This window comes from Bradyrhizobium cenepequi (genome assembly GCF_020329485.1).
Taxonomy (GTDB): Bacteria; Pseudomonadota; Alphaproteobacteria; order Rhizobiales; family Xanthobacteraceae; genus Bradyrhizobium; species Bradyrhizobium cenepequi.
This window is the reverse complement of sequence record NZ_JAGKJI010000002.1, coordinates 57,672-112,136: the sequence shown is the minus strand read 5'-3', so window position 1 is coordinate 112,136 and position 54,465 is coordinate 57,672. Positions and strand designations below refer to the sequence as shown.

Annotated in this window: 61 protein-coding genes (2 of these 61 running past the window's edge); 33 read left to right on the top strand and 28 right to left on the bottom strand. The window is 63.4% G+C overall.

Features of this window, described 5'->3' with window-relative positions; translation table 11 throughout:
• The 4 genes from J6497_RS03885 to ggt all read right to left on the bottom strand — a co-directional run.
• Positions 1 to 1,291, bottom strand: the 5' portion of a protein-coding gene (locus J6497_RS03885; RefSeq protein WP_225702909.1) for a xanthine dehydrogenase family protein molybdopterin-binding subunit. The gene continues 1,001 nt to the left of window position 1, outside the view; only the first 1,291 of its 2,292 coding nucleotides appear in the window; it begins with the start codon at positions 1,289 to 1,291; its stop codon lies beyond the left edge, outside the window.
• Positions 1,292 to 1,293: 2 nt separating this feature from the next.
• A complete protein-coding gene (locus J6497_RS03880; protein ID WP_225702908.1) occupies positions 1,294 to 2,310 on the bottom strand; it encodes an FAD binding domain-containing protein in 1,017 nt (338 codons plus the stop codon).
• Between the two features lie 13 nt (positions 2,311 to 2,323).
• Complete coding sequence (locus J6497_RS03875; protein ID WP_225702907.1) at positions 2,324 to 2,944, bottom strand: (2Fe-2S)-binding protein; 621 nt, start codon at positions 2,942 to 2,944, stop codon at positions 2,324 to 2,326.
• Between the two features lie 136 nt (positions 2,945 to 3,080).
• Positions 3,081 to 4,667 carry a gamma-glutamyltransferase gene (ggt, locus tag J6497_RS03870; protein ID WP_225702906.1) on the bottom strand — a complete coding sequence of 529 codons (1,587 nt, stop codon included), beginning with the start codon at positions 4,665 to 4,667 and terminating at the stop codon, positions 3,081 to 3,083.
• 186 nt (positions 4,668 to 4,853) lie between these two features.
• Between ggt and trhO the strand changes: the two genes are divergently transcribed.
• Together trhO and J6497_RS03860 are read left to right on the top strand one after the other, a co-directional pair.
• Positions 4,854 to 5,603 carry an oxygen-dependent tRNA uridine(34) hydroxylase TrhO gene (gene trhO / locus J6497_RS03865; protein WP_225702905.1) on the top strand — a complete coding sequence of 250 codons (750 nt, stop codon included), beginning with the start codon at positions 4,854 to 4,856 and terminating at the stop codon, positions 5,601 to 5,603.
• Positions 5,596 to 5,811 carry a SlyX family protein gene (locus J6497_RS03860; protein WP_225702904.1) on the top strand — a complete coding sequence of 72 codons (216 nt, stop codon included), beginning with the start codon at positions 5,596 to 5,598 and terminating at the stop codon, positions 5,809 to 5,811. Before trhO ends, J6497_RS03860 begins: the two co-directional genes overlap by 8 nt.
• Positions 5,812 to 5,942: 131 nt before the next feature.
• On the opposite strand, the gene J6497_RS03855 is transcribed toward J6497_RS03860, so the two are convergent.
• Positions 5,943 to 6,164, bottom strand: a complete 222-nt coding sequence (locus J6497_RS03855; RefSeq protein WP_225702903.1) for a hypothetical protein — start codon at positions 6,162 to 6,164, stop codon at positions 5,943 to 5,945.
• A 198-nt stretch (positions 6,165 to 6,362) separates the two neighbouring features.
• Here J6497_RS03855 and hemE point away from each other — a divergent pair, with 198 nt between their 5' ends.
• The gene (gene hemE / locus J6497_RS03850) at positions 6,363 to 7,334 is read left to right on the top strand and encodes a uroporphyrinogen decarboxylase (protein WP_376708165.1); all 972 of its coding nucleotides are present in this window, start codon (positions 6,363 to 6,365) and stop codon (positions 7,332 to 7,334) included.
• A 128-nt stretch (positions 7,335 to 7,462) separates the two neighbouring features.
• On the opposite strand, the gene J6497_RS03845 is transcribed toward hemE, so the two are convergent.
• Positions 7,463 to 9,076 (bottom strand): GMC family oxidoreductase, encoded by a 1,614-nt coding sequence (locus J6497_RS03845; RefSeq protein WP_225702901.1) that lies wholly within the window; start codon positions 9,074 to 9,076, stop codon positions 7,463 to 7,465.
• A gap of 313 nt (positions 9,077 to 9,389) precedes the next feature.
• Here J6497_RS03845 and J6497_RS03840 point away from each other — a divergent pair, with 313 nt between their 5' ends.
• The 9 genes from J6497_RS03840 (at position 9,390) to J6497_RS03800 (ending at position 18,299) form a co-directional block, all read left to right on the top strand.
• Positions 9,390 to 11,348 carry a putative bifunctional diguanylate cyclase/phosphodiesterase gene (locus J6497_RS03840; protein ID WP_225702900.1) on the top strand — a complete coding sequence of 653 codons (1,959 nt, stop codon included), beginning with the start codon at positions 9,390 to 9,392 and terminating at the stop codon, positions 11,346 to 11,348.
• 164 nt (positions 11,349 to 11,512) lie between these two features.
• Positions 11,513 to 12,241 carry a GntR family transcriptional regulator gene (locus tag J6497_RS03835; protein WP_225702899.1) on the top strand — a complete coding sequence of 243 codons (729 nt, stop codon included), beginning with the start codon at positions 11,513 to 11,515 and terminating at the stop codon, positions 12,239 to 12,241.
• Between the two features lie 52 nt (positions 12,242 to 12,293).
• On the top strand, positions 12,294 to 13,265 hold the full coding sequence (locus J6497_RS03830) for an ABC transporter substrate-binding protein (protein ID WP_225702898.1): 972 nt from the start codon (positions 12,294 to 12,296) through the stop codon (positions 13,263 to 13,265).
• Between the two features lies 1 nt (position 13,266).
• Complete coding sequence (locus J6497_RS03825) at positions 13,267 to 14,022, top strand: ABC transporter permease (RefSeq protein WP_225702897.1); 756 nt, start codon at positions 13,267 to 13,269, stop codon at positions 14,020 to 14,022.
• The gene (locus tag J6497_RS03820; RefSeq protein WP_225702896.1) at positions 14,001 to 14,807 is read left to right on the top strand and encodes an ABC transporter ATP-binding protein; all 807 of its coding nucleotides are present in this window, start codon (positions 14,001 to 14,003) and stop codon (positions 14,805 to 14,807) included. The genes J6497_RS03825 and J6497_RS03820 overlap by 22 nt, the downstream gene beginning before the upstream one ends.
• A 7-nt stretch (positions 14,808 to 14,814) precedes the next feature.
• Positions 14,815 to 15,615, top strand: a complete 801-nt coding sequence (locus J6497_RS03815) for an ABC transporter permease (RefSeq protein ID WP_225702895.1) — start codon at positions 14,815 to 14,817, stop codon at positions 15,613 to 15,615.
• Positions 15,616 to 15,626: 11 nt separating this feature from the next.
• Positions 15,627 to 16,292: a polysaccharide deacetylase family protein gene (locus tag J6497_RS03810; RefSeq protein ID WP_225702894.1), complete on the top strand. Its 666-nt coding sequence runs from the start codon at positions 15,627 to 15,629 to the stop codon at positions 16,290 to 16,292.
• Positions 16,289 to 17,158, top strand: coding sequence for a fumarylacetoacetate hydrolase family protein (locus J6497_RS03805; RefSeq protein WP_225702893.1), 870 nt, complete (start codon positions 16,289 to 16,291; stop codon positions 17,156 to 17,158). Before J6497_RS03810 ends, J6497_RS03805 begins: the two co-directional genes overlap by 4 nt.
• Before the next feature lie 94 nt (positions 17,159 to 17,252).
• Positions 17,253 to 18,299: a uroporphyrinogen decarboxylase family protein gene (locus J6497_RS03800; protein ID WP_225702892.1), complete on the top strand. Its 1,047-nt coding sequence runs from the start codon at positions 17,253 to 17,255 to the stop codon at positions 18,297 to 18,299.
• Between the two features lie 283 nt (positions 18,300 to 18,582).
• On the opposite strand, the gene J6497_RS03795 is transcribed toward J6497_RS03800, so the two are convergent.
• From J6497_RS03795 to J6497_RS03760, 8 genes are all read right to left on the bottom strand, one after another.
• Entirely contained in the window at positions 18,583 to 19,482 is a 900-nt protein-coding gene (locus J6497_RS03795; RefSeq protein ID WP_225702891.1) for a DUF2778 domain-containing protein, read from the bottom strand.
• 288 nt (positions 19,483 to 19,770) lie between these two features.
• Entirely contained in the window at positions 19,771 to 20,472 is a 702-nt protein-coding gene (locus J6497_RS03790; protein ID WP_225702890.1) for an ABC transporter ATP-binding protein, read from the bottom strand.
• Entirely contained in the window at positions 20,465 to 21,199 is a 735-nt protein-coding gene (locus J6497_RS03785; protein WP_225702889.1) for an ABC transporter ATP-binding protein, read from the bottom strand. Before J6497_RS03785 ends, J6497_RS03790 begins: the two co-directional genes overlap by 8 nt.
• The gene (locus J6497_RS03780; protein ID WP_225702888.1) at positions 21,186 to 22,280 is read right to left on the bottom strand and encodes a branched-chain amino acid ABC transporter permease; all 1,095 of its coding nucleotides are present in this window, start codon (positions 22,278 to 22,280) and stop codon (positions 21,186 to 21,188) included. The genes J6497_RS03785 and J6497_RS03780 overlap by 14 nt, the downstream gene beginning before the upstream one ends.
• Before the next feature lie 7 nt (positions 22,281 to 22,287).
• Positions 22,288 to 23,508, bottom strand: a complete 1,221-nt coding sequence (locus J6497_RS03775; RefSeq protein WP_225702887.1) for a substrate-binding protein — start codon at positions 23,506 to 23,508, stop codon at positions 22,288 to 22,290.
• Positions 23,509 to 23,512: 4 nt separating this feature from the next.
• The gene (locus tag J6497_RS03770; RefSeq protein ID WP_225702886.1) at positions 23,513 to 24,370 is read right to left on the bottom strand and encodes a branched-chain amino acid ABC transporter permease; all 858 of its coding nucleotides are present in this window, start codon (positions 24,368 to 24,370) and stop codon (positions 23,513 to 23,515) included.
• Between the two features lie 36 nt (positions 24,371 to 24,406).
• Complete coding sequence (locus J6497_RS03765; RefSeq protein WP_225702885.1) at positions 24,407 to 25,921, bottom strand: amidase; 1,515 nt, start codon at positions 25,919 to 25,921, stop codon at positions 24,407 to 24,409.
• A gap of 154 nt (positions 25,922 to 26,075) precedes the next feature.
• Positions 26,076 to 27,215 carry a substrate-binding domain-containing protein gene (locus J6497_RS03760; RefSeq protein ID WP_249793367.1) on the bottom strand — a complete coding sequence of 380 codons (1,140 nt, stop codon included), beginning with the start codon at positions 27,213 to 27,215 and terminating at the stop codon, positions 26,076 to 26,078.
• Between the two features lie 223 nt (positions 27,216 to 27,438).
• Between J6497_RS03760 and J6497_RS03755 the strand changes: the two genes are divergently transcribed.
• Complete coding sequence (locus J6497_RS03755) at positions 27,439 to 27,882, top strand: MarR family winged helix-turn-helix transcriptional regulator (RefSeq protein WP_225703212.1); 444 nt, start codon at positions 27,439 to 27,441, stop codon at positions 27,880 to 27,882.
• 168 nt (positions 27,883 to 28,050) lie between these two features.
• On the opposite strand, the gene J6497_RS03750 is transcribed toward J6497_RS03755, so the two are convergent.
• Together J6497_RS03750 and J6497_RS03745 are read right to left on the bottom strand one after the other, a co-directional pair.
• Positions 28,051 to 28,473 (bottom strand): DOPA 4,5-dioxygenase family protein, encoded by a 423-nt coding sequence (locus J6497_RS03750; protein WP_225702883.1) that lies wholly within the window; start codon positions 28,471 to 28,473, stop codon positions 28,051 to 28,053.
• A 23-nt stretch (positions 28,474 to 28,496) separates the two neighbouring features.
• Complete coding sequence (locus tag J6497_RS03745) at positions 28,497 to 29,045, bottom strand: amidohydrolase family protein (RefSeq protein WP_225702882.1); 549 nt, start codon at positions 29,043 to 29,045, stop codon at positions 28,497 to 28,499.
• Positions 29,046 to 29,108: 63 nt separating this feature from the next.
• Between J6497_RS03745 and J6497_RS03740 the strand changes: the two genes are divergently transcribed.
• From J6497_RS03740 to J6497_RS03730, 3 genes are all read left to right on the top strand, one after another.
• Positions 29,109 to 29,978, top strand: coding sequence for a S1C family serine protease (locus tag J6497_RS03740; protein ID WP_225702881.1), 870 nt, complete (start codon positions 29,109 to 29,111; stop codon positions 29,976 to 29,978).
• Positions 29,975 to 30,349 (top strand): response regulator transcription factor, encoded by a 375-nt coding sequence (locus J6497_RS03735; protein WP_225702880.1) that lies wholly within the window; start codon positions 29,975 to 29,977, stop codon positions 30,347 to 30,349. The genes J6497_RS03740 and J6497_RS03735 overlap by 4 nt, the downstream gene beginning before the upstream one ends.
• A gap of 83 nt (positions 30,350 to 30,432) precedes the next feature.
• The gene (locus tag J6497_RS03730; protein ID WP_225702879.1) at positions 30,433 to 30,807 is read left to right on the top strand and encodes a YkvA family protein; all 375 of its coding nucleotides are present in this window, start codon (positions 30,433 to 30,435) and stop codon (positions 30,805 to 30,807) included.
• Here J6497_RS03730 and J6497_RS03725 read toward each other — a convergent pair.
• Complete coding sequence (locus tag J6497_RS03725) at positions 30,804 to 33,236, bottom strand: TonB-dependent receptor (protein WP_225702878.1); 2,433 nt, start codon at positions 33,234 to 33,236, stop codon at positions 30,804 to 30,806. The genes J6497_RS03730 and J6497_RS03725 overlap by 4 nt on opposite strands.
• 194 nt (positions 33,237 to 33,430) lie before the next feature.
• Between J6497_RS03725 and J6497_RS03720 the strand changes: the two genes are divergently transcribed.
• Positions 33,431 to 35,041, top strand: coding sequence for a rhodanese-like domain-containing protein (locus J6497_RS03720; protein WP_225702877.1), 1,611 nt, complete (start codon positions 33,431 to 33,433; stop codon positions 35,039 to 35,041).
• Positions 35,042 to 35,064: 23 nt separating this feature from the next.
• Here J6497_RS03720 and J6497_RS03715 read toward each other — a convergent pair whose 3' ends face one another.
• Complete coding sequence (locus J6497_RS03715; RefSeq protein WP_225702876.1) at positions 35,065 to 36,432, bottom strand: histidine kinase; 1,368 nt, start codon at positions 36,430 to 36,432, stop codon at positions 35,065 to 35,067.
• Positions 36,433 to 36,623: 191 nt separating this feature from the next.
• Between J6497_RS03715 and J6497_RS03710 the strand changes: the two genes are divergently transcribed.
• The 8 genes from J6497_RS03710 to J6497_RS03675 all read left to right on the top strand — a co-directional run bounded on the left by J6497_RS03710 (position 36,624) and on the right by J6497_RS03675 (position 43,273).
• Positions 36,624 to 37,244, top strand: a complete 621-nt coding sequence (locus tag J6497_RS03710; protein ID WP_225702875.1) for a response regulator transcription factor — start codon at positions 36,624 to 36,626, stop codon at positions 37,242 to 37,244.
• An 87-nt stretch (positions 37,245 to 37,331) separates the two neighbouring features.
• Positions 37,332 to 38,177, top strand: coding sequence for an S-formylglutathione hydrolase (gene fghA / locus J6497_RS03705; RefSeq protein ID WP_225702874.1), 846 nt, complete (start codon positions 37,332 to 37,334; stop codon positions 38,175 to 38,177).
• 234 nt (positions 38,178 to 38,411) lie between these two features.
• Positions 38,412 to 39,593: a lanthanide ABC transporter ABC transporter substrate-binding protein PedA1 gene (gene pedA1 / locus J6497_RS03700; RefSeq protein ID WP_225702873.1), complete on the top strand. Its 1,182-nt coding sequence runs from the start codon at positions 38,412 to 38,414 to the stop codon at positions 39,591 to 39,593.
• Positions 39,594 to 39,607: 14 nt separating this feature from the next.
• Entirely contained in the window at positions 39,608 to 40,579 is a 972-nt protein-coding gene (locus tag J6497_RS03695) for a YVTN family beta-propeller repeat protein (RefSeq protein ID WP_225702872.1), read from the top strand.
• Positions 40,576 to 41,397, top strand: a complete 822-nt coding sequence (pedB, locus tag J6497_RS03690; protein WP_225702871.1) for a lanthanide ABC transporter ATP-binding protein PedB/LutE — start codon at positions 40,576 to 40,578, stop codon at positions 41,395 to 41,397. Before J6497_RS03695 ends, pedB begins: the two co-directional genes overlap by 4 nt.
• Positions 41,394 to 42,242, top strand: a complete 849-nt coding sequence (pedC, locus tag J6497_RS03685; protein ID WP_225702870.1) for a lanthanide ABC transporter permease protein PedC — start codon at positions 41,394 to 41,396, stop codon at positions 42,240 to 42,242. The genes pedB and pedC overlap by 4 nt, the downstream gene beginning before the upstream one ends.
• Entirely contained in the window at positions 42,239 to 42,853 is a 615-nt protein-coding gene (locus J6497_RS03680; RefSeq protein ID WP_225702869.1) for a hypothetical protein, read from the top strand. The genes pedC and J6497_RS03680 overlap by 4 nt, the downstream gene beginning before the upstream one ends.
• A gap of 126 nt (positions 42,854 to 42,979) precedes the next feature.
• Positions 42,980 to 43,273 (top strand): copper-binding protein, encoded by a 294-nt coding sequence (locus tag J6497_RS03675; RefSeq protein WP_225702868.1) that lies wholly within the window; start codon positions 42,980 to 42,982, stop codon positions 43,271 to 43,273.
• A gap of 73 nt (positions 43,274 to 43,346) precedes the next feature.
• Here J6497_RS03675 and J6497_RS03670 read toward each other — a convergent pair whose 3' ends face one another.
• From J6497_RS03670 to J6497_RS03660, 3 genes are read right to left on the bottom strand one after another with little or no spacing between them, the layout of a single operon-like run.
• Positions 43,347 to 43,910 carry a PQQ-dependent catabolism-associated CXXCW motif protein gene (locus J6497_RS03670; protein WP_225702867.1) on the bottom strand — a complete coding sequence of 188 codons (564 nt, stop codon included), beginning with the start codon at positions 43,908 to 43,910 and terminating at the stop codon, positions 43,347 to 43,349.
• On the bottom strand, positions 43,907 to 44,791 hold the full coding sequence (locus tag J6497_RS03665) for a substrate-binding domain-containing protein (protein ID WP_225702866.1): 885 nt from the start codon (positions 44,789 to 44,791) through the stop codon (positions 43,907 to 43,909). Before J6497_RS03665 ends, J6497_RS03670 begins: the two co-directional genes overlap by 4 nt.
• 28 nt (positions 44,792 to 44,819) lie before the next feature.
• Positions 44,820 to 44,957, bottom strand: coding sequence for a hypothetical protein (locus J6497_RS03660; protein WP_225702865.1), 138 nt, complete (start codon positions 44,955 to 44,957; stop codon positions 44,820 to 44,822).
• Between J6497_RS03660 and J6497_RS03655 the strand changes: the two genes are divergently transcribed.
• The gene (locus tag J6497_RS03655; protein WP_225702864.1) at positions 44,956 to 45,882 is read left to right on the top strand and encodes a quinoprotein relay system zinc metallohydrolase 2; all 927 of its coding nucleotides are present in this window, start codon (positions 44,956 to 44,958) and stop codon (positions 45,880 to 45,882) included. The genes J6497_RS03660 and J6497_RS03655 overlap by 2 nt on opposite strands.
• A gap of 59 nt (positions 45,883 to 45,941) precedes the next feature.
• Positions 45,942 to 46,772 (top strand): quinoprotein dehydrogenase-associated SoxYZ-like carrier, encoded by an 831-nt coding sequence (locus tag J6497_RS03650; protein WP_225702863.1) that lies wholly within the window; start codon positions 45,942 to 45,944, stop codon positions 46,770 to 46,772.
• A 19-nt stretch (positions 46,773 to 46,791) separates the two neighbouring features.
• On the opposite strand, the gene J6497_RS03645 is transcribed toward J6497_RS03650, so the two are convergent.
• A complete protein-coding gene (locus tag J6497_RS03645) occupies positions 46,792 to 47,151 on the bottom strand; it encodes a hypothetical protein (protein WP_225702862.1) in 360 nt (119 codons plus the stop codon).
• A gap of 84 nt (positions 47,152 to 47,235) precedes the next feature.
• Between J6497_RS03645 and J6497_RS03640 the strand changes: the two genes are divergently transcribed.
• The 4 genes from J6497_RS03640 to J6497_RS03625 are packed head-to-tail and all read left to right on the top strand — an operon-like array spanning position 47,236 to position 50,047.
• On the top strand, positions 47,236 to 48,216 hold the full coding sequence (locus J6497_RS03640; RefSeq protein WP_225702861.1) for an ABC transporter substrate-binding protein: 981 nt from the start codon (positions 47,236 to 47,238) through the stop codon (positions 48,214 to 48,216).
• Between the two features lie 3 nt (positions 48,217 to 48,219).
• The gene (locus J6497_RS03635; RefSeq protein ID WP_225702860.1) at positions 48,220 to 48,957 is read left to right on the top strand and encodes an ABC transporter permease; all 738 of its coding nucleotides are present in this window, start codon (positions 48,220 to 48,222) and stop codon (positions 48,955 to 48,957) included.
• Positions 48,947 to 49,657 carry an ABC transporter ATP-binding protein gene (locus tag J6497_RS03630; RefSeq protein WP_225702859.1) on the top strand — a complete coding sequence of 237 codons (711 nt, stop codon included), beginning with the start codon at positions 48,947 to 48,949 and terminating at the stop codon, positions 49,655 to 49,657. The genes J6497_RS03635 and J6497_RS03630 overlap by 11 nt, the downstream gene beginning before the upstream one ends.
• A gap of 36 nt (positions 49,658 to 49,693) precedes the next feature.
• On the top strand, positions 49,694 to 50,047 hold the full coding sequence (locus J6497_RS03625; RefSeq protein WP_225702858.1) for a hypothetical protein: 354 nt from the start codon (positions 49,694 to 49,696) through the stop codon (positions 50,045 to 50,047).
• A gap of 3 nt (positions 50,048 to 50,050) precedes the next feature.
• Here J6497_RS03625 and J6497_RS03620 read toward each other — a convergent pair whose 3' ends face one another.
• Both J6497_RS03620 and J6497_RS03615 read right to left on the bottom strand, forming a co-directional pair.
• Positions 50,051 to 50,287, bottom strand: coding sequence for a hypothetical protein (locus tag J6497_RS03620; RefSeq protein WP_225702857.1), 237 nt, complete (start codon positions 50,285 to 50,287; stop codon positions 50,051 to 50,053).
• Between the two features lie 106 nt (positions 50,288 to 50,393).
• Entirely contained in the window at positions 50,394 to 51,260 is an 867-nt protein-coding gene (locus tag J6497_RS03615; RefSeq protein ID WP_225702856.1) for a DUF6662 family protein, read from the bottom strand.
• A gap of 174 nt (positions 51,261 to 51,434) precedes the next feature.
• Here J6497_RS03615 and J6497_RS03610 point away from each other — a divergent pair, with 174 nt between their 5' ends.
• Positions 51,435 to 51,743: an EthD family reductase gene (locus tag J6497_RS03610; protein ID WP_225702855.1), complete on the top strand. Its 309-nt coding sequence runs from the start codon at positions 51,435 to 51,437 to the stop codon at positions 51,741 to 51,743.
• Positions 51,744 to 51,824: 81 nt separating this feature from the next.
• Here the strand turns inward: J6497_RS03610 and pqqA are convergent, their stop codons facing one another.
• Both pqqA and J6497_RS03600 read right to left on the bottom strand, forming a co-directional pair.
• Positions 51,825 to 51,905, bottom strand: coding sequence for a pyrroloquinoline quinone precursor peptide PqqA (gene pqqA, locus J6497_RS03605; protein ID WP_035689484.1), 81 nt, complete (start codon positions 51,903 to 51,905; stop codon positions 51,825 to 51,827).
• 252 nt (positions 51,906 to 52,157) lie between these two features.
• Positions 52,158 to 52,484, bottom strand: coding sequence for a hypothetical protein (locus J6497_RS03600; protein ID WP_225702854.1), 327 nt, complete (start codon positions 52,482 to 52,484; stop codon positions 52,158 to 52,160).
• Between the two features lie 157 nt (positions 52,485 to 52,641).
• On the opposite strand from J6497_RS03600, the gene J6497_RS03595 reads away from it, so the two are divergent.
• Positions 52,642 to 52,881, top strand: a complete 240-nt coding sequence (locus J6497_RS03595; protein WP_225702853.1) for a hypothetical protein — start codon at positions 52,642 to 52,644, stop codon at positions 52,879 to 52,881.
• Positions 52,882 to 52,991: 110 nt separating this feature from the next.
• Here J6497_RS03595 and lanM read toward each other — a convergent pair whose 3' ends face one another.
• Both lanM and J6497_RS03585 read right to left on the bottom strand, forming a co-directional pair.
• Positions 52,992 to 53,390, bottom strand: a complete 399-nt coding sequence (gene lanM / locus J6497_RS03590) for a lanmodulin LanM (protein WP_225702852.1) — start codon at positions 53,388 to 53,390, stop codon at positions 52,992 to 52,994.
• Between the two features lie 101 nt (positions 53,391 to 53,491).
• Positions 53,492 to 54,465 carry the 3' portion of a helix-turn-helix domain-containing protein gene (locus tag J6497_RS03585; RefSeq protein WP_225702851.1) on the bottom strand. The gene runs 7 nt beyond the window's last position, so the window shows 974 of its 981 coding nt (coding positions 8-981); its start codon lies beyond the right edge, outside the window — the gene reads right to left on this strand; its stop codon occupies positions 53,492 to 53,494.

The window sequence follows — 54,465 nt, the reverse complement described above, 5'->3', positions numbered from 1 at the left end:
CGTCAGACATCGATCTCGGCTGACGGTTGCGCTGAGCCCAGCCGAACGCCTTGGCACCCTCATCGAAACAGGCCATCAACGAGCGCGACGTGTAGGGCTTGCCGCCGATCGGCTCCCGGGTGGTGTCATTGACTCGCCGCAGCTCGATCGGATCCATCTTCAACTGATGCGCCAATTCATCCATCGCGCTTTCCAGCGCGAACATATAGGGCACTTCCGGCGGCGAGCGCATAAAGCCGGGGGTGTTGCGGTCGGCGCGCACGATCCATACCGCGCTGTCGACATTGGGGCAGTCGTACATCCGCGTCGTGGTCCTGGTGCCGCCGACGCAGTAGGCGTCCGCGCGCGAGGAGATTTCCCATCCCTCGTGCCTCAGCGCGGTGAGCTTGCCGTCGCGGCGTGCGCCGAGGTCGACGCGATGGCGCGTCTCAGCGCGATAGGTCGATACGTTGAAACCCTGGTCGCGGGTGGCGACGAGCTTCACAGGCCGGCGCAATCGGCGGGAAATACTGGCGATGATCGCGGTGCGCGGTGTCATCGAGCCCTTGGAGCCGAAGGCGCCGCCGACATAAGGATTGATCACACGCACCTGGTCAGGATCGATCCCAAGCTGCGTGGCAACGCCGTTCTTCAAGCCGTAGACGAACTGGCTCGGTTCGTAGATGGTCAGGCTGTCGCCATTCCATGCGACGCTCGTGGTGAACAGCTCCATCGGGTTATGGTGCTGCGGCGGCGTTTCGTACTCGGCGGTGATCTTCACCTCCGCCTCCTCGAACGCCGTGTTGAAATCGCCGACCTTGGGGTCGTCCTTGAACCTCTTAACCTGGCCCTTGGCGCGAGCCGCTATCGTGCCGGCCGAATGAAAGCTCGTGGTCGGCGTTGCCGCCGTGTAGCTCACCTTGACCCGATGCGCGGCCTCGCGAGCCGCCTCATACGTGTCCGCGAGCACGACCGCGATGATCTGGCCCTCCTCGGCGATCTCGGCGGTTCGCAGCGGCTGATTGGTCGTAGATGCATAGCCGCCATCGCTGAAGAACTTTGCGGGCTCAAGCCGCTCCGCATTCTCATGCGTCACGATGTCGACGACACCGCGCACCTTCTGCGCTTCCGATAGATCGAAGCTGTCGATGCGGCCCTTCGCGATCGCACTGGTGACGAGATAGGCATAGGCCGGATCGCGGAGCGGCATGTCCGAGGCATATTGCGCCCTCCCCGTCACCTTAGCGACGGCGTCATAGCGCGGGATTGGCTGGCCCATATTGGCCTTGGGAGCGGGAGCGGCTGTCGTCATGGTCAGATCTCCATGGTCACGGCCTGATGCAGCGCGCGGGCGACGACGCGCTTGCCGAGCGCGATCTTGAATTCATTGTGGCTGCGCGCGGACGCGCCTTCGAAAGCGATCTCAGCCACGCGCTCGGCCAGGGCATCATCGAACTTCTGGCCCTTGAGCTCCGCTTCGGCGCCACGCGCCCGCCACGGCAGCGTTGCGACACCGCCAAGCGCGACACGCGCATCCCGTACCGTGCCGTCCTCCACATCGAGTGCAATCGCAGCCGATGCGAGTGCGAACTCGTAGGATTGGCGGTCACGTACCTTGAGATAAGCCGAGCGCGGCCAACGGCCCCGGATGGTGAAGCCGGAGATCAGTTCACCCGGCGCAAGCGTGGTCTCGAGCTGCGGCGTGTCGCCCGGCGCCTTGTGCAGCTCTGCGAAGGGAATGGTCCGCGTGCCCGCCCTGCCGGTGATGTCGACGCTCGCATCGAGCGCGATCAGGGCTTGCGCGAAATCGCCGGGATAGGTCGCGATACACTTGTCAGAGGTGCCGAGCACCGCGTGCGTACGGTTGAAGCCGTCCATCGCGGCGCAGCCGGAGCCGGGATTGCGCTTGTTGCAGGCCTCGTAGCTGATGTCGCGGAAATAGGTGCAGCGGGTCCGCTGCAGCACGTTGCCGCCGAGGGTCGCCATGTTGCGAAGTTGCGCGCTCGCGGCAAACTTCAGCGAGTCGGCGACGACGGGATAGTTCTGCTGGATCTCTGGATTGGCCGCGACGTCGGCCATCCGCGCCATCGCGCCGAGGCGTAGATTGCCATTTTCGAGACTGACGGTAGCCCAGGCCGGCGACAGCGGATTGATGTCGACGATCGCGCGCGGGCGCATCACGTCGAGCTTCATCAAGTCGAGCAGCGTGGTGCCGCCGGCGAGCGGCTGGATTTCAGCTTCGGTCAGCGGATTGTTGCCGGCGCTTGCCGCAGCGAGCGCCTGGATTGCCGCGGCGGGATCGGCGGCTCTTTGATAGGCAAAGGATCGCATGGTCCGCTCCTTGCTAGCCGGAGAGGATTTCGGGCGCGGCCTGCTTCACCGCAGCCACGATGTTCGGATAGGCGGCGCAGCGGCAGATGTTGCCGCTCATATATTCGCGGATGTCCTCGTCGCTGTTGGCATGGCCCTCCTTCACGCAGGCGATCGCAGACATGATCTGGCCTGGCGTGCAGTAGCCGCACTGGAAGGCATCCTGGTCGATGAAGGCCTGCTGCATCGGATGCAGCCGCACGCCGTTGGAAAGACCTTCGATCGTGGTGATCTCGTGATCCTGCGCCGACAGCGCGAGCGTCAGGCACGACAGCACGCGACGGCCCTCGATCAGCACGGTGCAGGCGCCGCACTGGCCGTGGTCGCAGCCCTTCTTGCTGCCGGTCAGCCCGATATGCTCGCGCAGCGCGTCGAGCACGGTGGTGCGCGCGTCGATGTTGAGGGAGTTGTCGTGGCCGTTGACGCGCAGCGTCACGGGGACGGGAAGCGTGGGATCCTGCGTCGAAGGGATCGTGGTTGTCGTCGGTCCGGCCGCGCGTGCCGCCAGCGGAAACATCGCGCCACCGGCAGCTCCCGCAAGGAACGAACGCCGATTGAAGGAGGAAGGTGATTGCGGATTTGTCTTGTCATCCATGACGGCCTCCGCTGCGAACGAAATGCGGCGCACGCCTGCGCCTCACCGCCCTAACAAAGGCAGTGAGGCGTTGTTCCGGAGATGACAAAGCACAGCGCTGTGAGGTCGCGCCGGTTCCAGGATTGCGAAGAGGCGATCAATAACCGAGCACGCAGCCATCCTTGCGCGGATCGGAACCGCCAGTCAGCGTGCCCTTGTCCCAATCGATCCAGATCGCCTGCCCGCCGCCGAGCGGCGCAACCACGCTGGTGGTCTTGTGCCCGATCTTCTTCAAACCTTCGACGATCGCGGCCGGCACGCTGTCCTCGAGCTGGTAGACGCCTTCGTAATGCAGGCCGCGCGGCATATCGATCGCTTCCTGCACGTCGCAGCCATAGTCGAGGATGTTGGTCAGCACATGGGTCTGGCCGACCGGCTGATACTGCCCGCCCATCACGCCGAACGGCATGATGGCACGGCCATTCTTCGTCGCAAGGCTTGGGATGATCGTATGCAAGGGACGCTTGCCCGGCGCGATGCAGTTGGGATGGCCCGGCTGGATGCGGAAGCCGCCGGCGCGGTTCTGCAGGAGGATGCCGGTCTTGTTGGAGACGATCGCCGAGCCGAAGGAGTGCGCGATCGAGTTGATGAAGGAGCAGACGTTGCGGTCCTTGTCGACCACGGTGATGTAGACCGTGGATGGATTCATCGGCGGCGCGACGTTGGGCAGCTCGAGCAGCCGGTCCATCCGGATGTCCTTGATGTATTCGTCGGCGAATTCCTTGGCCAGGATGCCGGCGACGTCGACATGAACGTGCTGGGGGTCGGCGATGTGCTGCTCGCGCATCATGTACGCGATGCGCGCGGCTTCCGCCTCGAGATGGAAGCGCTCGACGCTGAGCGCGGGGAACTTTGTCAGATCGAAGCGCGAGAGGATGTTGAGCATCACCAGCATGGTGATGCCCGGGCCATTCGGCGGGCACTGCCAGACGTCATGGCCCTTGTAGATGGTGCCGATCGGCGCGGTGACATCGGTCGAATGGTCAGCAAAATCGTCCAGCGTGTGCAGGCCGCCGATGCCGCGCAGCGTCTCGACCATGTCCTCGGCAATCTCACCGGTGTAGAAAGCCTTCGGACCATCTTTCGCGATCGCGCGCAGCGTCTTGCCGAGCTCGGGCTGGCGGATCACGTCGCCGGCGACGGCGGGCTTGCCGTGCGGCAGCAGATAGCGCTCGGTGTTGGTGCCGTTCTTCAGTTTCTCGAATTGGTTCTTCCAGTCGAAGGCGATGCGGGGCGCGACGATATAGCCCTCTTCCGCGGCCTTGATCGCCGGTTGCAGCAACTTGTCGAGGCCGAACCTGCCGTGGTCGTTGAGGAGCGTCTGCCAGGCGTCGACGGCGCCGGGAATGCTCACGGCATGCGCCGAGGTGAGCGGCACCGAATGGATCTTGCGCTCGAGATACCATTCGCAGGTCGCTGCCATCGGCGCGCGGCCCGAGCCGTTATAGGCCGTGATCTTGCCCTCGCCTCGCGGCTGCACCAGCGCAAAGCAGTCGCCGCCGATACCGGTCGATTGCGGCTCGATCACCGCGAGCAGCGCTGACGCGGCGATCGCCGCGTCCACTGCCGTGCCGCCCTCGCGCATCACATCGACCGCCACCAGCGCAGCCTGCGGGTGCGACGTCGCCACCATTCCGTTCAGGGAGTGGACCGTGGAGCGGCCAGCAAAATGGAAGTTTCTCATTAGAAGTTTCTCATTAAAGGTAGCTCGCTTGGTTGTTCTGCTTCATGGAGTTCCCGGCGGGGCGGGAGCTACATGGCATATTCGTGTCGTTGTCGGCAATGGCTGGCATGCCAGAGCTGCGTTGCACCGGGAAATCCGCCTCCCCAAAGGGTTTTCGCTGGCGCAGCCGCCTGATAAACCCGCGTCATGCCGCTGAAAATCGCCGCCTTTTACCAATTCGCCAGCCTGCCCGAATACCGGGAGCTGCGGGACCCCTTGCGCACAATCTGCGCGGGTCCTGGGTTGAAGGGCAGCATCCTGCTGGCGAGCGAGGGCGTCAATGGCACGATCGCCGGACCCGCCGAGGCGATCAACGACTTTGTCGTGGAGCTGCAGCACGGCGCGCTGTTCGGTGGCCGGCTCGACAGGCTGGAGCTGAAATTCTCCGAAGCCGCCGCGATGCCGTTCCAGCGGCTGAAGGTGCGGCTGAAGAAGGAGATCGTCACGCTCGGCGATGCATCCGTCGATCCGACGCGGCAAGTCGGGATCTATGTCGATCCGGCCGAGTGGAACGCGCTGATCGCCGATCCCGACACGCTTGTGATCGACACCCGCAACGCCTTCGAGGTCGCCATGGGCACGTTCGAGGGTGCGCTCGATCCCGGCATCAGGAGTTTCGGGCAGTTCAAGGAATTTGCCGCGCATGAACTTGATCCGGCAAGACACAAAAAGATCGCGATGTTCTGCACCGGCGGCATCCGTTGCGAGAAGGCGAGCAGCTTTTTGCTCGCACGCGGCTTCGGCGAGGTCTACCACCTCAAGGGCGGCATCCTCAAATATCTCGAGGAGATGCCGGAGCAAGTGAGCCGCTGGCGCGGCGAATGTTTCGTATTCGACGAACGGGTCGCGCTCGGCCACGGTTTGCGCGAGCGCCAGGAAGCAAACGCCGATGAGTGATGCGAAGATACTTGCCGAGCGCATCGATGCGCTGGAGATGCGGATCGCCTATCAGGACGATACGATCGAGACGCTGAACGAGACCATCACCGCGCAATGGAAGCAGATCGATGCGCTGACGCGGCAGATGGAGGAATTGCGCGAGAGGTTGCAGGAAGCCGAGAGCAATGCGGCCGCCCCGATCAACGAGCGGCCGCCGCATTATTGAAGGATCGCCGTCGTCCCGGCCTTGAGCCGGGACCCATAACCACCGGTGTTCAAAAAAAGCTCGGGACTTAGTTCCGAGCTCAATACCAAATCCTGTGGTTATGGGTCCTCGCTTTCGCGAGGACCGCAGAGTCAGCGGAACACCGCTTTCACCTTTTCCCAAAGCGATGGGTCTTCCTGCTCACCCTTGTCCTTGGTCGGCGAGGGCTGTGCGACGCTCACGGGGTCGGAAGCCGGGAAGGTGTGCTCCAGGCCGGCTTCGAGCTTCTCATGGGTCTCGCGGTCGGCGGCGAGCGCCTCGCGCGGGTCGTCGGCATGCTTATCGTGCGGCGCCGGATTGAATTTCTCAGCCATGGCTCCCTCCATTTACGCCAAACCAACGCCGCCCGCGGCACGGCGGTTCCAGATCAGCCTTGGCCGGAAGCGGCGCGCCGTGTATCAGGAGCATCAAATGTCAGTCGATCCCAGTAGGAACCTTTCTTGTCCCAGGATTCATCCAAGCCGCTCCTTGATGTGCTTGCCGGCAAGCGCCAGCCGATCCCGCCGATCTGGATGATGCGGCAGGCCGGCCGCTATCTGCCCGAATATCGCGAATTGCGGGCCAAGGCCGGCAGCTTCCTCGACTTGTGCTTCACGCCGGACTATGCCGCCGAAGTCACGCTGCAGCCGATCCGCCGCTTCAACTTCGATGCAGCCATCATCTTCTCCGACATCCTCGTCATTCCCTATGCGCTCGGACGCTCGGTGCGGTTCGAGGCCGGCGAGGGGCCGCGGCTCGATCCGCTCGATACGCCGGAAAAAGTGAAGACGCTTGCCGCGCAGGCGGACTTTGCGAAGCTCGAGCCGGTCTATGAAGCGTTGCGTCGCGTGCGGCGCGAGCTTGACGACAAAATCGCGCTGATCGGCTTCTGCGGCGCGCCGTGGACGGTCGCGACCTATATGGTCGCGGGCCAGGGCACACCCGATCAGGCGCCGGCGCGGATGATGGCCTATCGGCATCCGGAGGCATTCGCCGCCATCATCGATGTGCTGGTGGAGAATTCGATTCACTATCTCGTCGGTCAGTTGAAAGCCGGTGCCGACTGCCTGCAGTTGTTCGACACCTGGGCCGGCGTGTTGCCGCCGCGCGAATTCGAGCGCTGGTCGATCGAGCCGGCGCGCCGCATCGTCGAGGGCGTGCGCAAAGAGGCGCCGGACGCCAAGATCATCGGCTTTCCCCGTGGCGCTGCCGGCATGCTTCCCTCCTATGTGGAAGCAACCGGCGTGAACGCCGTCAGCATCGACTGGACTGCGGAGCCTGCGATGATCCGCGAGCGCGTGCAGAGCCGCGTCGCGGTGCAGGGCAATCTCGATCCGCTCGCGCTGATCACCGGAGGCGACGCGCTCGATCGCGCAGTCGATGATGTGCTGGCGAATTACGGAAAGGGCCGGCTGATCTTCAATCTCGGCCATGGCATCCAGCCAGAGACGCCGATCGCCCATGTCGAACAGATGGTGCAGCGGGTGCGGGCGTTCAAATCCTGACCGTCATGCCCCGCGAAGGCGCATCCAGTAACCACCGGCACTCATCGGAACCGAGAGGCTAGCGCTTACTGGATCGTCCGCCTTCGCGGATGATGACAGCGGTGTTTATGGACGCGTCAGCGCACCAGCTAGCGCGCATCCTCCAAGATCATATCGGACGCCTTCTCCGCGATCATGATCGTCGGCGCATTGGTATTGCCCGACATCAGATCGGGCATGATCGAGGCATCGACCACGCGCAGACCTTCGATGCCGCGCACCTTGAGCCGCTGGTCGACGACGGCTGACGCATCATTGCCCATCCGGCAGGTCGAGGTCGGGTGATAGACGGTTGAGCCGGTGCGGCGGCAGAAATCGAGCAGGTCCTCGTCGCTCATCGTCTTCGGGCCCGGCTCGATCTCTTCCGCGCAATAGGCCTTCAGCGCCGGTGCCGCGAGGATCTTGCGCAGGATGCGGATGCCGTCGATGAAGGCGCGGCGGTCGGTCTCAGTAGAAAAATAATTGATGCGGATCTCCGGAGGCACGGAAGCGTCCGCGCTCTTGATGCGGAGCGAGCCGCGGCTTTCGGGGCGGAGCTGGCAGACGGAGGCGGTGAAGCCCGAGAAGGTGTGCAGGTTCTCGCCCATCTTGTCGGTCGAGAACGGGATGAAGTGGATCTGGATGTCCGGCGTCGCCAGTCGCGGATCGGTCTTGAAGAACGCGCCGGAAGTGCCGCCGGCGATCGTCAGCGGTCCGCGCCGTAAGGCCGCATAATACGCGCCGGCCCAGAATCGGCGCAGCGGGTGATTGACGACGTCGTTGAGCGTGACGCGCTGCAGGCAGCGCGTGATCAGCCGCACCTGGAGATGATCCTGCAGATCATTGCCGACGCCGGGCTGATCGAGCACGACCTCGATCCCATGCTTCTTCAACAGTTCCGCCGGTCCGACCCCGGAGAGCTGCAGCAATTGCGGTGAGTTGTAGGCGCCGCTTGAGAGGACGATCTCGCGCCGCGCACGCGCCGTGCGAACACGTCCCTCCTGCTTGAATTCGACCGCACGAGCGCGGCGGCCTTCGAAGACGATGCGCTGCGCCAGCGCCGAGGTCTCGACATGCAGATGGCTGCGCTTCATCGCCGAACGCAGATAGGAGAATGCGCTGCTGGCGCGGCGGCCGCGTCGCGTCGTGGTCTGGAAGAAACCGGCGCCTTCCTGCTTCGCACCATTGAAATCAGGGTTGGTGGGAATGCCGACCTCGGCCGCCGCCTTCACGAAGGCCTCCGACAGCGGATCGAGATGCCGCCAGTCCGACACCGGCAGCGGACCGCCCGTCCCGTGATAATTGTCCGCGCCGCGCTGCTGGTCTTCCGCCCGCTTGAAATAGGGCAGCACGTCGTCATAACCCCAGCCAGCGTTACCGCGCTGGCGCCAGCGGTCGTAATCCTCGTGCTGGCCGCGCACATAGAGCAGACCGTTGATCGAGCTCGAACCGCCCAGCACCTTTCCGCGCGGCTGAAATACCTGCCGCCCGTGCAGTTCCGGCTCGGGCTCGGTCTGGTACATCCAATTGACGGTCTTTTCCTTGAACAGCTTGCCATAGCCGAGTGGCACGTGGATCCAGATGTTGGTATCCTTGGGCCCCGCCTCGAGCAGCAGCACCGAATTCTTGCCATCGGCGCTCAAGCGATTGGCGAGCACGCAACCGGCGGAGCCGGCACCCACGATGACGTAATCGAATTCCAGGCTGTCGTTGTTATTGTTCATTTTGTTTCCCCCAGTTGTTTTCTGTGGTCGTACAGACAAAGCCACAATTTGAAAAGATTTATCGTCATGCGCCTGGGCCCGAGGAGCCTGACTATGACGCTCAGTTGGCCACTCGGTCGTCATCACCACGCCCCATTGCTGGCAGGCGCATTTGTATCGATTTGTTAGCAATGCATGCGAACGGGGCCATCACAACGCCTTGTTGCGATCTCCGCCCGCCCGATAATTCATAGTTTGTCAAAGCTTTGCGGCGAGGTTCCACAATCGGCGCCCGCCTTGGGGCCAACTTGGGGCCAAGCCTGCAGGGCGAGGGATGCGGACGTATCTGAGCTCATATCTCTCAAAGCTGTTCGCCGGTGATCTGGCCGCATTCGGCGGACCGGCAACGGACGAGACGGTCGCCGGCTACATTCGCGCCGAGCAGGTGTCGCTTGTGCTCGGCCATGCGGTCGGCTTCATGTTGGCCAATGCCTGCAACGCGATCATCCTTGCGGTCGCGCTCTGGCATTCGCCCGACTGGCTTCGTGCCGTCATCTGGACCGCGACTGTGGCCGGCGGCGCGACATGGCTCGGATGGCAGTCACGCTCGTCGCGACGCATAGCAAAGCCGCAGTTCGTCTCTCGCCGCACCATGCATCGATTGGTGTTCAACGCACTCGTGCTGGGGTCCGCGTGGGCGATCGTTCCGGTGGCGTTCTTTGCCAATGCGTCCAACGGCGGCCAGTTGGTGATCACGTGCCTTTGCGCTGGAATGCTCGCGGGCGGCGCGCTCGCCTTCGCCACCATCCCGATCGCCACCATTGCCTTCACCGCCCCGATCTTTCTCGGCTCCACGATCTGCCTGTTCGGGATTGGCGATTTTGCCTACCTGCTGGTTGCGATCCTGCTCGCGATCTATGGTTTCGTGCTGCTGCGCGCCGTGTTCGTCAACTCCTTCGAATTCACACGCCGCATCATCAGCCAGCTCGAGGCGGAGCGGACGGTGCGGCGGGATCCGCTGACGGGGCTGCCCAATCGCATCGCCTTCAACGAAACCCTGGAGGCCGCGCTTGGCCGGCTGGCACGCACCGGTGAGGAGTTTGCGGTGCTGTTGCTCGATCTCGACCGCTTCAAGGAAGTGAACGACCAGTTCGGCCATCCCGCGGGCGACGAGTTCCTGGTCCAGACGGCTGCGCGACTGCAGCGCTGCACCCGCGCGACCGAGCATGTCGCGCGCATCGGTGGCGACGAGTTCGCGCTCATCATGACCAATCTGACCAGGCCGAAAGAAGCCTTCGAGATCGCCGAATGCTTCGTTGGCTCCTTCGCCGATCCGTTCGTGATCGATGGACGCGAAGCGGTCGGAGCGACCAGCGTCGGCATCGTGCTGGCGCCGCGCGACGGCAATACGCCTCACGAGCTCATGAAACATGTCGATATCGCGCTGTATCGCGCCAAGAAGGCGGGGCCCGGCACGATCTGCTTCTTCGAACCTGGCGACGACAAGTCGGCGCGCGATCGCCTGGCGCTGCAGCGGGATCTGGAAGGAGCGATCGAGCGGAACGAGTTGTTCCTGGTGTATCAGCCATTCATCGATGTCGGCGAAAACCGCATCACCGGCTTCGAAGCGCTGCTGCGCTGGCGGCATCCCGAGCGTGGGCTGGTTTCGCCGAGCGACTTCATCCCGATCGCCGAAGAGACCGGGCTGATCCACCAGATCGGCGAATGGGTGGTCCGCCGCGCCTGCCTGACGCTTGCGGAATGGCCCGACGATATCCGCGTGGCCGTGAATTTCTCCGCGATGCAATTCAACAATGCGGGCATCCTGCAGACGATCGTGCAGGCGCTTACGCAAGCCGGCGCGCGACCCGATCGCCTCGAGATCGAGATCACCGAATCGATGCTGATCGCAAAGTACGGATCAGCCTTGTCGATCCTGAACTCGCTGCTGGATCTGGGGGTGACCGTTGCGCTCGACGATTTCGGCACCGGCTTCTCGTCGCTGACTTACCTGCGCAAGCTGCCTTTCAGCCGCATCAAGATCGACCAATCCTTCATTCGCGACGTGCTGGTGCAGCCCGACTGCGCCGCGATCGTCAAATCCGTGATCGGGCTTGCACAGGAGCTGCGCATCGGCGTGGTGGCGGAAGGGGTGGAAACGGCCGACCAGCTGGAATATTTGCGCCAAACCAATTGCGACGAAGCCCAGGGCTATTTCATCGGCCGGCCGGTTCCGGCCGAGCAGATCCCCGCCCTGCTCGACAAGAAGCAACGCTCGATCCACGCAGCTTAGTTGGAAGCGGTCTGACTTTTTGCGACTGCGAAGTGGTATCTGCAATACCAAGCACTAGCCGCGCGTTGCCGTTGCAAGGCACGTCGTCGCACCGCGGAACTTGAGAGTAGAAAAAATCGATTTTCGATTGACGGCAACGGTCGGCCTCGTCAATCTCCGCCGCCATGAACGACATCGGGTTGAGTTTTAGTGAGGGATTTGGCGGCGAGCGGCCGCGAAGCCTGACGTCTGCAGTGCAGGAGCGGCTGCGCGCGGATATCCTTTCGACCCGGCTGTTACCCGGTCAGAAGCTCCATATCGCGGGTCTGGCAAAACAGTTCTCCGTCAGCCTCGCCGCGGTGCGCGAGGCGTTGTCGCGACTGGTGGCGGATGGCTTGGTGCAGGCCTCCGACCAGCGCGGCTTTCGCGTCAGCCCGGTCTCGCTGGCCGATCTCGCCGACGTCACGCAGACGCGGATCGATATCGAGGGTTTGGCGCTGCGGCGTTCGATCGAACGCGGCGACGCGGCCTGGCTCGCGGCCGTCGAGGCCGCCTGGGAGGCCCTCAAGGCGGTGCCCTATCGCTATCCCGATCAGCCGGGCGTGCACTATGAGGAGTGGGTGGTGCGCCACCGCGTCTTTCATCGCGCGCTCGTCAATGCCTGCGGCTCGCGATGGCTGCTCGGCTTTCGTGACGAATTGCACGAGCAGAGCGAACGCTATCGCCGGCTGTCGATCCGGCGCGAGGTCGGCAAGCCGCGCGATGTCGAAGCCGAGCACGCCGCGATCGTCGAAGCCGTACGCAGGCGCGACGCGGATGCCGCTGTCATCGCACTGTCCAAGCACTTCACGATTACCATGGGATTCGTCGAGCTCGCCGCGCCCCGAATCTCGGAGGTGAGCGGCACGAACTGAAGGCCGGGAGACAGTCCCGGAAAACAACAATGATCCTGGAGGAAACAGAACCATGCCTATTTCCCGCCGCCATGCCCTGGCGTCGCTCGTCGCCGCCACCGTGCTCGCCGCGCCTGTCGCCGCATCCGCGGCGGAGACGATTCGCGTCGGACTACCGACCAAGACCTATTGGCCGACGACGATCGCGGAAACCGCCGTCCGCCAGAAGCTGTTCGAAAAGGAAGGCATCAACGCCGAACTGACCATCTATCGCGGCGGCGCCGAGACCTTCGAGGCGATGGCGGCGGGTGCTGCCGACATCATCCTCGACCCGCCGTCCCTGGTGTCGGCCGGGCGCAAGAAGGGCGTGATGTCGAAGCTCGTTGCCAACGCCGCGATGGGCAGCTTCGGCTGGCAATTGATGGTGCCGGTCAAGTCGACGCTCGAGGTGAAGGATTTGAACGGCAAGAAGGTCGCGATCACCTCGGCCGGCTCCGGCTCCGACCTGCTCGCGCTGTGGACCGCGCAGGACAAAAAGCTCGAATTCACCCGCGTGCCGGTCGGCGGTGGCGGCCTGGTGCCGAACCTGCTCGCGGGCAACGTCGATGCCGCCGTGGTCTATTCGCCGCTCAGCTTCCAGATTGCGAAATCGGACGAGGCACGCACCATCCTCGACTATGCCAAGGAGGTGCCGCCGAATCTGAGCGCCGGCTGGATCGTGCTCGACAAATATGCCGACGCCAAGCCAGAGGTGGTACAGAAGGCCGTCAACGCGCTCTACGGCGCGCTGCAGTTCATGCGCGCCAACCGCGACACCACGGTGAAGCTGATCTCCGAGCTTTACGAGATGCCGGCCGAGATCGCCGCGCTGGAATATGAGAACACGATCCTGAAGCTGGAGACCGACGGCAACATGGGTGCCGCGAACGTGCCCGCCGCCGTGCAGCTTTCGCTCGATCTCGCCAAGCTCGGCGGGCTCAAGGACATCGTGCCGGTGGAGGAGATCATCTCCACCAAGTTCAAGCCGGTTCCGACGAAGTTCTGAGATGCAAGGCAATCTTGCCATAAAGCTGGCGCGGACCGCGATCATGATCGCGGTCTTTGCGCTGTGGGAATTGCTGTCGCGCACCGGCATCGTCAATCCGCGGCTGCTGCCGTCGGCATCCGATACGCTGGTGACGCTTGGTGATCTTCTGCAGCGCGCCGCCGTGCGCAAGGATCTGATGGTGACCGCGACCGAAGTGCTGGCCGCGTTCGCGCTCGCGGTCCCCTTCGGCGCGCTGATCGGGTTCCTGATCGCGGAAAACCGCTACTTTGCGGAAGTGGCAAAACCGCTGCTGTTCTTCGCCTTCAGCATTCCGAAATCGATCTTCCTGCCGATGTTCATCCTGGTGTTCGGTGTCGGCTTCTCGCAGAAGGTCGGGTTCGGCTTCTTCTCGACCATCTTCATCGTGATCATGTCGACCACGACGGCGGTGGAATCGGTGAAGGTGGAGCATTTGACGGTTGCCCGCTCCTATGGCGCAACGCCCGTGCAGACTGCATTCCGCGTCTATCTGCCGAGCATGCTGCCGGTGCTGCTTGAGGCCTTACGGATCTCCATGATCTTCAACCTTACCGGCGTGATCCTCGCCGAGATGTACGCCTCGCGCGATGGCATCGGCCACCAGATCGCGACCTGGGGCGAGAATTTTCAGATGAAGCAGCTACTGGCAGGCGTGGTGATGGTCGCGGCGATCGCGATGACCTTCAACGAACTGATCAGATGGGTGGAAACGCGATGCAGCTATTGGCGAACGTGACGCAGCTCAAACCTCCGCAACGCGCCGGCGCGATCGAGGTCAAGAATGTAGGCCAGGTCTTCAAGACCTCGACGCAGGACCTGGTCGCGCTCGAAGACGTCTCGCTCGAGATCAAGCCGGGCCGCTTCGTCGTGCTGGTCGGCCCAAGCGGCTGCGGCAAGTCGACGCTTTTGATGATGATGGCCGGCCTGCGCCAGCAGACCACCGGCACCATCACGATCAACGGCGCGCCAATCCCCAAGCCCGACCCGGACCGCGTCGGCGTGGTGTTCCAGGAAGCCAGCCTGTTCCCCTGGCTGACCGCGGAGGAGAATGTCGAGTTTCCGCTCGCGCTGCGCGGTGTCGCCAAGAGCGAACGCCGCGCCAAGGCGCAGGAGGCGCTGAAGCTGGTCGGGCTCGACGGCTTCGGCAAGCGCCATCCGCATGAGCTGTCCGGCGGCATGAAGCAGCGCGTCTCGATCGCGCGCGGCCTGGTGCAGGATCCACCGGTGCTCTTGATGGACGAGCCGTTCGCCGCGCTCGACGAGCAGACCCGCATGACCATGGGCGACGAATTGCTGCGCATCTGGTCCGCGACCGGCAAGACCGTCGTGTTTGTGACCCACAGCCTGACCGAAGCCGTCTACCTCGCCGACGAGGTGATCGTGATGTCGGCCCGGCCCGGCCGCATCGTCGACCATCTGCAGGTGCCGCTGCCGCGGCCGCGCACCTATGAGATGCTGAGCGGCGATGCCTTCGGCAAGCTGCGCGACCGCATCTGGCGCCACATCCGCAAGTCGGCGTGAGGTTTGAATGACCGCGAAAACGCTACGGCATCTGATCGTGATCGGCCTGATCGCACTGTGGGAGATCCTGCCGCGCACCGGCCTCATTCCGGAGCTGTTCCTGCCGTCGCTGTCATCGACACTCAAAGCGGGATGGAACGAGGCGCCGGAATATGGCCACGCGCTGGCCGTGACTCTCTATGAGGTCGCGATCTCGATGGCGTTCGCCTGCGGCGGCGGCATCCTGCTCGGCGCCATCGTCGGCAGCCTGCCACGGCCGCGCGTCCTGATCATGCCAATGGTCTCGTGCCTCTATGCGGTGCCGCTCGTGATCCTCTATCCCGTGTTCACGGTGTGGCTCGGCATCGGCACGGAATCCAAGATCGCGTTCGCCTCGATCTACGGCTTCCTGCCGACGATGCTCGCGACCGCAGCGGGGATCCAGACCATAGACCCGCAGCTTTTGCTCGCCGCGCGCAGCATGGGCGCAACGCTGAGCCAGCGCCTCGTCCGTGTCATCATCCCGGCTGCGATCCCGACCGTGCTGTCGGGCCTGCGCGTCGGCGGCGCGCTCGTGATCGTCGGCGTGGTGGTGTCGGAGATGCTGATCTCGTCCGCCGGCATCGGCTATCTGATCTCGCGCTACCGCACCATCCTGGACAGCCCGCATGTCTTCGCCGGCGTGCTGCTGGTGCTGTTCATGGCGATCGCCTTCAATGCCTTGATCAAGTGGATCGAGCGCAAGACCGCGATCTGGCAGACCGGCACCCGCGCCGGCCAGAACGCCGCCGACGAAATCGGGTCCGGCGCCGTGCAGCCAGCGACGTAAAGGATGCGAGCGTGTTTGACCTGGCATTGAGTTTCGACAATGGGCCCGAGCCGGACGTCACGCCACGCGTGCTCGACATCCTGCGCGAGCGGGAGATCAAGACGACGTTCTTTGTGATCGGCGAGAAGCTTGACGATCCCGAACGGCGCAGGCTCGCGGCACGCGCCCACGGCGAAGGCCACTGGATCGGCAACCACACCTTCACCCACAGCGTTCCGCTCGGCCAACAACCTGATGCGGACACCGCTGAGAACGAGATCGGGCGCACGCAGACGGCGATCGGTGCCCTCGCCCATCCGCAGCGCTGGTTCCGGCCGTTTGGCGGCGGCGGCAATCTCGACAACCGGCTGCTCAAGCCATCTGTGGTCGATTACCTCACCCGCAACAAACATAGCTGCGTGCTCTGGAATGCGATCCCGCGCGACTGGGAGGATCCGGATGGCTGGGTCAGCCGCGCGCTCGATCAGTGCCGTTCACAGCCATGGACGCTGATGGTGGTGCACGACCTGCCAACCGGCGCGATGGACCATCTTGAGGATTTCGTCGACCGCGCCGCCGTCCTTGGCGCTCGCTTCCGCCAGGAGTTTCCGCCCGACTGCGTCCCGATCCGCTCGGGCGAGATCGTGCTGCCTATCGACGCCTACGTTTCCTCCATCGAAGAAAGTGTCAGACCATGAAGATCGCAAGTTTCAAGGCGGCTGGTGTCGCAAGCTACGGCATTGTCACTGACTCCGGCGTGATCGACGCCGGCAAGCGGCTGAAGGATTTTCGTACACTGAAGGCGCTGCTTGCGACAGGCTCGCTCGACGAATTGAAGAAGCTGCAGGGCGAACGCGCGGACTACGCGCTGAAGGATGTCGAGCTGCTGCCGACCGTGCCCGATCCCGACAAGATCCTTTGCATCGGCGTCAACTACGCCACGCATCTTGCCGAGAGCGGCCATCCAACACCGCCGCATCCGATGATCTTCACCCGCTTCGCCAACAGCCAGGTCGGCGCCGGCCAGCCGATGATCCGGCCGCTGGAATCAGAGCGTTTCGATTATGAAGGCGAGATGGCCGTCATCATCGGCAAGGCCGGCCGGCGGATTTCCCGCGAAGCCGCGCTTTCGCATGTGGCGGGCTACGCCTGCTACAATGACGGCAGCATCCGCGACTGGCAGCGTCACACTTCGCAATTTGCGCCGGGCAAGAATTTCGTCGGCACCGGCGCGTTCGGACCGTGGATGGTGACGACGGACGAAATCCCAGACATCAGAAAGCAGAGCATCGCCACCCGCCTCAACGGCGTCGAAGTGCAGGCCGCGCCGATCTCGGACCTCGTGTTCGACGTCCCTGCCCTGATCGCCTACTGCTCAACCTTCACCGAGCTTGCGCCCGGCGACGTGATCGTCACGGGTACCACCGGCGGCGTCGGCGCCTATCGCAACCCGCCGCTCTGGATGAAGGGCGGCGATGTGGTCGAGGTCGAGATTTCCGGCATCGGCGTGCTGCGCAATCCTGTGCAGGACGAAGCTGCAGCCGCAGCGACCCGTGCGGCCTGATCCCTCAGATTCTTGTCTTGACGCGTTTTCTTCACGCGAACCGGTATCCACTTCGCTCGAAAACGCTTTAGCGAAGAACAACAAGGAGAATTTCATGAACCTCCCGACGCATCTCCTGCCGACCACCGTGGTCGGCAGCTACCCGCAGCCGGAATGGCTGGTCGATCGCGCCATGCTGTCGAAGGTCGTGCCGCGCACCCGCCTGCATGCGATGTGGCGGCTGCCGGGCGAGCACCTCGAAGAAGCGCAGGACGATGCGACCATCGTCGCGATCAGAGACATGGAGCGCGCCGGCATCGATATCGTCACCGACGGCGAGATCCGCCGCGAAAGCTACTCCAACCGGTTTGCGACCGCGCTCGAAGGAATCGATGACGAGAACCCCGCGATCATCACCGCCCGCACCGGCAGCCAGCCGACGCCAGTGCCGCGCGTGGTCGGTGCGGTGAAGCGCACGCGCGCGGTCGAGCTGCATGACATGGAGTTCCTGCGGCAGAATACCGATCGTCCGGCCAAGATCACCCTGCCCGGCCCGTTCACCATGAGCCAGCAGGCCAAGAACGAGTTCTACAAGGACGACGAGGAGCTCGCGATGGCCTTTGCCGAAGCCGTCAACGCCGAGGCGATCGAGCTGCAGAAGGCCGGCGCCGACGTGATCCAGCTCGACGAGCCCTGGGTGCGCAACAATCCGGACCTGGCAAAACGCTATGCCGTGAAGGCGATCAACCGCGCGCTTCAAGGCATCACCGTGCCGACCGTCGTCCATCTCTGCTTCGGCTATGCCGCTGTTGTCCCTGGCTCGACCAAGCCGGCGGGCTATTCCTTCCTCGGCGAGCTCAACGACACCACCGCCGACCAGATCTCGATCGAGGCGGCGCAGCCGAAGCTCGATCTCGGCGTGCTCAAGGAGCTGTCGTCGAAGAACATCATGTTGGGCGTGCTCGACCTCGGCAATCCCGAGATCGAGTCCGTGGAGACGGTCGCCGGACGCATCCGCAACGGCCTGAAGCAGGTGCCCCCCGAGCGGCTGGTAGTCGCGCCCGATTGCGGCATGAAATACATGCCGCGCCACGTCGCATTCGGAAAGCTGAAGGCGATGTGCGATGCCGCCGCGCTGGTCCGCAAGGAGATCGGTGGTTAGTTGCCTCTCCCTCTTGGCTTGCCGAAGACGGGCATAGCCCGCTCCGAGAAAGCTGGAGTACGCACCTCCGGAGCATAAGTGCAAGTGGAGAGAGCTGATCCCCACCCGGTTTGCGCGTCCGCGCAAACCGGCCTCCACCTTTTAAGGGGAGGTGACATGCAACCGCTTGCGCGGCGCGCTCCTTACCCCTGAAAGGGGGAAGGTTGGGATGGGGGTCTGCCGCTAGTCACACTGCCCGTGTGGAGGAGCCGCCCCCCCGCAAGCGGCGCTTGCGGGGGTAAGGCTACGACTGCGACGCCGAGCGCGTGGCTGCGGCCTGCGGTGGGCGATCGTTCAGCCTGATCACGACCACCAGGCGCCTGATGTCGCCGTTGCGATAGGCCTTCAGGAAATGGTCGTAGTTCTTGATCGACACGCAGCCGTTGGAATCACCGTTCGGGCCGAGCATGTAGCTGTGGGCCAAGAGGCCAGCGCGCCCGAGCGTATCAGTGCCATCGACCGGTATCATGCGCAGGGCCGGTACGCCATGAAACAGCTTCTCGCGCGGCTTCATCTCGTAGATGCCGGGCGGGGTCGCGCCGGCGTTGCGGGCATTCACACGCGATGGGTCATCCATCAGGCTGCCGAGGCCCGAATGTGCCTCGAGCTTGGTGCCGTCAGGCATGTAAACGGTACGCGCCGTGATGTCGTAGACGGCGGTGGTGCTGTCATAGCCGAGCGTGGTCGGCCTTGGCCCGGTACCGGGAAGGATTCCGATTCCGCCATTCGGCTCCAGCGACGCCAGTTGCAGCCGTCCCGGCACCCAGTCAGTGATCTTCTCCCACAGCGAGCGGTCTTCGGCCTGGGCTACCGGCGCCGGCAGGGGGGCCGGGTTGTCCTTGACCTGCAGGTTGGCTTCGACCGGGCGCGACCGCGGCAGTGGAACCGCGGCGACCGTGGGAGGCGGCAGGCTGGCCGGAGTGGATTGCGCGGGTTCATCAGTCTGAGTGTCGCGCAGCTCCTCGCCCAGCGAACCCTGGATATGGGCGAATTCCGCGTTGAAATCGGTGCGCCCGCCCCGCAGAACCGGGCGCGAGGGATAGTAGATGAAGGCGGAATCGAGCGTTGAGCGCGTCCCGAAACGATCGTCGAAGGAAATCGCCGCGGTGCTCTTCGCCAGCGCGGGAGCACGCAGCAAATCCAAGGGGTTAACTTCTGTGATCCAGGCGGCAAGAGCAGACGCCAATGCAAACGAGGCGACAGAAAATGTCGCCTTGCCCACCCATCGAGCACCACCCCGCGGGCGCTCGGCTGCACCTGTCCCAATACGACCCATCTAACCCCGGTTCGGCGCATCGGAGCCTCTGACGGGCTCCAGATAAGGATTCACCGAATGACTGGAGATATCACGGAACAAGAGTTGGGCACAATCGAGACCAAATACCCCCTTGCCCCCAAAAGTGATCCCGAAAAGGCCCGCGCAAGCCTCCATCTAAGGAGCCAGATACCGCAGCAATTCGGGGTCGCGGCGTACCTCGGTGGCCGGGCCCTGCAGCGCCACCCGGCCACGGTCGAGGACATAGGCGTAATCCGCCACCCGCAATGCAAGGTCGAGGTGCTGCTCGACGATGACGACCGCGATGTCCTTTGCCAGCTCGATCAGGCGCTCGGTGATCTCCTCGATCACGCCGATCCAGACGCCCTCGGTCGGTTCATCCAACAGCAGCAGTTTTGGATCGCCGAGCATCGCGCGGCCGATCGCCAGCATCTTGCGCTCACCGCCCGACAGCGTGCCGGCGGGTTGGTCGAGCCGCTGCGCCAGCTTCGGGAAGATCGCCAGCACCCGGTCGATGGCGGCTGCGTCGCGATTATAGAGCGCGCCGACCGCGAGATTGTCGCGCACGGACAGCCGCGCGAATACCGAATGCTCCTGCGGCACATAGCCGATGCCGAGCCGCACGCGCTCTTCGGTCGGGCGGCGGCCGATGTCCTTGCCGTCGAATTTGAGCTCGCCCCTGGACAGGCCGAGTTCGCCGACGATGGTCTTCATCAGCGTGGTCTTGCCGGCGCCGTTGCGGCCGAGCACGGCGACGCCGCCGCGCCAGGGAATACCCATATTGACGCCGAACAGCACCTGGCTGCGGCCATAGCCGGCGTCGAGATTGACGATATCGAGGAACTGGCTGTCAGGCACGGCGCAGATAGATCTCCTGTACCTCCGGGCTCGCCTGGATCTCGGCGACCGTGCCGCTCTCCAGCACCTTCCCCTGGTCGAGCACGGTCAAGCGATCGCAGATGTCACGGATGAAATCGAGGTCGTGCTCGACGATCACGAGCGAGCAATGCGACTTGATCGGCTGCAGCAATTCGCCGGTGACCCGCCGCTCCTCCAAGCTCATGCCGCCAGTCGGCTCGTCGAGCAGCAACAGTCGCGGCTTGCCGGCGAGCGCCATCGCGATCTCCAGCCATTGCTGCTGGCCGTGCGACAGCGTCGCCGCCGCGTCATGGGCGCGATCGGCGAGCCGGAATTGCGTGAGCATCGCCATGACCTGGTCGTGCAATACGCCGCGGGTGCGCGACAGCACGAGGTCGAGCAGCGAGCATTGCGCCTGCAGCGCCAGCAGGATGTTGTCGTAGAGCGTCAGCGACGGCAGCACGCTGGTGATCTGGAATTTCAGACTCATGCCGGCGCGGGCACGCTCGGTCGGCGACAGCGCGGTGATGTCGCTGCCGGCAAAATATACGGTGCCCTCGGTCGGCGTTTCGGCGCCGGCGACGCATTTCATCAGCGTGCTCTTGCCTGAGCCGTTCGGGCCGATCAGGCCGTGAAATTCGTTCTCGGACACTGTCAAACCCGCACCGTCAAGCGCGGTCAGCTTGCCGAACACCTTCTTGATGCCAGTGGCTTCAAGGAGCGGCATGGCGGCTCCCCTTTGCCTTTCCGCCAAAGCTGCCGACGCGCTCGCGTTCGCCGAGCACGAAGCTGATCAGGCCGAGCGGACGGAACAGGATCACCAGCAGCAGCAAGATACCGAGGAGGATCGGCCAGATGTCGCGGTAATTGTCCGACAGCCAGAAGCTGACGCCCTCGATGATTACGGCGCCGATGACAGCGCCGATCAACGTGCCCGATCCGCCGAACAGGACGTAGAGTACGACCTGGGTCGAGATCACGACGCCCAGCATGTTGGGCCAGACGAAACCCTCATGAAACGCATAGAGCCCGCCAGCCAACCCTGCGATGGTGCCGCCGACAGCGAAGACGATCGCCTTCAGATGCTGGGCCTTGTAGCCGAAGAAGGCGATGCGCTGCTCGTTCTCGCGCAGACCTGCGAGCGCAAGACCGAATTGCGAGCGCACCAGGAAGCGGCACAGGAGATAGACGACCAGCAGAATGCCGAGCGCGAAGTAGTAATAGACCGGCCCCTCCGTAAGATCGTAGCTGCCGAGCGACATCGGCGGGATCGAAGGGATGCCGTTCTGCCCGCCGAGATAGTACCAGCCCCGCGCCAGGCGATCGGCGGCGTAGGATCCCGTGAGCGTGCCGAGCGCGACGAAGATCATGCTCGATGGATTGCGGCCGAGCAGCAGGAAGCCTCCGAGCAGGAGCGAGACTATCAGCCCGATCAGCATCGCCGCCGGCAGCACCAGGACGATCGAGGTGACATTGAGGTCGCGCGCAAGCAGCGCCACGCCGTAGCCGGCCGAGCCGAAGAACAGGGCCTGCCCAAAGCTCATGATGCCGGCATAGCCCCAAACGAGGTCGAACGACAGCGCGAACAGCGCGAGGATGATGACGCGGGTGGCGAACACGGTGAGATAATCCTGCAGCACCAACGGCAGGAAGACTGCGACCAAAAGCGCCAGGATTTCCACGATCGGCAGGACCCTGCGCGGCGCCCTTGCCTGTGACACCAGTGCGGCGCTCGCGCCGCGCTCAGCCATCGAGAGGTCCGGCTGTTCGTCGATCCCCGTACGAACCGCCTGCTCGGTTGCGCCCATTCTTCACTCAACATTCCTTGGGGTCGACCAGCCCGCTGCTGCGGGCCACGATATCGTACACGCCGCCCTTGGCGACCGCGGTGTACATGTTCATCTTGCAGTGTCGCTTGCCCGGCACCATCTCGGCAGGACCGCCCGGGCCTTCCGCGATCTTGGCGTGATCGAGCGCAGCCGCAACGGACTCGCGATCGATCTTGCCGGCCTCCTTCACGGCGGCCGCCCACAGCTTCAGGCCGCGATAGGTGCCGGTCGCGGCGCTGCCGGCGGCGAATAGGAAGTTGCCGGGGAAATCCTTCTCATAGGCCGCCTGGATCTTGGCGCTGACCGGATCGTCTTTGGTCAGCGCCTTGAAGTAGTCGAGGCAGCTTGCGAGCCCTTCAATCTCGTTGGCCTGGTTGATGTTGAGCGTGTTCTCGTCATAGTAGACGCAGGACAGCCGGCCGCCATTCTTGAGGAAGCCAGCCTCATAGAGCTGTTTGAAGAACGGACCGACGCCGGGCGGGATCACCGTGTTGAAGACGACGTCGACCTTGTTGGAGATGATGCGGTTGACGGTGGCGCTGAAATCGACCTGATCGAGCGGGTAATATTCCTCGAAGATCACCTCGCCGCCATTGGCCTCGATCACGTTGCGCGCATAGACGTTGAGCGTATGCGGCCAGACGTAATTGGCGCTTGGCAACGCAAAGCGCTTGCCGCCGTTCTTGATCAGCCAGGGGATGAACTCGTCGCACTGCTGCGCCGGCGTCGGCCCGGTGCAGAACAGATAGGGCGTGCATTCCTTGCCCTCGTAAAGCTGCGGATAGATGTAGAGCGTCTTGCCGCGGGCGACGATCGGGTCCTTGATCGCGTTGCGCATCGAGCTTGTGATACCGCCGAGCACAAGATCCACCTTGTCGCGCTGGATCAGCTTGCGGACATTGCCGACCGCGACCGATTCATTCGACGCAGTATCTTCGATGAAGAGTTCGATCGGACGGCCGAGCAGGCCGCCGGCATCGTTGATCTCCTTGACCACCATCTTGGCCGTGTTGGCGTCGGCATTGCCGGCATAGGCGATCGGCCCCGTCAGGTCGGTGGCGATGCCGACCTTGATCGGACCTTCGGCGGCATTGGCCCATTCGGGACGGATCACCCAGCTTCCCACACCGGTCGTGATCGCGGTGGAGGCAAAGGCAAAGTTCTGCAGGAAACGACGCCGGCTCAACTTCAAATGATCGCTACGCATAAGACTAGACCCCTTTTCCCGAAAGCAGGCCTTGCGGCCGGAATTTGATGAAGACGATGGCCAGCACGAAGACGAGGATGTCGGCGATAACGGGCGCCATCACCCACGGCAGTGCTGCACTGAGCGTGCCGATCACGGCCGCGCCCGCCACCGGGCCGATGAACGAGCCGACGCCACCGACCATGACCGCGACAAAGCCCTGGATCAGGAAGCGGATACCGAGATCGGCGAACAGGCTGAACACCGGCACCAGCAGCGCGCCGGCCAGCCCCGCAAGCGCCGCACCGAAGGCAAAGGTGGTGCCGTACATCGCGGCGGTGGAAATGCCGGACGCCCGTGCCAGCGCCGGGTTTTCCAGCGTGGCACGCACCCGCAGGCCGAAAGTGGTGCGCGACAGCAGCAGATAGCAGCCGATTATCACCAGGATCGTGACCACGATGATGGTGAAACGCCACGCCGAGATGTGGACGCTGCCGAGATCGATCGAGCCGCCGATCGGCTCCGGCACCGACAGATAGAGCCCGCCGATCAGGCCGCGCACGCATTCGCGGATGATGAGGCCGAGCGCATAGGTGCCGAGCATCGCGACGATCGGCGCCGCGTAGAAGCGCCGGATGATCAGCGCCTCGAGCACGAAGCCGAGTGCGCCGACCAGAAACGGTGCGGCCGCCATGCCGACCCAGACCGGAATGCCATGGCTGTAGGCGAGATAGGTGACGTAGGCTCCCAGCAGGACGAACTCGCCCTGCGCAAAGTTGAAGATGCCCATCATGCTGGCGATGATCCCGAGCCCCAGCACGACAAGGACGATGATCGCGCCGAAGCTCAGGATTTCGAAAGCGGCGACGAATGCACTAGCCATGCATCGCGATCCGGCCGAAGTGCAACGAAAGCCTCCTCACATCTTCTTCCAGTCGCCGGACTGCTCGAAGGCGTGCGCGGCGCGGTAGATGGTGGACTCCTCGAAGTGGCGACCGACCAGCATGAGCCCGACAGGCAGGCCATCGACCATGCCGCACGGCAGCGACATCGCCGGATGATGGGTGATGTCGAACGGCGAAGTGTTGGTGATCATCTCGAACGCGCGCGCGACATAGTCCTCGCGGCTCATATTCGCCGGCGGCAGCGCCGTCGCCTTCATCGGCGTGGTCGGCAGCAGCAACAGATCGTAGTCCTTGAACACCGCATCATAGGCGGCCGTTAGCCGGCGCGAGATATTCACCGCCTTGCCGTAGTAGCGCGGGCCGAAGGTGTTGTTGATGTAAGTGCCGAACAGCAGCAACAGCTTGGTGGTTTCGGAAAGCGAATCCGCCTGCCGCCGCCAGCCGCGGTGGAAATCCATCAGCGACGTCGAATAGAGGTCGGAACGGCTCAAACCATAGCCGTCGCCGTACATCATGGTCTGCGTCATGCCTTCAGTGCCGATCGGCATCCAGATCGCGGGACCGAGCAGATGCATCGGAATGGAGACGTCGCTGACGGATGCGCCAAGGTCCTTGAAGCGCTTGGCCGCCTCGCGAACGCTTTCATTCACAGCGGGCTCCGCTCCCGCCTGCTCAAAACCTTCCTTGAGCACGGCGATCTTCAATCCCTTCACGCCCTGGCCGAGCGCCTTGGTATATTCATCGACCTTGGGCGCCTTGATGCGGGGATCGTATCCGTCGTCGCCGGCGAGCACCTCGAGCAGCAACGCATTGTCTTCAACCGTCGCCGTCATCGGCCCGGTGTGATCGACGAAGATCTCGATCGGCATTACGCCCGTGTAGGGTACGAGCCCCCAGGTCGGCTTCATGCCATAGGTGCCGCAGAACGAGGACGGCATGCGGATCGAGCCGCCCTGGTCACCGCCGATCGCCATGTCGACTTCGCCAAGCGCCACCACGACGCCGCTGCCCGACGACGATCCGCCGGCCGAATAGCCCATCTTGTGGGGGTTATGCACCGGCCCGGTGGAATTGGTGTGGCTGCCGCCGGAGATGCAGAAGGACTCGCAATGCGTCTTGCCGGCGATCTCCGCACCGGCATCGAGCATGCGCGTCACGATCGTCGCATCGAAATCGGGGACATAACCTTCGAGCGTCGCCGAGCCGTTCATCATGGGCACGCCGGCCAGCATGATGTTGTCCTTCAGCGCGACCTTCTTGCCCTTGAGCTTGCCGCTGGGCGCACCCTGCACCGTCGCCTTGCGGTACCAGGCGTTGCGCGGATTCTCCTCTTGGCCCGGCCGATAGCCTGGCGTGCGCGGATATTTCACAGGCGGCACCTCGTCGGGCATCGCAGCGACGAGGTTGTAGGCGTCGACCGAGCTTTGCATCAGCCCGCGGAACGAAGCGACATCTTCGTCGGAAAGCGCGAGGCCGCATTGCGCGGCGACCGCGCGAAGTTGCGTTGGGGTCGGAAGCACGACGGACAAGACACTCTCCCTGGAAGCTTGATGATGCGCGCGGCCGCGGAATGGATGCGAGGACGGCGGTCCCCACCCGAAAGCCGCAGAGGTATTACAGACGGAAATATTTTCCTTTTCAAGGATTATTTTACGGGACGGCGCGCGCAATTCCTTCCGTACGTCAGATCGTCTTGATCAACTTGAAATCGAGGCCGTCGGCTTCGGCGAGATACATCGGCATCTCGGCGCGGCCGTTGCGAATGGTGATTGGCCCGCGCGCGCCGGAATAGACGATGTTGCGACCGGCCGTGAGCAGCGGCTTGAACGCCAGCGAGCCCGCGCGCTCAGCCGCGGCCTGCAGGAAGCGCAGGCCCTCGTAATTCGACTGCGCAACCGAACCAATCGGCGGTGCTGTGGGGCCGAACGTGGCGTGATATTGACTGAGGAAGTCATCATTGGCGCGCGAGCCGATGCCGATGAAATAGCCGGAAGCGCAGAACAGGTTCTCGGTGTTGTCGGCACCGATGCCGAGCAGCACGGTCTCATCCATGGCGCCGGCCAGCCTGAGCGTCGTGGCCGCCAGGCCGCTCTCGGCAAAGGCGCGGTTGAAGGTGATGCTGTCGGTGCCGATCAGCGAGATCAGCACGACATCGGGACGCGCGGCACGGATGCGGGCGAGATGCGCTGAATGATTGTCCTCGCCGACGGGAACGAATTCCTCGCCGACCACCTGCCCGCCGGTCTCGGCGATGTATTTCTTCACTGCGCGGTGCGACTGCCACGGCCAGACATAGTCGCTGCCGATCAGATACCAGCGCGAGGCCTTCTTGACATCGGCAAGCCAATGGACCGCCGGACGGCTCTGCCAGCGCGGCGTCTCGCCGATCGCAATCACGCCCGGCGTCCGCTCGCCACCCTCATAGACCGGCGTATAGATATAGGGCACGCGGCCGCCGGTGATCTTGCGCAGCGCGACGCGGACCGCACTGATGTGCGAGCCCATGATCACGTCGACCTCGTCGAGGGCAACCGCCTGCGCGGCGCGGCGCACGACGTCCTCGATCGGGCCGCCGGCATCCAGCATCGTCAATTCGATCTCGCGACCCAGAATGCCGCCGCGACGATTGATCTCGGAGACCGCAAGCAACACCGCGTTGGTGGTGGCCGGTCCCCAGATTCCCGGCGAACCGGAGAACGTCAGGAAGTTCGCTATCCTCAACTTGTTGTGGGCGCCACCGCGCTTGCTGAAGCCGACATCAGCAGGATGCCAGGACGGATCGGTCGTCGGGGCCGACAAGTCTCTGAACACAAAGGGCGGCATGGGGGCGCCGCCGCAATTGACGCTGACTGTTGAGAGCACGCCCACTCCTGTCCGACACGTCGCCCCTTGTCGCGCAGCGCATCGATGCGCCCGCCGCCGGTTTCCCACCCGTTCGACAAATATCCTAGGCGAAAATATTGAAACTTCAACAATTGCCATGCATATAGAACGGGCAATCAGCGCCAGTCATTCGCTCATCAGGGTCAAAACAAAGTCTCCAACCGTGGCCAAACCGCCAAGCCAAGATACCCCCCTCACCGAACATCTCGCTTACCTGCTCGCGCAAGCCAACCGGGAAATCAACCGGCAGCTTGAATCGCGTCTGGCCAAGGAAGGTGTGCCGGTCGAGCAGTGGCGTATCCTGAAGGTCCTGTTCGATGGCAACGGACGTTCGATGGGCGAGCTCGCCGAAGCCGTGCTGCTCAACCATCCGACGCTGACGAAGATCATCGACCGCATGGTATCAGATGCCCTCGTCTACCGCGTCCAGGATCCCAAGGACCGCCGCAAGGTGCTGATGTTCTGCTCCGACCGCGGAAAGATTTTGTGTCAGCGGCTAAACTCGCTGGCGATGAGCCAGGAAGCGCATATCGTCGAGAACTACGGCAACAAGTCCACCAACGAATTGAAGCGGCTGCTGGAAAACCTGATCGACAGCGCGAATTGATGCGCGAATTCGTAGGGTGGGCAAAGCGACCCCGCTCTGTGCTGACCCAACAAACACCGGCGGAAGCGTGCCCACCATCACGAGCCGAGTGCTTGATAGTGGGCACGCTTCAGCTTGTGCTCGTTGAGGCAGCCGAGGATGGGGGTCGCTTTGCTCATCCTACAAACCTCACGGCCGAAGGTGCGGCGTCGTATTTGGCGCAGACGCCTGCTCGAGTTCGGTCTCCTCGGGCAGCTTCTCGCCGTGCACGGCGAGCGGCTGGCCGATCCAGAGCGGATCAGCCAGATGGTCGCGGCGCGGATTGGTCGTGTTCGGATGCACGAGGATGCTGAGGCTGCCGTGATTGAGCATCAGCCAGGGCACCAACTCGGCAAACACCTCCTTGGCAAAAGCCACCTGGTACATGGCCTGATCGTGCGGCCCGACCTTCACGTCGTGCCATCGGCCTAGCGTGACGGAGAAGCGCTCGCCGATCCATGTCCTCAAGCGCTCAGCCTCAGGCCGCGTCGTCGCCGGATCATAATAGATATGGGCGTGATAGCTCGTAATCTCGCCGGCCGACCGCGGCGCAGCATCTTGCAAATCGCTCATCCGTCCCTCCGAAGACCCCATCCTCACCTCCGGCTGATTTGGGCAAGATCGCTCATATGCGCAAGATCAATCATGCGCCCGTGGCTAATGACGGCGGCGGGTGGAGCGTGAAAGCGAAGCACGTTCGTGACATCGGGCTGATCAAGCACGACAAGGTTGGCCGGATATCCCGCCTCGATCCCGCACTTCGCCAGATTGATCGCCGCTGCCGGTCGCGACGTGATCATATCATAGAGCGTGGCGATGTCCTGTTCCTTCGTCATCCACAAAAGATGCAGATGGGCATTGACGTAAGGCGGCGTGACCAGGTTTCCGCCAGCATCCAGCAACAGGCGGGCATCGCTGCCGAGGCGAGGCCCTATCTCGACAATGACGCGATCCGAAATCGCAATATCGGAGAGCGCGTCGCCCCGACCCCGCAAGCGGGCATTTCGGATCAAGATGTCGGTCATATCGGGAATTCCAGTCGGGCTGGAGAATTGGGAAGCCAGGTCTCGTTTCGAGAGCCGCAATGCACATCTGGTGCAAGAAGGATACCGTTCTCTGAAGAGGCGGCTGTTTGCCCTGCCCACCCGGGCAGTTTCCAACGGCGCCGGAGCGTGCCCAGATCGGGGACAATCCAACGGAGTGTTGCCATGTCTGATCCCTCAGTGCTTGCCACGTCCTCCAGCGTGATGGCCGACATCGTCGCCCGCGCCGCGCCTGCCGTCGTCTCCGTGCACTCGCACCGCTCGCGCGCTTCGGGCTTCGTCTGGAAGACGGGCCTCGTCGTCACCGCCGATGAGGCGCTGGCCGAAGAAGGCGAGGTCATCATCCGCTTGGCCGACGGAACGGAGCGGTCTGCGACCATCGCCGGACGCGATCACACCACCGATATCGCCCTGTTGCGGTTCGACGCCGGCAACATTGCGCCAATCAAGCTTTCATCCGAAGTGCCGGCGCTTGGATCGCTGGCGTTGGTCGTCGCCGCCGAGCGTGGCGCGCCCGCGGCGGCGCTCGGCCTGATATCGCTGGTCGGCGGCGCCTGGCGCAGCCTGCGCGGCGGCGAGATCGATGCGCGCATCGAACTCGACATTCGGCTGAGGCCAAGCCATGAGGGTGGGCTGGCGCTCAATGCCTCCGGCGACGTCATCGGCATGGCCGTGCTCGGCGCACGACGCGTCCTTGTCATCCCGGCCGCGACCATCGAGCGTGTGGCAAGCCGCCTCGCAACCTATGGCCGGATCGCGCGCGGCTATCTCGGGCTCGGCCTGCAGCCGGTGAAGCTCGACGACGGCATCGGCGCGATGGTGATGAGCGTCGACAAGACCGGCCCCTCGGCGGCCGCCGGCATCCGGCAAGGCGACGTGATCGTCGGCTGGAACGACGAGAAGATCTCCGGCGTGCGGGCGCTGCTGCGGGCGCTCGGGCCCGACAGTGTCGGCGCCACCGTCGATGTGGCGGTGCGGCGCGGCGGTGAGCCGGTGCGGTTCAAGCTGACGGTCGGCGAGAGGCCGGAGACGTGAGCGAAGAGACCTCGCATCCCCTCGTCGTCGCCATCGACGTCGGCGACCCCGCGCTTGCGGACCGGCTCGCCTCGCTGCTCGGCGGCGTCGCAGGCTTGCGCCTTGCCGCGCCGGGAGAAGCGGCGAGCATCGCGCTGGTCTCGCGGGATCAGCTAGCGGGCGAGCGGTCGGAGATCGAGCTAACGCCGCGCGAGCGCGACGTGCTGGCGCTGATGGCCGAGGGCGCCTCGAACAAGGCGATTGCGCGGCAGCTGGGGATATCGGTGCACACGGCCAAATTCCACGTCAGCTCGCTGCTCGACAAGCTCGACGCCACCGGTCGCACCGATGCGGTGGCGCATGCGGCGCGGCGCGGCGTGATCCATCTGTAGGATATGACGCGGGATGCTGTGCCGCATCGCTCCACGACGCGGCGGGTGCTAGGAATGCGGACACCTCTGGCACGCAAAGGCCAATGCTCGACGCCATCAAGACCTGGGCACGTTCGCTGAAGCGGGACAGTCGTGCCATCTATTTCGCCGCGCGCGATCCGCGGGTGCCGTGGTACGCAAAGCTGCTCGCCGTTGCGGTCGCCGGATATGCGCTCTCGCCCATCGACCTGATTCCGGATTTCATTCCGGTGATCGGCTATCTCGACGATCTCGTCCTCGTGCCGCTCGGCATCTGGCTGGTGATAGCGCTGGTCCCACGGGAGATCATGATCGAGTGCCGCGCCAAGGCGAGCGAAGCCTCGCCTCCGGCCAGCCGCGCCGCAATGGCTGTCATCATCTTCGTCTGGATCAGCGCGGCGCTTGCCCTTGGTTGGGCGGCCTATATGCGTTGGGGTTAGAACGTCGCCCGCACTCCCGCATAGAAGGCGCGCGGCCGCGCTGGGCTGACCGAGCGCGGATCGGTGAACTCCGTGCCGCCAGCGGGGAAATTGGGGACATCGCCGGTATCGAAAAAGGTGCCGTAGGTTGCGTAGCGGCTGTCGAGGAGATTATCGATCCGGCCATAGATCTGGACATTCCTGGTGAGCTGGTAGGAGGCGTGGGCATTGAACACGGTGTAGGATGCCAGCTTCGGTGCCTGGTTGGACTCATCACCGACATAATACTGGCTGCTGACGAAAATCGCGTCCGCGCCGACCTTGAACTGATCGGTGAGCGCATAGTCGAAGCCGGCCTTGATGCGGTGACGGGGAACCGCGGGAACCTGGTTGCCGGGCAGGATCTGTATATTGCCATCATCATCGGCGAAGGGGCTGTTGGAGCCGATCTGCAAAGCATCGAGAAAGCGCGCGTCGACAAAGGCGTAGCTGGCATACATTTGCAGGGCGGATGATTCGAGCTGGACCTCGGCCTCGATGCCCTGCCGGCGCGTCGAGCCGACATTCTGGAAATAGCCGTAGCCCTGCAGCACCGGACTTGGAATCGCGAGGATGTCGTCGCTGTTGGTGGCGCGGAAGCCGCCGACCTTCCAGGAGAGCGTACCGATGTTCAATTCCTTGGTGCCGCGCAAGCCAGCCTCGACGGTGCGCGAGACCACCTGCTTCAGCGGCGGATCGGACACGAGGAAGGCAGCAACGATGCAGGGGCGCGCGGGATCGGCGCAGCCCAGCTCCAGCGGCGTCGGCGCGCGGTTGGCTTCGGAATAGCCAGCATAGGCAGTCAACTCGGGTGTTATCTTGTAGGTGCCGCCGATGATCGGATTGAAGCGGTCATAGGTGCTGTAGCCGTTCAGTTCGGTGCCGATCTGGTCCTGAAGCTTGATGCGCGCATCGTTGAAGCGGCCGCCCGCCGTGATCGAGAACGCCTTCGTCACGTCGAAAGTGTCGAGCGCATAGATACCGGTATATTGATTGGTTGTGCGCAGCGAGACCGGACCGATCGAGACGGGATCGCCGGACTGGCCGAGAAAGATGCCGCTGCCGCTCACGACGTAGTTGGGGCCGATGGTGCCGAGTTCGGCGCTGGCGGTGAAGTTTGTGACACTGGAATCGAAGCTGCCGCCGATCGTGAAACGATTATCGTGGCCGAAGAGCTGATCCTCATTTGTCGCCTGGAGTTGCATGCCGGCGGTGGTCGACTTCGTCGTGGTGCGGTCGTTCTCGCCAAGCACCGAGCCCGCCGGAAACGGATTGGCGAGCTGGACGCCATTCAATCCGTTTGCGGGGACGTCATCTGAGTTGAAGCACAGTAGCCCCGCATCGGCCTCGCAGGGCTCCGTCTCTGTTGGGTTGCCATCTTGCGTCCTGTGCTTGAAGAACCGCAGATGCGCGGCGCCCTCGATGGTCCAGCTCGGCGTCGCCTCCACCTTTCCCGTCAGGTTGAAGTAGCCGACCTTGTTGGCAGAGGTTTGCGGTGTCGTGTAGGTCGCGCCCCAATATCGCTGCAGCAGTTCGACCGGCACCGTCGCCGCCGCGCCGAACTTGTTGTCGGCGAGGCCGATATTGAGATGGAATTCGCTGACGTCGGTCTTGTGGGCGACATCGCCGTAGAAGCGACGGATGTCGGACGGAGAAAAGTTACGAAAGCCGTTGTCGTGCAGGCCCTCGAGCGCGCCATAGACGGCGAAATTGTCGATCTGCTTGCCCCATTGCGCAGACCCCTGGATGCGGCCGAACGAGCCGCCCATGGTGTTGATCTCGGCGCCCTGATAGGAAAAACCGTCCTTCATCTGTACGACGACCGCACCGCCGAGCGCGTTGAGACCGAAGGCCGGGTTGTTGGTCACAACGTCTATGGACCTGACCGCGCTGGTCGGAATCAGGTCCCAGTTGACAGTGTCGCCGAAGGCTTCGTTGATCCGTACCCCGTTCTGGTAGACCGCAAGGCCCTGCGGCGTGCCTGCCACGGGAGACGCCACGAAGCCGCGGAACTGGATGTCCGGTTGAAAGGGATTGCCGGCAACCTCGTTGATGCTGATGCCCGGCACGCGTTGTTCGAGCGCATTCGTGATATTGAACGAATCTGTTCGCGCGATTTCTCTGCTGTCGACGACATTGACTGCCGCCGGCACCTTGTCCGCTTCGACCGTCGCAGCCGAATCCGAGGTCGGCGTCGGCGCGGTCGGGACATACACCACTCTTGGCGATCTTTGCCGCGCACGAACGGGAGTCGTCGTAGGCCGGCCGCGCCTGGCGCGGTCTCTAGGCGTCACCTCGACGGGCGGCAATGTCTCGACCTGCTGCCCTGCGCCCTGGGCAAAGCCGGTCTCGTTCCCCACAACAACAACCCCCGTCGCAACCGATGCGACAAGCAGCACCCGCATCCCCATTGTCCACCCGCTCCACCCACCGTCCGGCTGTTGTCGCCGGTTGAATGATATTAGAGTGCAGAATGAGCTATGCGCTACCTGCAACTGTTCCCGAAAGTTTCGGGAAAATTCCCGACCCATCGGGACCGGAGCCGTCGGCTATCGCCAACATCTGCTATATGCCGATCCTCCTGAATTCCCCTCTGGATACTCCAATGAAGCCAATTTCCGGCACGCAGCCGAAGCGGTCTGATACCGCGCCACTCATGACGCCTACGGAATTGCGCCGGCGTTGGCGCGCTGGCGAAGAGGTGGCGCTGCTTGACGTGCGCGAGGAAGGCCCCTACTCGCTGGCGCATCCCTTCTTCGCTGTCTCCCTGCCGCTTTCGCAGATCGAACTACGTATTCTCGATCTGATCCCGCGCTTCAGCGCCCCCATTGTCGTCTATGACGACGGCGAAGGATATGCCGGGCGGGCGGCGAAACGCATTTCGGCGCTCGGCTATACGGATGTATCGATCCTCGACGGCGGCCTGGGAGCCTATCGAACGGTCGGCGAGGTCTTTCGCGACGTCAATGTGCCGAGCAAGGCGTTCGGCGAACTCGTCGAGGCGATCCGCCACACCCCGTCTCTGCCCGCGAACGAGGTCAAGGCCCTGATCGAGACGGAGCCCGATCTGATCGTGCTCGACGCGCGCCGTTTCGAGGAATACCGCACCATGAGCATTCCGCGCGGCGTCAGCGTCCCCGGCGGCGAGCTCGCGTTTCGCGCAAGGGAAATCGCGCCCGCGCCCGGCACCACCATCATCGTCAATTGCGCCGGCCGAACGCGCAGCATCATCGGCGCGCAATCGCTCATCAATGCGGGACTTCCGAACAAGATTTTCGCGCTACGAAACGGCACGATCGGCTGGACCTTGGCCGGACATGATGTCGAACGGGGCCGAACCGACCGGTTCATGCAACGCCCCGAAGCGACTTATCCGGCAGCGCTCGCCAGCGCGGCGCAATGGGCCGAGCGCGTCGGCGTTCCGAGCCTTGACCGCAACACATTCGATCTCTTCCTCGCGCAAGCGAATGAACGCACGCTCTATCTGCTCGATGTGAGAACGCCGGAGGAATATCAGCGCGAACATCCGCCCGGCTTCGCCTCGGCACCTGGCGGGCAGCTCGTACAGGCCGCGGACGAATGGGTCGCTGTACGCGGATCGCGGCTGGTGCTGTTCGATGACGACGGCGTTCGCGCACGCATGGCCGCATCCTGGCTGGTCCAGATGGGCTGGGAGGCTCACATCGTCGGGCCGGAAGTGATTGAGGCGACCGAGACCGGCACCCCGCCGCCGCGCCGTCCGGCGCCGGCAGCCTCCGGCCCCGCGATCGACGTGCCGGAGCTGATCGCCAACCGCGACAACTGGACGGTCATTGATCTGGCGCGCAGCCCCGCTTATGCCGCAGGCCATATCCCTGGCGCGCATTTCGTACTGGCGTCGCGTTTCGCCGAGGATTTGCCGCAACTGCCCGGCGAGGAAGCGATCATTCTCACTAGCGCCGACGGCGATGAAGCCTTGTTCGCGCTTGCAGATGCGATCGCCTCCACAAGACGCAACGTGGCCGTACTGAAAGGCGGAACGGAAGCCTGGATCAGCAGTGGTCGGCCGCTGGAGCGGGATCGACATTCATGGATCTCGCAACCCGATGATGTCTACAAGCGTCCCTATGAAGGGACGGACAATGCGGCGGCTGCAATGCAGGCCTATATCGATTGGGAGCTGCACCTTATCGCGCAGCTCGCAAACGATTCAGTATCCAACTTTCACGTCGTCTAGGACGCGACACCGCAAGATCAGAGTTAGGAGCGCGCTCCCGTAGGAACCAGCGCCTCCACCGTCACCCCGTCGGCGGACGAAACCGTCAGCGAGCCGCCTAGTGCCAACAGGCGCTCGCGCATGCCGGTGAGGCCGAAGCCGAACTGGTGGTCCGGGCTCAAGCCGCGGCCGTTATCGCGGACCCGCACCCGCGCGCAGCCGCGATTTCCCCGCACGCTGTCCGGCTGTTCCGCCGGCTCGACGGTTATCTTGACCGCGGTCGCGCCGGCGTGACGGAAGGCGTTGGTGAGCGCTTCCTGGACGACGCGGTAGATCGTGAGATCGGCGGTCTCTCCGGTCTCGCCGAGGGAAGGCGAAATGCTGGTTTCGATCGTGACCTCCGGATGCGATTCCTTCCAGAGGCGGAACAAGGCAGAGAGCGCCTCGTAAAGTCCGAGTTCGGCAAGGCCGACCGGCCGCAGCTTCTCCAGGATCCGTCGGGTGAACTGCTGCAGCGCATTGACCTGCTCCAGCATCGCCCCGCCGTGCTTTCGCACATGATCCGGACCTGCCTCGCGCGCATCCGACAGCCGCATCAAGGCACCTGCATGCGCGCGCAATGCGAACAGATGCGGGCCGAGCTCGTCGTGCAATTCGCGCGCGATCTCCTTGCGTTCCCTGTCCTGCAGCGAGACCGCGCGCTCGGCGAGCCGCCGCTTGTCCTCGATCGCCTCGCCGAGCGTGGCCGCGAGGTGATTGAGCTTGGCGCAGGTCGCAGCGAGTTCCGGCGCGCCGCCCGGCGTCACGCGAACATCGTATTGCCCGCCCTCGATCTTCGCCATGGCTTGCGACAGCGCCTCGAGCGGCGCCAGCGCGCGGCCGACAACACTCCTGACGATCAGGAAGAGCACAACGACGATCGCGGAACCGACCGCGAGCTGGGTGACAATGCCATCCCAGATCTCGGCCATCTCGTCATTCGGATGCGAAGTGATCACGAGCGATTCCGATCTGCCGCGGATGGAGATCGGCACGCTAACGGAAGTTGTCTCCGGATGGACGAGCGCGACGAACCAGGCCGGCGGCGATCGCGCTTCCTCGCGGCTGTCAGTCGCCTCGTCCTTTCCGGACTTTGCTGTCGCGCCATCCTGGCGGGTGATGCTGACGTGACGCAGCCGGCTGAGGTCGCGAACGATCTCGTCGAGCCGGGCGTCCGGATCCGGCGCCTCGTTCAACCCGGCGACGATCGTGGTCAGGAATTCTCGCGCGAGGCGGATCACGCTCTGGTCTTCTGCCTGGACCCGCGGGCCGGCCTCCACGACAAGCCGCGCGATGTTGATGGCCAGACCGAGCGCGAGGACGAGCGCCAGCAGCAGGTTGATCCGCCCGCGCAAGGAAAGTTTCTGCCACATCGCCTTTGCCCACGATCACCTGCATTCGGTTCCTCAATCAAGAGGAGCGTTGACAGACAAATACCGCGTCTGTCTAATCGAAGCGTACAGCAATCGCGCTGGAGATGCATGAGCACACCCGCGGGAAGCGGCGTTCATGTAATCTGATGCGGTGCAGCAACGGACTGACGCAGCTATCCGGGACTTCAAGCATGCGCGTTCTGATCGTTGACGACCATCCGATCGTCGCTTCCGGCTGCCGCACCGTGTTCGCCGATGAACCGGAGATCGAGCTGCTCGAAGCATCGGACGCCGAAAGCGGCGAACGCGTCTTTGTCGCCGAACGTCCCGATATCTCCGTGATTGACATCAATCTGCCGACCGTCTCCGGCTTCGAACTGGCGCGGCGGATGCTGGCGCGGGACGATTCGGCGCGCATCATCATGTTCAGCATGAACGACGATCCGGCGTTCGCCGCCCGCGCCATCGAGATCGGCGCCAAGGGTTATGTGGCAAAGACCGGCGATCCCAGCGATCTCGTCGAGGCGATCCACGAAGTTGGCAATGGCGGCGTCTATCTGCCGCCCGCGATCGCCCGCCGCGTCGCCTTTGCCGGCCCCGCCGCGGCGCAGAGCCCGCTGTCGAAGCTCAATCCGCGCGAGATGGAGATCCTGCGCCTGCTCAGCGCCGGCAAGACGCTCTCCGAGATCGCCTGGCTGGTTCATTCCTCTTACAAGACGGTCGCCAACACCTCCTCGATCATGCGCCAGAAACTCGGCGTGCGCACCTCGGCCGAACTGGTGCGGTTGGCGATCGAGAGCGGCGTCGCCTGAAGATCGCGCACGCATGATCCGGAAAAGTGGGCGCTGGCTTTCCGAAAAGATCATGCGCAAACAAAGCACAGCGCCGGAGTCCGGGAGATGACGATTCAAACTGTTTCAACGAACAAATCCCATGGCGGCATCCAGGGCGTGTACAAGCATGCCAGCCGCGAGACCAAGACCGAGATGACCTTTTCGGTCTACGTTCCTCCGCATCCGGCGGGCGCGAAGCTGCCGGTCGTCTTCTATCTCTCCGGCCTGACCTGCACCCACGCCAATGTCACCGAGAAAGGCGAATACCGCGCCACCTGCGCCGATCTCGGCCTGATCTTCGTGGCACCCGATACCAGCCCGCGCGGCGAGGGCGTGCCCCGCGATCCCGCCGGCGCCTATGACTTCGGGCTTGGCGCCGGCTTCTATGTCGACGCGATGCAGGAGCCGTTTGCCCAGAACTACCGGATGTGGAGCTATGTGACCGAGGAACTGCCGCAGCTCGTTGCCGCGCACTTCCCTGCCGATCGCGTGCGCCAATCGATCATGGGCCATTCCATGGGCGGGCACGGTGCGCTCACGGTGGCACTGCGCCATCCCAACCGCTATCGCGCCGCGAGCGCCTTTGCGCCGATCGTGGCGCCATCACAGGTGCCCTGGGGCATCAAGGCGCTCGGCGGCTATCTCGGCGACGACAGAAATGCATGGCGCAAGCATGACACGGTGGCGCTGATCGAGGACGGCGCACGGTTTTCCGATCTGCTGGTCGATGTTGGCGATGCCGACTCGTTCCTCGCGGAACAGCTTCGCCCGGAACTGCTGCAACAGGCCTGCGCGCAGGCAAATATTCCGCTCCTGCTCCGACGCCAGGAAGGCTACGACCACAGTTACTATTTCATCTCCACCTTCATGGGCGATCACTTGCGCTGGCACGCCGCGCGGCTGACGGCCTGAATCACCTTCATTGTGGTTGCCGCGCCCGATGTGCCTTCGCCAAACGGCGTATGCAGGCGCGGCGGACAACGTCATCGCCGCGACGGCAAACGGCGCTCTCATGATCGTGATCGTGCGGAATCGAGAGCGTCGCAACGACAAAATGCGGGGTTGCAAGCCAGGACAATTCAGTCATCTTGCATGCCAAGAGTATCTCCATCGCCGGGTCAAGGCGAGGAGACGTTGGGAGGAAACATGGTCCGATGGCTGGTCGCCGCAATCGGTCTGGTCGCAATGGCGATGCCCGTGCGTGCCGCCGAGCCGGTCGAGATCGGCATCGGCTATCTCGGCCGTGCCGGCGTTCAGCAGAAGCTATCGCTGGTCGAGCAGCCCGCCGAGAATGACGGCGTAGCCGGCGCGCGGCTTGCGATCGAGGATAACAACACCACCGGAAAATTCCTCAACCAGCGCTTCAACCTGGAGGAGGTCCGGCTCAAGGAAGGCGAGGACGTCGCGAAGGCCGCGACGGCGCTTGCCGATCGCAATGGCTTCATCATCGCCGATCTTCCGCCGGATGGGCTGTTGCAAGCGGCGGATGCGCTGCGCGATCGCGGCACGGTGCTGCTGAACGCCGGCGCGATCGATGACCGGCTGCGCGAGCAGGATTGCCGCGCCAACGTGATCCACGTCGCGCCGACGCGCTCGATGCTGGCGGATGCGCTGGCGCAATACCTGGTATGGAAGCAGTGGAAGCGCTGGTTCCTGGTGGTCGGCTCGCACGACAAGGACAAGCTCTATGCCGATGCGCTCCGCCGCGCCGCGACGCGGTTCGGCGCCAAGATCGTGCAGGAAAAGACCTTCGAGGATACCGGCGGCGCGCGTCGCACCGATAGCGGCGTGACGCTGATCCAGCGGCAGATGCCGGTCTTCACCCAGCAGATCCCCGCCCACGACGTGCTGGTCGCCGCCGACGAAAGCGAGGTCTTCGCGTCCTATCTGCCCTATCGCACCTGGGACCCACGGCCGGTCGCAGGCTCGGCGGGGCTCGTGCCCACGAGCTGGGACGCGGCGCAGGATCAATGGGGCGCGATCCAGATCCAGAACCGCTTCGTGAAACTGAATTCGCGGCGCATGACCGCGCTCGACATGCAGGCCTGGACCGCCACGCGCATGATCGGTGAAGCCGCCTCGCGTACGAACTCGGGCGATGCAAAGAAGCTGTTTGCTTTCCTCAAAGGACCGGATTTCTCGGTAGCCGCGTTCAAGGGCACGCGGCTGACGCTGCGGAATTGGAACCAGCAGCTTCGCCAACCGATCCTTCTGGTCGATGGACGCATGGTGGTCTCGGTGTCACCGCAGGAAGGCTTCCTGCACCAGGTCTCCGAGCTCGACACGCTCGGCGTCGACCGTCCCGAGACAAAATGCAAGCTGCAGTGAAGGAGAGATCGCGCATGTGGCGCCGCTGTCTAGTTTCCGGAACGGTCCTTTGGCTTGCGGCCGCCGCACCCGCTTCCGCCTTCATGGCCTATGTCTCCAACGAAAAAGGCAACACCGTTTCCGTGATCGACACCGATAGCTGGACGGTGACAAAAACCATCAAGGTCGGCCAGCGGCCACGCGGCATCGAGTTCAGCCGCGACGGCAAGTTCGTCATGGTCGCGGTCGGTGACGACGACACCATCCAGGTGATCGACGCCAAGAAGCAGGAGGTGGTGGACACGCTGCCCTCCGGACCAGATCCGGAACTGTTCGCCCAGGATGCCGCGGGCAAGGTGATGTATGTCGCCAACGAGAACGACAATACGGTGACCGTGATCGATCTCGAGAAGCGCGCCCGCATCGGCGACGTGCAGGTCGGCGTCGAACCGGAGGGCATGACGATCAGCCCGGACGGCAAGATCCTGATCAACACCTCCGAGACCACCAACATGGCGCACTTCATCGACACGTCGACGCGCCAAATCGTGGCTAATGTGTTGGTCGACGCCCGGCCGCGCTTTGCCGAGTTCAAGCATGACGGCTCGGAATTATGGGTGTCCTCCGAGATCGGCGGCACGGTGTCGATCATCGATCCGGTCAAGCACGTGGTGACCGGCAAGGTCACCTTCAGCATTCCCGGCCTGCGCAGCGAGGCGATCCAGCCGGTCGGCATTGGCATGACCAAGGACGACAAGACCGCCTTCGTCGCACTCGGCCCCGCCAACCGCGTCGCGGTCGTCGACGCTGTCAGTCACAAGGTGACAAAATATCTCCTGGTCGGACAGCGGGTGTGGCACATGGCGTTCACGCCGGACGAAAAATACCTGCTGGTGACCAATGGCGTATCCAACGACGTCTCCGTCATCGACGTCGCCGCGCAAAAAGTGACCAAGACCATTCAGGTCGGCGAACTTCCCTGGGGCGTTACGATTGCACCACAATGACAGCAACCGAGATACCCATCGCTGACAAATCATCGCCTGACATATCGGCCCGACACGATTCTGCCGGTGTGGCCGCCTTGTCGATCGAAGGCGTCAACCATTCCTATGGTGCGCGCCGCGCGCTGATCGATGTGAGCTTTGACGTCGCGCCGGCAAGCTTCACGGCGCTGCTTGGCCTGAACGGCGCCGGCAAGAGCACGCTGTTCTCGCTGATCACGCGGTTGTTCGGCATCCAGGCCGGACGAATCGGCATTTTCGGCCATGATATCAGCCGCGCGCCGGGCGAGGCGCTGCGACTTCTCGGCGTCGTGTTCCAGCCTCGCACGCTCGACCTCGATCTCTCGGTGACGCAGAACCTGCTCTATCACGCCGCCCTGCACGGCATCGGCCGGCGCGAGGCGCGCTTGCGCAGCGGCGAGGTGCTGGCGCGCATCGCGCTTTCCGACCGTGCCGGCAGCAAGGTGCGCGACCTCTCCGGCGGCCAGATGCGCCGGCTGGAGATCGCGCGTGCGCTGCTGCACCGGCCGCGCCTGTTGCTGCTGGACGAGGCGACGGTCGGCCTCGACGTCAAGGCCCGTTCAGACATCCTTAACCACGTTCGGAAGCTCGTCGCCGAGCAAGGCATCGGGGTACTCTGGGCCACGCATCTGTTCGACGAGATCACGGCAAGCGATGATCTCGTGGTGCTGCATCAGGGCAAGGTGCTGGCGCGCGGCCAGGTGTCGCGCGTGATCGCGGAAACAGGCGCGCAGGACATCAACACCGCCTTCATGCGCCTGACCGGCGCCGTGGACAAAGCCGGGAGCGAGGCGTCATGAGCTCCATCACCGTCACGCCGTCGCGACGCGGCTTTTCCTTTGCCGAATACCTCACCTGCCTCAACGGCATCGTCTGGCGCGAGGCGCTGCGCTTCCTGCATCAACGCGAGCGCTTCGTCTCGGCATTGGTCAGGCCGCTGGTGTGGCTCTTCATCTTTGCGGCCGGCTTCCGCCAGGTGCTGGGCATCTCGATCATCCCGCCCTACGAGACCTACATCCTCTACGAGGTCTATATCGCGCCGGGCCTGATGGCGATGATCCAGCTTTTCAACGGCATGCAGTCCTCGCTCTCGATGGTCTACGACCGCGAGATGGGCAACATGCGCACGCTCTTGGTGAGCCCGCTGCCGCGCGGCTACCTGTTGTTCTGCAAACTGCTGGCGGGCACCGCGGTCTCGCTGTTGCAGGTCTATGCCTTCCTCGTCATCGCGTGGCTGTGGGACATCACCCCGCCGCCGATCGGCTATCTCACCGTGCTGCCGGCACTGGTGCTGTCAGGGCTGATGCTGGGGGCGCTCGGAATGCTGATCTCCTCCGGCATCAAGCAGCTCGAGAATTTTGCCGGCGTCATGAACTTCGTGATCTTTCCGATGTTCTTTGCCTCATCCGCGCTCTATCCGCTGTGGCGGGTGCAGGAGGGCAGTCCGATGCTTTACTATGTCTGCCAGCTCAATCCATTCACCCATGCGGTCGAATTGATCCGCTTTGCGCTGTATGGTCAGACCAACTGGATTTCTCTCGCGGTCGTCGCCGGCTGTACGGCGGTTTTCATGATCGGCGCGATCCTGGCCTACGATCCCTCGCGCGGATTGGCACGGCGCGGGCCTGCCGGAGGCGAGACATGATCGGGCGGATTGCGATCGGAGCATTGCTTGTCCTTGCGGCATCGACCGGGATCGGTCGTGCCGCCGATCCGCGCTACCCCGACTGGCCCTGCACGCAGGCCAAGGTGCCGGAGATTTCGCTCGCAGCGGTATGGGCGGGACCGCCGCTCGACGACGTCCAGGACAAGTGGAAGGAGAACGCCAGGATCAGTGCGCTCGTGGAGAAACTGGCGGCGCGGCGCACGCCGCTTGATGATGCCCAAAAGGCAATCACCGACTTCCTCACGGCTTCCGCGGCTGATAAGACCACCGCCGGCAAGCTGCTGTTCGCCGGCTTGTTTGATTCGCTCAACGCTCAGCGTTCCTCGGTCATGAGCGGAATCGAGCGGGTGACGCGCAAGCAACGCGAGGCGGCCGACAAAATCCGCGAAGACACGCTCGCGCTGCAGGCGTTGCGGAGCGCGTCCTCGCCCGATCAGTCCAAGGTCGACGAACTCAGCAACCGTCTCCTGTGGGAAACGCGGATCTTCGAGGACCGCCAACGTGTGGTCAGATTTGTCTGCGAAGTACCGACAACGATCGACCAGCGCCTGTTCGCGCTTGGCCGCACCATTCAGCAAGAGATGGAATAGCGCAGTTCCGGCGCAAAAAAGTCACCATCGCTGCCTTTGTGATCGGTTCCGGGCGATTAGTTCCGGAACCAATTGAGATTCCAGCCTCTTGTGGTCTAGGTCATCTCGAAACCGGGAGAGTTTTTGATGAGAAAGGCAACGATCATCTTGGCTGGCGCGACGGCCGTTAGCGTCCTCGCGACCGCGGCGTTGGCCCAGCAAAATGTGACGGGGATGATCACCAAGATCGATCGGCTGAATAGCACGATCTCAATTCAGCAGACGCAGAGCGGCACGGTCGGCGCAGGCAGTGGCGCAGTCCAGGAGTTCAAGGTGACAGACACCAACAAGCTTGAACCGTTTCATGCCGGCGACAAAGTGACCTTCTCTGCCGCCGAAGGCGGTGGCGCCAAGACCATCACCGATCTCAAGAAACAGTGAGTTGTCGGATGGAGCCTCGGTCCTCATCGGAGCAGGATCGGGGCTCCGCTTTGTTCAAGCGAAACCGCGGAGTCTATTTCTCTTCGCCCGCCCGTGGCTCCGGCTCGGCTTCGGCGAGCGGCAGTCCTGCGCGCTCCCATCCGTCCGATCCCTGGGGATACCAGGCGATGTTGGAATGGCCGTAAGCCAGCGCGCGCTTGGCTGCATTCCACGACATCCAGCAATTTTCCTGGCAATAGATCACAAGCAGCGCTGCCTTGTTGCCGCCCGAGGCACGCTCAAGGCCGCGGCGAAGATAGTCTTCGGTTACATCAGCGAGTTTTCCGTAGCCGGTGTCGGGCAGCCAGATGCTGCCGGGGATATCGAGCCGCGGCTTGTCGCGCCACACGGTGCCTTTGGGCAGGTTGGCGGGTTTTGGCGGACGCGGCAGCACGTCGACGAAGGCGCCGCTCTTGTCGCGCCAGATCGTCTCGGCTTCTGCGGTCGAGAGCACGCGCGCGCCGGCGAGCGTCGCGGGAACCGGTGCGCGATAATTCTCCGTACGGTATTCCTTCGGCTCGGCTACCTGCTCCTGCGCGGCGGCCGCGACGACGAACGCCGCGGCGGCAACGGTCAGGCTCGTGAGCCACCGCCTCATGGCGATTTCGTCGCCGTGTCAGGGCCGATCGGCCGGTCATTTTCGTCCAGGAGCGGCACGCCGAAATCGAGCAGGATCTTGTTGATCTCGCCCTGGTTCTCCTGAATCAGGCGATTGAGCTGGCGTTTCCAGTTCTGGTCTGCCGGACGCACGCCCATGCCGATGCGATAGACGAGCTTCGGGCCCGTCGTTTCCTTCACCAGCGGCGTGACATGCAGCGGCGGATTGCTCTTCCTGGCATAGAATCCGGCCATGGGCCCCCACAACACGCCGGCGTCGATCTCGCCTTTGGCAATATCCTTCATCATCGCTTCCGCCGAAGAGTCGATGCGCGTGTCGATCATCAAAGGATAGGGTTTTGCATTCGCCATCAGGCCGGCCACGGCCATATTGGTGCCGGGCGGCGTGCCGGCGACGACGCCGATATGCTTGCCCTTCAGCCGCCCGTCCTCGAGAGTGCTCACATCGTCGAGGCCGCTGCCTTGCTTCGCGATCAATGCATAGGCCGTGCGGTAATAGGGATTGGTGCCCTGGGCGAGTTCATCGCCCTGCGGAAAGCCCATGATGACGTCGCAGCGGTGCGAGCCGAGCGTCATCCGCACAAAGCCGGTCGCCTGCGGAAAATAGCTGTACTCGAGCTTCTTCTGCAGCTTCTGCGCAAACAGTTCGGCAAGCTTGTTCTCAAAGCCTTCGCCCTTGTCGTTGGAGAACGGCAGGTTCCGCGGGTCGGCGCAGACGCGCAGTATCTTGGGATCGATCAACTCGATCGAGAGATCGCCGCTTTCGTTGGTCTGCGCGCGAGCGGCACCATGCCCGATCGCCATCGCGGCGATCGCAAGCAGCGCCGGTAACAAGCGGCGATATAGTCCGGCATCCGCCATCGCGCATCCTCCTCTTTCTTCTTTGGGGCTAACCATAGATTGCCCGGCGGGTCATGGCGTGCAACAGCTTCGTGATGATCTCGCCTGGCGTGCTGCAGCGCAAACAGGCGTGATGCGCATGCGCGGCAATCGATGCCGCTTCGCGCATGAACTTGGGCGGAAACATGGCTCGTATCGGCTCACTGATCGCGCTCGTCGCTTTCCTGTGCCTGTCGACCCTAGCGCGGGCGCAGGAGCAAGAATTGCCTGTGAGCGAAGTCGCGCCCGGAATATTCGTGCATATCGGCGAGATCGCCCTGATGACCGGCAAGAATGACGGCGCGATCGCCAATGTCGGATTCGTCGTCGGCGACAGCGCCGTTGCCGTAATCGATACCGGCGGCAGCGTCCGCGAGGGACGGCGACTATTGGCCGCCATTCGCACCCGCACCGACAAGCCGGTCCGCTATGTCGTCAACACCCACGCTCATCCCGATCATGCCTTCGGCAATGCGGCGTTTGCAAGTGATGGAACCGTTTTCGTCGGCCACAAGAAGCTTCCCGACGCGCTCACGGCACGAGGCCAGTTCTATCTCGAGGCCTTCCGCCGGATGATGGGCGCGGAATTGATCAATGAGGTCCGCATCGTGCCGCCCACGATGCTGGTCGACGGCAGCCTCGCGCTCGATCTCGGTGGACGATCGCTTATGCTGAGAGCATGGCCAACCGCGCATAGCGATAACGATCTCACTGTGTTCGATGAAAAGACCCGGACCTTGTTCGCCGGCGACCTCGTGTTCGTCAGCCATATCCCCGTCGTGGACGGCAGCATCAAAGGATGGCTCGCTATCCTTGGCGACCTTGCCGCCCTGCCCGCACAGCGCGTGGTTCCCGGTCACGGGCCTGTGAGCGAATGGCCACAGGCGCTGGCCGATGAACGCCGCTACCTCGAAACGCTGGCAGCAGACGTGCGCAGGCTGATCGCGAAGGGCAAGCCGATCACCGCGGCAGCCGAAAGCGCCGCGGCATCGGAGCGGCCGCGCTGGAAACTGTTCGACGACTACAATGCCCGCAACGCAACTGCAGCATTCTCGGAATTGGAGTGGGAATAGTTTTGGCAAGGCCGTATAGTGGAGGCGTTGCTTCTATCGTCGCCGAGAGGAGCGCGGTTATGTTCGGAACACCTTTCCGTCTGCTCTCTATCGCCGGCCTGCTCGGCATCATCGCGTTTGGCGCACGCCTTGCACCCGCGGCAGCTGCAGAGGCCTATGATCCCTGGGCCGGCCTCGTCCAGGACATCTTCAACAATCGCCCGATGGGCGAAGGCAGCAACGTGATCGCGATCGAAATGCCGGCCCGCGCGGAAGATGCCGCGATCGTGCCGGTGACGCTGCGCACCAAGCTTGCACCCGATGACGGCCGCCGCGTGCGGGCGATTACCCTCGTCATCGACCAGAACCCGGCGCCCATGGCGGCGAAGTTCGAGCTTGGGTCGGACGCCAATGTCACGGAAATCTCGACCCGCGTGCGCGTCAATAACTACACCGACGTCCATGCTGTGGCCGAACTCACCGACGGCAAGCTTTATGTGGTGAAGACTTACGTAAAGGCGTCCGGTGGCTGCGCTGCGCCTGCACTGAAGAATGCGGAGGAGGCCAAGGCCAGGCTCGGCCAGATACGGTACCGGCAGCTCTCGAAGTCCGGCGCGGGCTCCACGAGCGGAGCCCGGGAGGCGCAGGTCATGATCGGCCACCCCAACAATTCCGGCCTGCAAATGGACCAGGTGACGCAGCTCTATATTCCTGCCTTCTATATCGACCGGCTGCAGCTCTGGCAGGACGACAGCCTGGTGCTGAAGATGGAAGGCGGAATCTCGATCTCCGAGGATCCCAATATCCGCTTCACCTATGTCTCGAATGGCGCCAAGCGTTTCCGCGCCGAGGCCAAGGACACCGATGGCCACGTGTTCGAGCACGAATGGAAGATCGATTCGGATAGTTGAACGGACGGGAGCGCGGGTCTCAGAAGCACCTGACTTCTGCTTCGGCTTGGGCCCGGCGGAGATCGTTGAGGGCATTGGTCGCCTGCTCGGACGTGCGAAACGGCGAGCCCATGTCGCCCCTCACCTGCGACAGACTGAGCACCGTCTCGGCGGTGACATAGCGGTCATAGGGAATCAGCGATGCGATCACGTCGATCGAGCACGAGCATTGCTCGATTGCGTGCCTCGTTTCGCCATTCGCCTTCAGGCAGCCGAACACGTATTCCGCGCGGGTGGCTGTCGGATAATCGTTGATCTCCTGGCCGCGCGCGGTGGCCGCGGTTGCCGCGAACACGATCAAAGCGGCGACAATAGGTCGTACCGGTCCCGCGAGCATCATGGCCATCCTCCCGCTGTCAATGACGCAAGCTATGCTATGACTACGGGATAGAAAAGAACACGTTCGAGGAAACGGCTCAATAAGATGAGTGTCATCATTCGCACGCTGCTGGCCGCCGCGCTTCTTGCGGTGACGCCACTCGCCGCCTGCTTTGGCGCAGACACGATCCGCGTTGCAGTGCAGAAAACCGGCACCTTTGCCTGGGAACTGGCGGTCATCCGAGCACATGGCCTCGACAAGAAGGCCAATCTCACGATCGAGGCCACCGAGCTCGCAAGCCCCGAGGCAGGCAAGATCGCGCTCCGCGCCGGCAATGCCGATGTCATGGTCTCCGACTGGCTGTGGGTGTCGCGCGAGCGGACGCTTGGCGCCAAGCTCGCTTTCTATCCCTATTCGAGCGCGCTCGGCGCGGTGATGGTGCCGACCTCCTCGCCGATCCGTTCGCTCGCCGATCTCCGCGGCCGCAAGCTCGCCGTCGCCGGCGGGCCGATCGACAAGAGCTGGCTCTTGCTGCAGGCATCGTTGAAGCAGGACGGCCTTGACCTGAAATCGGGAGCAACCATCGTCTATGGCGCGCCGCCGCTGCTCGCGGCCAAGGCGGCTAGCGGCGAGGTCGACGCCGTCGTCAATTACTGGAATTTCTGCGCAGCGCTGGAAGCCAAGGGCTTTCGCCGCGTCGCCGGTATCGAGGACATCCTGCCGAAACTCGGCGCCAAGGGCCGTATCGCAATGGTCGGCTATGTCTTCGACGAAGGCTGGGCCAACGCGAACCGCGACGCGGTCGAGCGCTTCATCACGATGGCTCGCGCGGCCAAGGAGATCCTCACGAAGTCCGACGACGAATGGGAGAAGATCGCGCCGTTGACTGGCGCGGCGGACGCTGCAACGCTGCGTGCCTATCGCGAGCGCTATCGCGAAGGCATTCCGCGCCGCCCGATCGCGGACGAAGAGGCCGATGCAAAGGTGCTCTACCGGGTGCTCGCCAAGATCGGGGGCAGCGGACTGGTGGGATCGGCGACTGAGCTCGAGCCCGGCACGTTCTATCACGCGATCCCAGGAGATTGAGCCGTGCTGCGCCTCCTCTCCTTTCTCCTGTTCCTTGTGACGTGGTGGATTGCTGCGCTGCTGATCGGCGACGTGAAGCTGCCGGCGCCGCCGGCGGTATTGACGGTGATGCTCAGAGAAGCTGCAAGCGGCGCGCTCTTCATCAATCTCGGCGCCACGCTGGCGCGGGTGGCGCTGTCCTTCACGCTCGCGATGGCGCTGGGCGCCGCCATCGGCTACCTGATGGGCCGCGTCAAGCTCGCCGACCGGATCGGCGATCCCTGGCTGATCCTGCTGCTCAATCTGCCGGCGCTTGTCGTCATCGTGCTCGCCTATATCTGGGCGGGGCTCACCGAGGTCGCCGCGATCGCAGCGATCGCCGTCAACAAGCTGCCAACCGCCGTGGTCATGCTGCGCGAGGGCACGCGGGCGCTGGATCGCTCGCTGGACGAGATGGCCACCGTGTTCGCGATTCCGCGCGGGAGGGCGTTCCGGCACGTGATCCTGCCGCAGCTCGGGCCCTATATCGCGGCCGCTGCGCGATCCGGGCTCTCGCTGGTCTGGAAGATCGTGCTGGTCGCGGAATATCTCGGACGTCCGAACGGCGTCGGCTTCGAGATCGGCGTCGCCTTCCAATTGTTCGACATTCCGCTCCTGCTCGCCTATTCGCTGACCTTTGCGGCGGTCGTGCTCGTGATCGAGACGGTGCTGGTGCAGCCCTTCGAACTTCGTACATCCCGGTGGCGGCCCCGTGCAGCTTGAGGTCGAGATCACCGGCAAGCATTTCGAGAGTGCGGCGGGCGAGCGGCACCACGTGCTCGCGGACATCAAGTTCTCGCTTCGAGCCGGTGAAGTCGGCGTGTTTGTCGGCCCTTCCGGCTGCGGCAAGAGCACGATGCTGAAGATCCTGGCCGGCCTCGACCACGACTATCAGGGAAAGGTCTCGCGTCCAACAGCGGCGCGGCTCGGAATGGTGTTCCAGGAGCCGCGGCTTCTGCCCTGGCGCTCGGTGGAAGACAACATCCGTCTTGCCGCGCCATCCATTGACGAGAAACGGCTCTCGGAACTCTTCGACGTCCTGGAATTGACAGAGCATCGCAGCCATTTCCCCGGCGAGCTCTCGCTCGGCCTTGCGCGCCGCGTGGCGCTCGCGCGGGCTTTCGCAATCGAGCCGGATTTCCTCATTCTCGACGAGCCGCTGGCTTCACTCGACGACGCGCTCGCCGCGCACCTGCGCGAGCAGATCGCAACGCTCGTGGAAAGCCGTGTGGTGATAACGCTGCTGGTCACGCACAACCTCGACGATGCGGTCCATCTTGGCGACCGGCTGTTCCTGCTCTCAGCGCGGCCGGCCAGGATTCTGCAGGAAGTGCCGATCCCGACACCGCGCACGACACGGAGCGCCGCCGAGATCAACCACATCAAGGCCGACCTGGTGCAGCGGCGGCTTGCAAAGATATGAGACCTGCTCTTATTCAGGAGACTTTGGGAGGTCACGATGCCACGCGGGTTGATTGCTGTCGTTGTCTTGCTGGTTGCATTGCCCGGTGAACTGTGCGCGCAGAGCAAAGGTAAAGGCATCAGACTTTGGAATCTCACCAGTTCAACCATCTCAGGCTTCGAGCTTTCGCCGGTTGGAAAGAACGAGTGGGGTCCCAACCAGACCCTGAACGACAAGGACAAGGAAGTCGACCACGACGAACGGCTGCGCCTCGTCGACGTCGAGCCAGGACGCTACGATGCCAAGGTGAGCTATGCCGGCGCCAAGCAGTGCTTCGTCCGCGACATCGAGATCAAGGCGGACGCGGTGTTCTCGATTTCAGACAAGGATCTGAAGGACTGCAACAAATAGGCCTCAACCGGAGGGAGAGGCCGCGCCCTTTTCAGCTCGATCATGACTGTGCGGATATTCGCAACGCCATTTGACAGCGGTCCATTTCGGATGCTCGCCGACCCATTGCGCAATATAGGGCGGCGCCGCCATCGCACATTGCTGCAGCGAACCGTTGAAGGAGAACACGAGATGGGTCTCCTCGCAGGTAGCGGGCGACAGCACGGCACAGACGGTCACGATGAGGTCGATCGGATTCATGCCTCAAATCCCTGGTGCTTCGGTGACGCAACAGCACAACGAGCTACGTAGACGGCGAGGCCAGGTTTCGCCTCACCGTGAAAGCCGGAACCACCGCCGGAGGTTCCTAGAAATTCATGCCAAATACAAGCCGCGCCTGATGACGCTCGAAATTGACCAAGTCAAGCGCCGCGGCCGATCCGGCCGGACGTCCCCAGGCCTGAACGCTCCAGGTCGCGGTTAGCCGCGAACTCTCGGATAACTGGAGATAGGCGACTGGACCGATGAACAAGGCGTGTCCCTCGAACTCGTTCAGTCCGACCCCCTCATAGTGGCGGAGATAGCGCGCCTCGCCACCAAGGAAAACGCCGGGCCTGATCTGCGCCATCACGCCAACGGCCGCGCCCACCGTCGCCTCCTGCTCCGCGACGCGCGAGCCAAGAAAACGCGTCCATTCGGGCTCATAGGTGAAATTGAGCGCCGCGATGAGGAAATTCGGCACCCATTCGCGTTCGAAAGCCAACGTGAATTCGGTCCCGAAATTGCGGATGCGGCCAGCCGTGGTCTCGTCGACACGATCAGTATGGCCTTCCACCGCAAAGGTCATACCGAACGGCGCGGTCTCGCGGTTGAGGAAGCGGTAGCGGACATCCAGTGAGAGACCCTGCCAGGCCAGTTGGCGCCGATCGTCGAGACCGGTGACGCCGGATATCTGATGCGCCACGAAGGCGCCGCCCAGTTCAACACGAATGTCGCGGGCCGGCACGAATTCCAGTTCGAATTCCTGCGTCACCGAATGATAGCGACCTCCATTTCTAGAGAATCGTCCTGTGGTCTCGGTCTGGAATTCACGCTCACCGACATGCCCGATGTCGGTGCCGATCATGAAGCCGAACAGATGCTCCGTGTCGATATCCTCGGCGCGCGCAACCGCGACAGGCAGTGTGAGAAAACACGCGGCAGCCGCCCGGAGCATCGTTGCGCGAAAAGACATTCCTATTCCCGAAAGCGAATCGAAAGCGTCAGCACCGCTGACAAGAAGACCCCTACCACAACGTCCAATCGAGCGGCTGCGATTGGACGCTTGATTGCGGGGATCATTTCGGCTGCAATGCAACAGCCCGGGAGGGCGCGCGGAAGAACAATCGCTTCAGGGAGAATAAACCGAATGGCACGAGTTCTGGTACTTTACAAGACGCCGAAAGATGCCGCGGCATTCGACAAATACTATGCATCGGTGCACATTCCGCTGGCCAAGAAAATCCCTGGGCTGAAGAAATACGACATCAGCACGAGTCCGCCCAGGACGCCAGCAGGCGAGAGCAACATTCACCTTGCCGCGACGCTGTATTTCGACTCGCTCGACGCGCTGAAGGCAGGCATGGGATCTGCGGAAGGGAAGGCGGCAGGCGCCGACCTCGCCAACTTTGCCGATGGCGGCGCCGACCTCTACATTTTCGATACAAAGGAAGTTTGAGCGTTCCCCAGGGAGCCCAATGAATACGCCTGCCGCGACTTGCGCAGATGTCGCTGCGCGAGCCGGGCAGGCGCTCGACGCTTACTTGCGCGATGCGCAGGCGTACATGTTGATTTCCATGCCGACCTGCACTTCGACGATCTTCGGAGTCTTCCAGCTCATTCGATCCTCCCAAATGGCTTGGCGCGAGGTTCACGCCGGGGTCGAACCTATGGCCAGCGCGCGCGTGGCGCAAGTGGACAAGGTCGACTTGCGAACGCATCTGCGCCGTAGTTGAGCGCCGATAGTTCCCTCCTGGACAAACCAGTTCCCTCTTGAGCAAAGCCCGTCAGGTTGGCGGCACGCTAGCATGAATGCATCCGCGACCGATCGCACGATGCAGCGTGAGGCGCGACGCTGCTCGGAGCAATGCGTTCAGCAATCGTTGTCCTTGTTTGCCATTTGGCCTTCGGACTTCTTGCCTTCGGCTTGCTGCGCCGCCGTGGGCTCGCCCTGCATCTGCCGCTGCGTGTCCTGCGATGACGTGGCGACATCATCGCTGGTTCGGTTCATGGTGCTGGTCGGCGGATGCTCCTTGTCGCTCGCCATGCCCGTTGTGGTCTGGCTGCTGGTCGACGCGGGGCCAGAACCCGCATCCTTCAGGTTGGCGCTTTGGCCTTTGTCGCAGGGGCCTGCCAGCGCGGTGCCGGCGCTCAATACCAGGATGGAGCAACCCGCGAAGATGATGCTTCTTGTGCGCATGTCTCGTCTCCTTCTTCGATCGGCGCGCCCCCCGCGCGCCGGGATCACGGAAGAACCGAGCCACGCGTCCCAGGTTCCGGGTGGCGGTGTGATTCCCGATGCTGTTCACTCCCGCCGTTCACGCCGCGTCAGTTGCAAGCGCTTTTCGAGGTCCCGCATGAGAACGTCATTTCGCGTCTCACTCGTTCCATTCATCATGATCGTTGTTGCGTCGCCAGCCGATGCCGAACAACGGCCCCTGCCCGGGCAGACGCAGATGCCGGCCACACTGACCGGCAAGGAACGGCTCGGCAAGAAATGGATGGATGAGCAGCGGATCGACAACTGCAATGTGCCGCCCGATAAGCGCGGCGCCAAGCTACGGCCCGGCGCCTGCTCCCACGGGCCTGCCAGCTAGAGCATGATCCGGAAAAGCGTGAAGCGGTTTTCCGAAAAGATCATGCTCAAACAACAACCTAAAGCGCGATGATGATTCATCCTCATCTCATCGCGCTTTAGCAGGTTGTCCTATCGCATTAATCGCAACAGCGCCCGACCGGCGGGCGAACGCAGTTCCTTGGCGTCCAGGGTCCCATCCTTGTCCGGATTGGCCGCATTGAAGCGCTGCTCCACCACCGCGAGATATTCATCCAGCGTCAACGTTCCGTCGCGGTCAGGATCGGCAGCCGCCAGTTCCTTGGCATTCAACCGGCCGCGCACTTCTCGTGCATCCAGCGTGCCGTCATGATCCGGGTCCAGTTTGGCGAACAGCGCCGATGCCGCCTTTTTCACCTCGGCCAGATCGAGCGTGCCATCATTGTCGGTGTCGAACGTCTTGATTGGGTCGGCGCGCTTCGGTGCGGCCAGCGCCGGCCCCGAAAACGCTATAGCTACCAATGTCAGGACAACCAGACCACGCGACTTCATCTCTCGTCTCCCTTGGCAGAGCCTGTACGACAAGGGCAGCAGAGAAGCTCGCACAGATAGTACCTACCGCGCACGCCGGCCGCCCACAGCGCGCTTCCGATCTAGTCCGAGGTTGCCGAAAATTCCGCGATGGCGCCGGCCTGTTGCTGCCGGTGAACGGCTGATGGCACGATGCCGAAATATTTCCGGAATACGCGGCTGAAATGCGAGGAGCTGGAAAAGCCCCAGGAGAATGCGACGTCCGTGATCGTCTTGCCGGGCTGGGCTTCCAGCTCCTCGCGGCAATGCTGCAGCCGGGCGCGCCAAATGTAGTCGCTCACGGTCATCCCGCGCTCGCTGAACAGCATGTGCAGGTAGCGTTTGGTGCAGCCAAGTGCGACCGAAATCTGGTCGATGCAGAGGTCCGGATCGCGCAAATGTTCGCGGATGAAGGACTGCGCCCGGATATAGGTCGCTTCCGCGCCACCGTGATTGAACGTCGTCTCGGCCTCACGCAGCGGTAACAGAAGAAGATCAATGAGCGAATCGGCAACGCCGACCGCATTGTAGGGTGACAATCGGGTCGCCTCGGAAAAGGCTGCATGCACGAAGTCGTAGGCGATGCGGCCGGTGCCGCTGCGCGCCGAAAGCTTGCAGGCCGGCATCCGCGTCGAACGGAAGCCGCGCTCCTGCAGCAGCGCCTTCGGCACGATCACCACCTCATGCCGCGTTAGCGACGGGCTGATGATGGTGTGCGGACTGGAAACGTCATAGGCGAGGCAGTCGCCGGGGACGAGCTCGAAGTGGCGGCCGTCCTGCTCGAAGTAGGAGATGCCGTGGGTCTGGAACAGGATCTTGATGTAGGGATGGTCGTTCAATTTCGAGCGCACGTTCAGATGCGCGATACGATGCTGGCTCACCTCGATCTGACAGAGTTTCAGCCGCGAGACCGTGGTATAGTTGACGCGCGCCTCAAGCGACGACGCGTCCATCGGGTCGACGTCGAACCGGCCGCATAGATCCGTCAGTGCATCTGTCCAACATTGGACTTGCCTCTTCGGCGTCAAACCGGAGGTAGTGAGCGAACGGACGGTAT

Bases quoted from the DNA above. Each gene is read 5' to 3' on its own strand.
- J6497_RS03805 (WP_225702893.1), top strand. From the start codon at position 16,289: ATGAAGATCGCAAGTTTCAAGGCGGCTGGTGTCGCAAGCTACGGCATT.
- J6497_RS03750 (WP_225702883.1), bottom strand. From the start codon at position 28,473: ATGAGCGATTTGCAAGATGCTGCGCCGCGGTCGGCCGGCGAGATTACG.
- pedB (WP_225702871.1), top strand. From the start codon at position 40,576: ATGACAGCAACCGAGATACCCATCGCTGACAAATCATCGCCTGACATA.
- J6497_RS03835 (WP_225702899.1), top strand. From the start codon at position 11,513: ATGAACGACATCGGGTTGAGTTTTAGTGAGGGATTTGGCGGCGAGCGG.
- J6497_RS03855 (WP_225702903.1), bottom strand. From the start codon at position 6,164: ATGGCTGAGAAATTCAATCCGGCGCCGCACGATAAGCATGCCGACGAC.
- J6497_RS03780 (WP_225702888.1), bottom strand. From the start codon at position 22,280: ATGGGCGCAACCGAGCAGGCGGTTCGTACGGGGATCGACGAACAGCCG.
- J6497_RS03670 (WP_225702867.1), bottom strand. From the start codon at position 43,910: ATGAGGCGGTGGCTCACGAGCCTGACCGTTGCCGCCGCGGCGTTCGTC.
- J6497_RS03620 (WP_225702857.1), bottom strand. From the start codon at position 50,287: ATGAATCCGATCGACCTCATCGTGACCGTCTGTGCCGTGCTGTCGCCC.
- ggt (WP_225702906.1), bottom strand. From the start codon at position 4,667: ATGAGAAACTTCCATTTTGCTGGCCGCTCCACGGTCCACTCCCTGAAC.
- pedA1 (WP_225702873.1), top strand. From the start codon at position 38,412: ATGGTCCGATGGCTGGTCGCCGCAATCGGTCTGGTCGCAATGGCGATG.
- J6497_RS03600 (WP_225702854.1), bottom strand. From the start codon at position 52,484: ATGCGCACAAGAAGCATCATCTTCGCGGGTTGCTCCATCCTGGTATTG.
- J6497_RS03785 (WP_225702889.1), bottom strand. From the start codon at position 21,199: ATGCCGCTCCTTGAAGCCACTGGCATCAAGAAGGTGTTCGGCAAGCTG.
- J6497_RS03725 (WP_225702878.1), bottom strand. From the start codon at position 33,236: ATGGGGATGCGGGTGCTGCTTGTCGCATCGGTTGCGACGGGGGTTGTT.
- pqqA (WP_035689484.1), bottom strand. From the start codon at position 51,905: ATGAGCTGGAAGACTCCGAAGATCGTCGAAGTGCAGGTCGGCATGGAA.
- J6497_RS03820 (WP_225702896.1), top strand. From the start codon at position 14,001: ATGCAGCTATTGGCGAACGTGACGCAGCTCAAACCTCCGCAACGCGCC.
- J6497_RS03845 (WP_225702901.1), bottom strand. From the start codon at position 9,076: ATGAACAATAACAACGACAGCCTGGAATTCGATTACGTCATCGTGGGT.
- J6497_RS03655 (WP_225702864.1), top strand. From the start codon at position 44,956: ATGGCTCGTATCGGCTCACTGATCGCGCTCGTCGCTTTCCTGTGCCTG.
- J6497_RS03715 (WP_225702876.1), bottom strand. From the start codon at position 36,432: ATGTGGCAGAAACTTTCCTTGCGCGGGCGGATCAACCTGCTGCTGGCG.
- J6497_RS03650 (WP_225702863.1), top strand. From the start codon at position 45,942: ATGTTCGGAACACCTTTCCGTCTGCTCTCTATCGCCGGCCTGCTCGGC.
- J6497_RS03815 (WP_225702895.1), top strand. From the start codon at position 14,815: ATGACCGCGAAAACGCTACGGCATCTGATCGTGATCGGCCTGATCGCA.
- J6497_RS03760 (WP_249793367.1), bottom strand. From the start codon at position 27,215: ATGCCGCCCTTTGTGTTCAGAGACTTGTCGGCCCCGACGACCGATCCG.
- J6497_RS03625 (WP_225702858.1), top strand. From the start codon at position 49,694: ATGCCACGCGGGTTGATTGCTGTCGTTGTCTTGCTGGTTGCATTGCCC.
- J6497_RS03710 (WP_225702875.1), top strand. From the start codon at position 36,624: ATGCGCGTTCTGATCGTTGACGACCATCCGATCGTCGCTTCCGGCTGC.
- J6497_RS03800 (WP_225702892.1), top strand. From the start codon at position 17,253: ATGAACCTCCCGACGCATCTCCTGCCGACCACCGTGGTCGGCAGCTAC.
- J6497_RS03660 (WP_225702865.1), bottom strand. From the start codon at position 44,957: ATGTTTCCGCCCAAGTTCATGCGCGAAGCGGCATCGATTGCCGCGCAT.
- J6497_RS03840 (WP_225702900.1), top strand. From the start codon at position 9,390: ATGCGGACGTATCTGAGCTCATATCTCTCAAAGCTGTTCGCCGGTGAT.
- J6497_RS03640 (WP_225702861.1), top strand. From the start codon at position 47,236: ATGAGTGTCATCATTCGCACGCTGCTGGCCGCCGCGCTTCTTGCGGTG.
- J6497_RS03680 (WP_225702869.1), top strand. From the start codon at position 42,239: ATGATCGGGCGGATTGCGATCGGAGCATTGCTTGTCCTTGCGGCATCG.
- J6497_RS03740 (WP_225702881.1), top strand. From the start codon at position 29,109: ATGTCTGATCCCTCAGTGCTTGCCACGTCCTCCAGCGTGATGGCCGAC.
- J6497_RS03825 (WP_225702897.1), top strand. From the start codon at position 13,267: ATGCAAGGCAATCTTGCCATAAAGCTGGCGCGGACCGCGATCATGATC.
- J6497_RS03645 (WP_225702862.1), bottom strand. From the start codon at position 47,151: ATGATGCTCGCGGGACCGGTACGACCTATTGTCGCCGCTTTGATCGTG.
- J6497_RS03665 (WP_225702866.1), bottom strand. From the start codon at position 44,791: ATGGCGGATGCCGGACTATATCGCCGCTTGTTACCGGCGCTGCTTGCG.
- J6497_RS03615 (WP_225702856.1), bottom strand. From the start codon at position 51,260: ATGTCTTTTCGCGCAACGATGCTCCGGGCGGCTGCCGCGTGTTTTCTC.
- J6497_RS03875 (WP_225702907.1), bottom strand. From the start codon at position 2,944: ATGGATGACAAGACAAATCCGCAATCACCTTCCTCCTTCAATCGGCGT.
- trhO (WP_225702905.1), top strand. From the start codon at position 4,854: ATGCCGCTGAAAATCGCCGCCTTTTACCAATTCGCCAGCCTGCCCGAA.
- J6497_RS03595 (WP_225702853.1), top strand. From the start codon at position 52,642: ATGAGAACGTCATTTCGCGTCTCACTCGTTCCATTCATCATGATCGTT.
- J6497_RS03770 (WP_225702886.1), bottom strand. From the start codon at position 24,370: ATGGCTAGTGCATTCGTCGCCGCTTTCGAAATCCTGAGCTTCGGCGCG.
- hemE (WP_376708165.1), top strand. From the start codon at position 6,363: ATGATGCGGCAGGCCGGCCGCTATCTGCCCGAATATCGCGAATTGCGG.
- J6497_RS03695 (WP_225702872.1), top strand. From the start codon at position 39,608: ATGTGGCGCCGCTGTCTAGTTTCCGGAACGGTCCTTTGGCTTGCGGCC.
- lanM (WP_225702852.1), bottom strand. From the start codon at position 53,390: ATGAAGTCGCGTGGTCTGGTTGTCCTGACATTGGTAGCTATAGCGTTT.
- pedC (WP_225702870.1), top strand. From the start codon at position 41,394: ATGAGCTCCATCACCGTCACGCCGTCGCGACGCGGCTTTTCCTTTGCC.
- J6497_RS03675 (WP_225702868.1), top strand. From the start codon at position 42,980: ATGAGAAAGGCAACGATCATCTTGGCTGGCGCGACGGCCGTTAGCGTC.
- J6497_RS03830 (WP_225702898.1), top strand. From the start codon at position 12,294: ATGCCTATTTCCCGCCGCCATGCCCTGGCGTCGCTCGTCGCCGCCACC.
- J6497_RS03860 (WP_225702904.1), top strand. From the start codon at position 5,596: ATGAGTGATGCGAAGATACTTGCCGAGCGCATCGATGCGCTGGAGATG.
- J6497_RS03880 (WP_225702908.1), bottom strand. From the start codon at position 2,310: ATGCGATCCTTTGCCTATCAAAGAGCCGCCGATCCCGCCGCGGCAATC.
- J6497_RS03720 (WP_225702877.1), top strand. From the start codon at position 33,431: ATGAAGCCAATTTCCGGCACGCAGCCGAAGCGGTCTGATACCGCGCCA.
- J6497_RS03610 (WP_225702855.1), top strand. From the start codon at position 51,435: ATGGCACGAGTTCTGGTACTTTACAAGACGCCGAAAGATGCCGCGGCA.
- fghA (WP_225702874.1), top strand. From the start codon at position 37,332: ATGACGATTCAAACTGTTTCAACGAACAAATCCCATGGCGGCATCCAG.
- J6497_RS03730 (WP_225702879.1), top strand. From the start codon at position 30,433: ATGCTCGACGCCATCAAGACCTGGGCACGTTCGCTGAAGCGGGACAGT.
- J6497_RS03775 (WP_225702887.1), bottom strand. From the start codon at position 23,508: ATGCGTAGCGATCATTTGAAGTTGAGCCGGCGTCGTTTCCTGCAGAAC.